This is a genomic window from Paraburkholderia sp. CI2 (genome assembly GCF_014201055.1).
GTDB classification, from domain to species: domain Bacteria; phylum Pseudomonadota; class Gammaproteobacteria; order Burkholderiales; family Burkholderiaceae; genus Paraburkholderia; species Paraburkholderia tuberum.
Genome location: NZ_JACHDL010000032.1, coordinates 1 through 57,671 on the forward strand (window position 1 = coordinate 1; position 57,671 = coordinate 57,671).

Below are 57,671 nucleotides of genomic sequence, written 5' to 3' on the forward strand. Positions count from 1 at the left end.
CCGCGGAAGAAGAACTGCATCTGCTCGTGCACCATCGTGTGGTTCGTGACCGTCTTCACGAATTCGGCCTTCTGCTGCGCGTTCGGCAGTTCGCCCTTCAGCAGCAGGTAGCAGGTTTCGAGGAAGTCGGCGTTCTGCGCGAGGTTGTCGATCGGGTAGCCGCGGTACAGCAGCTCGCCCTTGTCGCCGTCGATGTAGGTAATCGCCGAATTGCAAGCCGCCGTCGACATGAAGCCCGGGTCGTACGTGAACTTGCCGGTCTGGCCGTACAGTTTGCGAATGTCGATCACATCCGGGCCAAGCGTGCCCTTGTAAATCGGCATTTCGACACTCGGCGAATTGTCACTGAAGGACAACGTCGCCTTGATCGCTAAGTGTTCCATATCTATTTGGTTTTCCAAAATAATAAGGTCGAGTTCCAGTACCTGTCGGACGATCGAAAACGACAAGCCACGGCCGGGTCCTCTTCGACAACCCCGCCACATATCGCGCAGCCTGCCAGGCTGGCGGCCCACAATAAGTGCAGTTCGCTCGTCGACACGCTGCTCAGTCGTAGCCGTAGACACCTTGTCCGGTCTTTCGACCAAGCCGGCCGGCGGCCACGAATTCCCGCAGCAGTGGGCACGCGCGGTACTTCGGGTCACCGAAATCCTTCGCGAATACATCTAGCACGGACAGGCAGACATCGAGCCCCACGAGGTCTGCGAGAGCTAGCGGGCCGATCGGGTGGTTCGCGCCAAGACACATGCCGGCGTCGATCTCTTCCGCCGTGGCAACGCCCTCTGCAAGCACGAAGAACGCTTCGTTGATCATCGGCACCAGAATCCGGTTGACCACAAAACCTGGGGCGTTCCTGACGCAGATCGGCGACTTGCCAAACCGCGTCGTCAGTTCGCGGATCGCCTGCACAGTGGCATCGTTCGTCTGCAAGCCACGGATGATCTCCACCAGCGGCATCAGCGGTACCGGGTTAAAGAAATGCATACCAACGAAGCGGGAAGCATCTGACAGCGTAGATGCAAGCGCCGTGATGGAGATCGACGAGGTGTTCGATGCGATGATCGAGTCGGCACGAGCTGAGGCTTCGATCTGTTTCAGGATGCGCACCTTCAGTTCGGTGCTTTCCGTGGCAGCCTCGATCACGAGATCGACGTTCGCAAGGCGCTGATAGTCGGTCGAGGTCTCGATGCGGGCGAGCGCCGCGTCGCGCGTGGCTGCATCGATTTTTTCTTTCGCGACGAGCCGCCCGAGGCTGGACGTAAGCGTCGCCATTCCCTTCACCAACGCCGCCTCGGCAAGATCGATCATCATGACCTTCAGTCCGGACACCGCGGCAGTCTGGGCAATGCCATTGCCCATGGTGCCCGCGCCGACGATTCCTACCGTTTCAATTGCCATATCTGTCGTCTCCTGCAAGTTCTCGTGTGCCGTTCACTGAAGGTTCTCGAAGATGGCGGCGATGCCCTGGCCGCCGCCGATGCACATCGTCACGAGCGCGTAGCGCCCATGGATGCGCTGCAGTTCGTAAAGCGCCTTGACCGTGATCAGCGCGCCTGTCGCGCCGATCGGATGGCCGAGCGAGATGCCCGAGCCGTTCGGATTGACTTTAGCTGCATCGAGCTGCAACTCCTGCGCCACCGCACACGCCTGCGCGGCAAACGCCTCGTTCGCCTCGATGACATCAAGGTCACCGATAGTGAGGCCGGCCCGCTCCAGCGCGATGCGCGTGGCAGGCACCGGGCCGATGCCCATATAACGCGGATCGACTCCCGCATGCGCGTACGACACCAGGCGTGCCATCGGTTTGCGTCCGAGCGCTTCGGCCTCCTTGCGCTCCATCATCAGGACCGCTGCCGCCGCATCGTTGATCCCGGAGGCGTTGCCAGCCGTCACCGTGCCGCTCTCTTTCTGGAACACCGGGCGCAGCCCGGTGAGTTCCGCCAGATCAACGTCCTGACGCACATGCTCGTCGGTATCGAACACGACCTCCTTGCCTTTGACTTTCCGCGTTATCGGGAGGATCTGTTCCTTGAAGCGTCCCTCGGCGATCGCGCGGGTGGCCCGGCGGTGCGATTCCAGCGCCAGTGCGTCTTGCTGGTCACGCGTGATGCCGTACTTCTGCGCGACGTTCTCCGCGGTAACCCCCATCGGCACCGCATGGAATGGATCGTTCAGCGCGCCGAGCATCATGTCGATCAGGCGGGCGTCGCCCATGCGCGCACCGAAGCGCGCATCGGGCGTCACATACGGGGCGCGGCTCATGTTCTCCGCGCCGCCGCCGATCGCTACATCCGCGTCGCCGAGCAGAATGGTTTGCGCGGCAGAGACGATCGCCTGCAGGCCCGACCCGCAAAGCCGGTTGACGGTAAAGGCCGGCGTCGCTTCGGAGACGCCGCCGTTAAGCGCGGCGACCCGCGCCAGATAGAGGTCTTTGGGCTCGGTCGCGATCACGTTTCCGAACACGACGTGGCCGACCTGGTCGCCTGCGAGCTGCGCGCGCGCCAGCACCTCGCGCACGACGATCGCGCCGAGCTCAGTCGGTGGCAGATCCTTCAGACTGCCGCCGAATTTCCCGACGGCCGTGCGGACACCACTGACAACAACGACTTCCCTCTGCATCACTTGCTCCTTGAATTGGTTGCTGTGCCCTTCTTGAAACGAAGCGCTGTCGGCCGATCACATATTCGGATAATTCGGACCGCCGCCGCCTTCAGGCGTCACCCACACGATGTTCTGCGTCGGGTCCTTGATATCGCACGTCTTGCAGTGCACGCAGTTCTGCGCGTTGATCACGAGGCGTTCGCTGCCGTCGTCGTTCCTGACGAACTCGTAGACGGCAGCCGGGCAGTAGCGTGACTCGGGGCCGGCATAGGTCTGCCAGTTCACATTCACCGGCACTGAAGGGTCTTTCAGCGTCAGGTGAGCCGGCTGATTCTCTTCGTGGTTGGTGTTCGAAATGAACACGGAAGACAATCGGTCGAAGGTCAGCTTGCCATCTGGCTTCGGATACGTGATCTGCTTGCACTGCGATGCGGGCTTCAGCATCTCGTGATCGGAATGCTGGTGATGCAGTGTCCAAGGCACATTGCCGCCCAGCAGCTTCTGCTCGATGCCGACCATCAGCGTGCCGAGGTACAGGCCCTTGCTCATCCACTGCTTGAAGTTGCGCGCACGATGCAATTCCGTGTGAAGCCACGAGGTCTTGAACGACTCCGGATAGGCCGTCAGTTCATCGCTGGTGCGGCCTGCCTGCACGGCTTCAAAAGCAGCCTCAGCCGCCAGCATGCCGGTCTTGATCGCCGCATGCGAGCCCTTGATCCGCGATGCGTTCAGGAAACCCGCATCGTCGCCCACCAGCGCGCCGCCCGGGAACACCAGCTTCGGCAGCGACAGCAGGCCACCCGCGGTGATCGCCCGCGCGCCGTACGACACCCGCTTGCCGCCTTCCAGAATCGCGCGGATCGCCGGATGGGTCTTGTAGCGCTGGAATTCCTCGAACGGCGACAGATACGGATTCGAATAGCCGAGGCCGACCACGAAGCCCACCACCACCTGGTTGTTGTCCATGTGATAGAGGAACGAGCCGCCGTAGGTGTCGTTTTCGAGCGGCCAGCCGGCCGTGTGCATCACCAGACCCGGCTTGTGCCTGGCGGGATCGATCTCCCACAGTTCCTTGATGCCGATGCCGTACACCTGCGGATCGACGCCGTCGCGCAGCTTGAACTTCTCGTTCAGCTGGCGGCCGAGGTGGCCGCGCGCGCCTTCGCAGAACAGCGTGTACTTCGCGTGCAGCTCCATGCCGAGCTGGAAGTTCCCGGTCGGTTCGCCGTCCTTGCCGATGCCGAGGTTGCCGGTCGCGACGCCCTTGACCGAGCCGTCGTCGTTGTACAGCACTTCGGCCGCCGGAAAGCCCGGGAATATCTCGACGCCGAGCGCCTCGGCCTGCTGACCCAGCCAGCGCGTCACGTTCGCGAGGCTGATCACGTAGTTGCCGTGGTTCTTGAAATTGTCCGGCAGCGCCCAGGTCGGCACGCTCTTCGAACCGGTTTCCGTCAGGAACAGGAATCTGTCTTCGGTCACGTCCACCGTCAGCGGCGCGCCTTTTTCCTTCCAGTCCGGAATCAGTTCGGTGATCGCACGCGGGTCCATCACCGCGCCCGAGAGGATATGCGCCCCGATCTCCGAGCCTTTTTCCAGTACGCACACGCCAAGCTCGACGCCCTTCTCCGCGGCCAGCTGCTTCAGCCGGATCGCCGCGGACAGCCCAGCCGGGCCGCCGCCGACGACCACGACGTCGTATTCCATCGACTCGCGTGGACCGTATTGCTCGATGAGGCGAGCTTCAGTCATGATCCCCCCTTGCATCAGAACTGGTCTTCCGTCAGCGCCAGCACGCCCACGTCATCCTGCGCGCTGACGGTGGCCGCTTCCAGCGCGAGTGCCTGCGGCAGGACCTGCGTCGCGAAACAGTGTGCCGTCGCGATCTTCGCGTCGTAGAACGACGGATCGTCGCTGCGCTTCTCCGTGGCCACCAGTAGCGCCCGGGCGAACTGCCAGCCAGCCAGCACGATGCCGGCCAGCTTCAGATACGACACACTGCCGGCAAACACCACGTTCGGTTCCTGCTGGGCTCGGGCGAGCACAAACTCGACGACGTTCGCCAGCGCAACGCGACCCGCCGCAAGATGACGGTAAAGCACCTGGAACGCTGGACTGGACTCGTACGAGGCATGCTCCCACAACGCCGCAAGCGTTTCGTCAATCTGCTCAATCAACACCTTGGCGACCGCGCCGCCGTCGCGGAGCGTCTTGCGTCCGACCAGGTCGTTCGCCTGGATCGCGGTCGTACCTTCGTAGATCGTCAGAATGCGTGCGTCGCGGTAGTACTGCGCGGCGCCAGTCTCTTCGATGAAACCCATCCCGCCATGCACCTGTACGCCCAGGCTCGCGACGTCGATCGACAGCTCCGTACTCCAACCCTTCACGACTGGCACCAGATATTCGTAGATCGCCTGATGGTCGGCTCGCACCGCCTCGTCGGCGTGACGATGCGCGATGTCGCTGTGGGCAGCAGCGACGTAGGCGAGCGCACGGGCTCCTTCCGTCAACGCGCGCATCGTCGCGAGCATGCGGCGCACGTCGGGATGCTGAATAATCGCCACTGACTGTTTAGCCGAGCCGTCAACCGGCCGGCTCTGCACGCGCTCCTTCGCATAGGCAACGGCTTTCTGGTACGCGCGATCGGCAACAGCGATGCCCTGCACGCCGACACCGAAGCGCGCCGCGTTCATCATGATGAACATGTACTCGAGCCCGCGGTTGGCCTCGCCGATCAGGTAACCGATTGCGCCTCCGTGATCACCAAATTGCAACACCGCAGTGGGGCTCGCCTTGATGCCCAGCTTGTGTTCGATCGACACACACTGCACGTCGTTGCGCGCGCCAGGCGTGCCGTCGTCGTTGATCATGAACTTCGGGACGATTAAGAGCGAAATACCCCTCACACCTTCCGGCGCGTCCGGTATCCGCGCGAGCACAAGGTGCACGATGTTCCCCGCCATATCGTGCTCGCCCCAGGTGATGAAGATCTTCGTTCCGAAAATGCGGTATGTGCCGTCGTTGTAGGGTTCAGCGCGTGTGCGCACGAGCGCGAGATCGGAACCGGCCTGCGGTTCAGTGAGGTTCATCGTACCGGTCCACTCGCCAGAGATCAGCTTCGGCACGTAGCGTTGCTTCTGCTCCTCGCTGCCCGCGGTCAATAGCGCCTCGATCGCGCCGTCGGTCAACAACGGACACAGCGCAAGCGACAGGTTCGCGGCATTCAGCATTTCGATGCACGGTGTGGCAAGCAGTTTCGGCAACCCTTGGCCGCCATATTCGATGGGGTGAACGACACCCTGCCAGCCGCCCTCGGCGAACTGCTGAAATGCTTCCTTGAAGCCTGGCGAGGCGGTGACCGCCCCATCCGTCCAGCTGCTCGGGTTCCTGTCTCCTTCGACATTCAGTGGCGCCAGCACGTCCGCATTAAAGCGGGCGGCTTCTTCGAGGACTGCCTGCGCAGTTTCAACTGTCGCGTCCTCGAAGCCGGGCAGCGTCGACACGTGTTCGAGACCTGCAAGTTCATTAATGGCGAACAGCATGTCCTTGACGGGCGCGGAATAGCTCATCCTGTGTCTTCCCAATGGTGGAATTTAAAGGGGTGCCATGACACTGGAACGCCAGGTCCTGCACGGCAACGATTGACGGACATCGTAGCCTCGAACATGGCGAATCCGGCTGACCGAACCGGACCATCTATTGACAAAGTCGGCCACGGAATACGAGCAATCCGGTCGTGTAGCCGTGGAGCGGCGCGTTTTTCACGGCCGATGCGCGACAACACCGGCCCTTCGTGCAGGCCCGGTGTTGTCAATGGAATCAGGTGCCGCGGCGGTACGCGCCAGGTGTGCTGCCCGTCCAGTGCCGAAAGGCCCGATGGAAGGCGGTCGGATCATCGAAGCCGATATCCCCGGCAATCGCAGCGATCGCGTCCTCGGTTCCCGTGAGACGTTGAATCGCGATATCCCGTCGCAATTCGTTCTTCAGCGTCTGAAACGCCGCACCCTCGGCCGCAAGATGGCGGCACAACGTCCGCACCGAGCAGTGCAGGCCTCGCGCGGCTTCCTCGATTGACGGCATGTCGGGTAACCGGGAGGCCAGATATTCCCTGACGCGGTGGCTCGTGAGCTGTTCGTCGAACGCCACAAAGATCCAGTCTTCGGGCGCCCGCGCGAGAAACTTACGCAGGTTCGCCTTGCGCTGACGAATCGGCATGTCGAAGAAAGACGCGCTGAACTGCATCAACGTCTGTTCACAGTCGAACTGGACAGGTCCAGGAAAGAGGTAGAGATATTCATGCGCATGCGGTGGACGCGGAAACGCAAAGCGGACTTGCAGCAGCGGAATCTTCTGGCCGACGAGCCAGGACGCCACGCCGTGCGCGAGTTTCAGCATCAGTTCCTGACCAAGGACGCTGACGGCCGGTACGGTAGCGCCAGGTGGATGCATAGCCGTGATCGAACAGGACTCTTAAAAAGCAGTGAAGGTAACAAACGGCACTATCAACTGTTCATTAGCAGAATGCAATGGCAAGCGACTTCGGCCGCCTCTCGGCATCCGACGCACTCTGTGCATTGATAGTCTAGCTGCGAGATGAGGTGAATTGCGCAGCGAAGACTTCGTTGCCAGCTTGACTGTTTCTTCACGAAATTCCTTCGCATACGACCTCGGGCATTCGGTTCATCAATGCCTCAATTGCTCAATTCTACGGAATGTTGGCGTCCACTTTATTCAGCCAACCTCTCGGAGTTACCACCTCGTAGACCAACATCCTGCCTATCCTTCGCCGACGGATTCCAGGCCCCCGCAACGTGAACCCGGCTCGCACGCGCCGATCAATTGTGCGTGGGGGCGCGCAATAAAGTGCGGCATGCGCGCCCTTTTCATGAACACTGCCTCGAAGCAATCAAGCCTTTTGCTATAGCCACGACATCAACCCATGGCCGCTGCGCGATCCGTCAGTCGTCCGCGTGGAAAACCGTCGGTATGATATCGGTGAAGTTTTTCACGTCGCCGATCACTTCGGCAGCTTTGGCGGAGGAAAGGGCCATATCGATCCCGATCTGATCGCTGAAACTATCGGGATTGCTTACATCGCTGGGAAATGCTTTGGCGTCGCTCTGGGCTGAACCCGAGCGATGCCTTAGGTGGTTGCGCCAACGCCATGCAAGCGTGCCGGTAACGTCCGTGCGCGGCGGAGCAACTGCCAGCCGAACAACAACATCCACAGCGGCAGAACCAGCACGACGACCATTTCACTGGCATTCGAAAGCGCGTCGAGATCCGGAAAAAAGCCGAACACGAAAAACAAGCCGAAAGCCCAGCCGACGATCTTCAACAGAATCGCTCCCTTCCAGCCCGCGTTCTTGAGCAGTTTGGCCGCAATCAACGTCCAGAAAAGCACGAGGGGGCCTTCGATCCACCAGAGCCCGTTTTGCGTCCCATTGGCTATCGCTGTCCATACTGCCGCCGCTGCGCCTCTCGTGGCATCGTCCCCGCCCGCATACAGATGTGCCAGCGGGTGAAGGATTGCAAACTGCATAACTGCGCCTGTCACGCCCACCATGACATACAGCACGACTGCCATTGCCACCATGTTGCCGAGCGCGCCCAACTCCTCACGAAATACGTGCACGAAGTATCCGCCGATGACGAGGAACGGCAGGTAGAAGCCAAGCGTGTCGGCAACCATGCACCAGCGGAACAGGTCGCGGATATCCGGTGGCAATGCCAGCATCGATGCACCATGCAGCACCATGTCCGCATCCGGGCCCGTCACCACGACAGACAATCCAACATTCGCGTACGCCAGAATGCCGCCGATGATGGCACTCCAAGCCGTAAAGCGCATTACCTTGCGCGAGGTCTGATTCATCATAGTCTCCAGGATAAAACCTTCAGCGCCGCCCGCGCATAACTCCCGGTTGTCGCGGACCGCGGCAACAGCAACGTTTTTCATTCAATTGCAATAGGGAGTAGCGTTCTTCGAAGCCACGCTCCCGCTTCGAACACGCTCAAGGGCGCAGTAGCCGTAATAGATCGCCGGCATGAAGTAGGCCCACGTACACAGCGCAAGCGTGTAAAAATTGAGCACGACGTTGGTTTCCTCACCAGGAATCTTGTAGAAATCGTAGATGCCGGCAATCGCGAGCGACGTCACCAGCGCCACTGCCACGCCCAGCGCCTCAAGCATCGCGCCGACGTTCAGCAATCGCACGATGAAATAAGCGAGATAGATCGACAGCCAGATCCACATCGCCAGATAGTAATAGGGCAAAACGCCAGCGATGAAATCCGCTCCCACAAGGACGAATGTGAGCGCAAACGAGGCGACGAATGCCGTGACGTCCTGGCGAATTGACGGCTTGTAGCCATGCGTAATCGCCATCATGCCCGCGACGGCGATGATGGGCATGCCGAATCCGCGAGAGAACGCATCGAAGAAGTGCGCTACCTCATAGGAAACTGCATTGCCAGTGGCAAAGAATCCGATGGCGTTCGTCGCGGAGATACCGACAATCCACATCTCCAGCCCGAGAAGATAGTTTCGTTTCTTAACGATCTTCCGGCCGTAGAAAAATGAGCTCAATGCCAGCAAAGCACTAGAGAGCATAAGAACTAAAGATCTGAGGTCCATGACTAAACTCCTAACTCAGGTTGCATCTGATTGGTCATTTTTTCTTCGGATCGAGACTTGCCAGATAGCTCGCGATAGCCTTGCGGTCTTCCGGTGAAAAGCCTTGCGACAGGCTTTTCATTACGCCGGTGGGTTCGCTTCGGGTGCCGGAAGCGAACTCGTCGAACTGCGCGAGCAGATAGTCATATCCCTGACCAGCCAAACGCGGAAACTGCTCGTGGCCCATCAATTGGGAACCGTGACATGCGACACAGTTGCCCGCAACCACCAGGTGCTGTCCCTTCTCGCGCAGTTGCTGATCCGGCTTGAAGTAGCGATTCGCGACAGGGGTCGCACCGGCGAAATACTCAGCGAGGGATTTGATCTGCGGATCGCTCATCGTCATCGCGAGAGGTCCCATGTTCGGATTGCGCCGCGCCTCACTGGCGAAATTGTGGAGCTGGGTTTCCAGGTAGGGGGCCGGTTGGCCCGCCAGGCTCGGATAGCCCTGATGAAGCGAATTGCCCTTGACGCCGTGACACACAGTGCAGGTGTCGGTCACGTGCGGCCAGGGGCCGCCGTCGGCGAGATAGGCTGCTGTCGAAGTAGTGATATAGCCCTGAAGCCTGTAGAGACCTAGCAGATCAGAACCGAAAACGGCCAGCAGCAGGACGATAACCAGAGGAATGCCTGTCAATAGGTATTTTTTCATCGCTGCCCTCTTACGCCCGACGCAGGGCATTCAGTGCCTGAAGCGCGCCATGATGGCCGGAGCGCACGGCGCCATCCATGTAGCCGGCCCAGATATTCGCCGTCTCCGTCCCCGACCAGATCAGCTTGCCGCACGACGGGTGCAGCGCTTCTCCGTGGGCGCTCCAGAAGCCCGGCGGAATGGCGGAAATACAGGTAATGGTCCAGGGATCGACCCGGCTCCAGTCCTGATCGTGGTAGGCGATGGGAGACAGCGCATCGTCGCCCCATGCCTGCGCGTAGAGTTGCTTGTGCATGGCCATTGCCGCGTCCCGCTCCGAGGGGACCATCCCATTCTCGACGAACGCGTTGATCACCCCGATCTCCCCAGCGGGCGGGGAGTTGTCGAAGGCCCACAGGATGGGGCCATTGACCTGGAAGATGCTGCCGTTCATGCCCTTGTCGCGCCAGAACGGGCGGCGATAGACCATGGCCGTCTTCCGTGCAGGGGAATGCGCGGGCCATGCGCGCTGCAAGGCCGCGCGCTTGTCGGGCAGAGGCGGATCGAACTGCACCTGATGACACAAAGCCGGATGGATGGCCACGACGACGGTCCGTGCCCGCACTTCTCCATGGTCGGTATGCAGGGTGACAACGTCGCCGTCCCATCCGGAAATCTGGCGGACCGGCGTAGACAGTCGCACCTTGTCGCCCAGTTGCTCGGCCATCTTGATGCTGAGGATTTGCGAGCCGCCGACGAAGCGGGTTTCCTGGGCGCTGTGCTTGATGCTGTCGAGCTGCGAATAATCGCAATCCGCCGAATTGATCATCGAAAGGAAATGCAGCAACCCCATCTTCGCCGGCGCCGCGCCGCCCGAAAGAATGCTGCTGGCATTCCATGCCACCTGGTCTTCAGGCTTGATGTCCTGCCTCGCCAGCCAATCGCCGACCGAGAGCTTGTCCAGGTCGCCGACCTTCGAGGACGTCCACGGCGCACCACAAGGTACGTCGCGTGACAGCCTGCCGAGCCTTGCTCCGACCGCCTCGTCGGTGCCGAACGTGCCCTTCAGATCGACTGTCACACGCCCCGCACCGCCCAGAATGACCGTATTGCCGTCGTAGTAGGTTGGGAAAGTCCCGACGCACAGTTCACGCGCGAGATCAGCGACGGCGGTCTGGCCGGGCCCCATCCATTGCCCGCCGACTTCCGAAACGAAGCCACCGGGGATGTTGTAGTTGAGTGTTCGTCCCCCCACACGATCCCGGGCTTCCAGCACCAGAAAGGACTCGCAGCCCGCCTGACGCAGGTCTCGCGCGGCGGTCAGTCCGGCCAGCCCCGCTCCAATGATGGCGACGTCGAGAATGCCGTCCGCGCCTGGCGCGGCCTTGGTAACCGCGGCATGCGACTGTCGGGCACCCATGGCGAGCGTGCCAACGGCAGCCGAGGCACTGGCATATTTGAGCCATTGCCTGCGCTGCAGGTTTGCAGCGCCGTCAGGGGAAGATTTTTTTGCCATAGTGCCTCTGTCTACGTGATGAAGGTTCCCGCTCCTTGCGGCTCACCGAAGCCGCTCTGCTCAGGCGCCAGGTTCCAGGTTCCGGGTTTCATATCCGATCGCTACACCCTGCTGCCAGAATCATTCGGAATCCTTTCACATTCATTCGCGCGCCTGGCCGGGAACCGCGAAGTCTGCTGCTCCGTTTATCTGTGTTAGTACAATCAACCAAAGATAGGTCATAATACACACAAACAAAACAGAAAAAATACAGAGTATTCCCCTGTATCTCGAAGGCTGCTCGCGACATCCCACCTTTTATGCGCTCAGATTAACGACACCAACTCCGGCACCACCTGGAAAAGGTCGCCGACGAGACCGTAATCAGCCACGCTGAAGATGGGCGCTTCTCCGTCCTTGTTGACCGCCACGATTACCTTTGAGTCCTTCATGCCCGCGAGATGCTGGATCGCGCCCGAGATACCCATTGCGATGTACAACTGCGGCGCGACGATCTTGCCGGTCTGGCCGACCTGGAAGTCGTTCGGCACGTAGCCCGCGTCCACGGCTGCGCGCGAGGCGCCCAGCGCGGCGTTGAGCTTGTCGGCGAGCGGCTCCAGCTCATTCGACTCGATGAAGATCGCGCGATCGGCGCCGTGCGCAGCGTTTCCTGCGCTTGCGCGACACCGGCGGATCCCGCGATGACTTCCGTCGCCACGCCTGCTTCCTTCAGGCGAACCGCCTCTTCAACGGCGATCTCATCGAACGGGTTCATCGGCATCTTCACGTTGGAGTTAGCACAGCCGCGAGAGCCGCGTGGCTCAATGAGACAGCAGCATTCATGTCGTGCTCCTAATGTAATAATGGATTCGGCGCTTGATTTACGGCAGTGCTCCCACGCGCTAGTCGCGATCCGATAACCCGATCCGGGTGCCATGAAGCCCTGACGCCACGCCGCGACATCGGGTCGACGACATATTTACTCCTTCGTCCACCCGCCCTGGTAGAGCTTTCCTGCCAGCACGCCGAGGCGCAACGTGAGGTGGTAGTTCTCTCCATCTTCGATCAGTGCGGACCGCACATCGCGGAACAGTTTCTCGATCGGGAATTCGCGGGTGGTGCCGTTGCCGCCGAAAAGCTGGAAGGCCTCGTGCGTGATCTTCATCGCTTCCTCGGTCACGCTGACTTTGGCCTGGGCCGTCGCGTAGGGATGGCTCTTCGGAGACAGGCGCGAGAACGCGAGGCTGCGTCGCGCAATGGCCCGCGCCATCTCCAGCCGACGCAGCATCTCGCCCACGCGCAATTGCGTCATCTGGTGATCGATCAACAGCGCCCCGCCCTGCTTACGTTCGTGGCAATACGCCAGTGCGAGTTCGAACGCGGCGCGGGCCACACCCACGAACACCTGGCACATGTGCGTGCCGGCGAACGACCAGGTCGAGGCCAGATTGCCGAGATAATCGTCCTGCAATGCAACGGCGAAACGCTTGGGCACCTTCACGTCGTCGAAGTAGATCTCGCCCTGCGGCAGCGAGCGCTGGCCAATCTTGTCGAGCGGCTTGCCGCGCGAGATACCCGGCAGATCGAGCGGAATGATCATGCCCACGCCGTTGGTGAACATGCCATGTTCGCCGGTACCGTAGAAGCCGTCACCGTAGTCTGCAGCCATATACGCAAGAGCCACCTGCGCGACCGAGCCGTTCGAGATCCACGCCGAACTCTGCCCGTTGATGACAATCTCGTCCGTGCCCACCTTCGCCGTGAGGTTGCCGACCGGCTGCTTGCCGCCCGCGCTGATCTCGTCGCGGTAGAGAATCGCGGCATCGGAGCCGCGGTCGGGCTGGGTGTTCATCCAGCAGCCGATCTTGCCGGTGCACATGTCGATCAGCTCCTGATTGCCAACCGACTGCGCCATCATCAACGGAGCGGGCGCCACGCCGATCGAAACGGCAAGCCCAGCATCACCCCAGCCGAGCTCTTCGCCGATCAGCGATTCGATGCGCACCGCCATGTCTGGGGGAAGCTGCGTGAGAAGTTGCGGATCGAGGCCCAGTTTCGCGCTTTCCATCATGGCGGCCCAGTAAGGCGAACCGGGCGCGATCACTTCCTCCGGCGTCAGGCGGTCGAGCTCGCGCCCGACGGGCTTCAGTACATCGCGTGCGAAACGGTGAACCGTGTCCTGGATCGCACGCTCCTCCTCGCTCATCGGCGTTTCGAAACCGGTCAATCCTGCCAGCGGCAACCCTACGGACTTGTGCAGTCGAATCATTTCGGTACTCCTCCTCTCCTGGATGCATGTCGACCGGACTGCCCGACAACCCGGCCATCTCACTTATAGAACACAAATATAAACATAGGTAACAATACAAAACACTAGCCGAAAAAAAAAGACAGGGTATTCCCCCGTCTTCTTTCTTCGCCCGCATGGCGCTGTGGCTGCTAGGCCGTCTCGGCGTATACCGTCTTCCCCCACACCAGGTTATGCGCGGTCTTGATGAACATAGCCTCAAACCCTCGCATGTATGCGCGCTTGCTGCGCGTGGTGCCCAGATGGAGTGTCATTCCGTCCACCATTGAAATGAGCAATATGGCGATATGTGCGCTCTCGGCCGCCCCACGCTCCGGATTCACGGCGCGAATGAGCTGGGCAAATTCGCTTGTCAAGGTGTCGTACCATTCGTCTCGCATCTGTGCGCACTCGGGGTCTGTAGACGCAAACGAAAAGAAATGCCACCACAGCGGGATGTTCTTCGAGTCCTTCGCGTCCCGCAACGACTGATCGAGAATGATGTCGATTTTCGCACGTGGCGAGGCATTGTTCTGGAGCGCCTGTTTCAGAACATCGAGATACGTGTCGATCACCGGCGCCATCACCGCCCGCACGACGTCAGGCCGCGTCGGGAAGTAGTATTGGAGGTTGCTGACACTGATTCCCGCTTTCAGCGCAACGGCACGCAGCGAGAAGTCCATGGGACCATTCTCGAGCAGGAGCTTCCTCGCCACACGAATAATGGCATTGCGCGTACGTATGCCCTGGGCCCGCAGTCCGTCGGGTGCGGTTCCCGTGGAAGGTGCTGCGCTCGACGGGCGCCGCTTACGGGTGCTGGGTTCTTTTGGCACTGTCATCGCTTTCCGTCCTGAGTGAAGTATGACGCCTCGCCGAAGCGAAGCAACGCGGTCACACGAACCGTTCTCTAGGTAAACATGACTATACCTTACACCAGGTTGAACATCCATCCTCATGGCGGGCGCGTGATGCAGCGTTCGTCCTCGCCCAATATCACCTCAATTCGCAGTAGTCGAACGTCAAGCGACTCTCCGAATGCCCCAATCGGGGCCTCGTGCGACATGGTCTCCGAAAGCATTCTGTGGCGCTAATCGCATTACGCCCGCTGCGCTTGCGCGGCACGCGCCTTGCCGTTCACACGGTCGTCGAGCACGTTCACCACGCCCAGCGCCCCATTCATGACGCACCATCGCAACGGCTCGGGCAGTGTCGACGGCGTCTTGTGATCCAGCGCCGAAAGGAGCGGATTTTCGGTGCCGCGAATCCGCCCGGCGATCATGTTTCCCACCATGGACTGGGCGGCCACGCCATGCCCGGAGCACCCAGCGCTGTAGAAAATGTTCTGATGCGCGCCCGTTGCCCCGACGACCGGCAGCGCGTCATTGGCAAAGCTGATATAGCCGCTCCAGCATGCCCGCAGCGCGATGCCTTTGAGGGTCGGGAAGCGGTCATGCAGAGCCGTGCGCAGCTCGCGATACGAATCATAGTCGGGTACGTTCGGTGTTTTGGAGCCGTATGGATAGTGGAGGCGCTTGGTCGTCACCACGAGCGTGTTGTTGACGGTCAGGCGATGGCTCTCCATGGTCCAGTGCGCCGTCACGATGCCTTCGCGTCGCAGCCAACCCAACGCCTTGCGCTGAGCATCGGAAAGCGGCTCGGTCTCGATCGCCGAGACCCGTAACGGCACGACCTTGTCTGCAAGCAGGCCGAGTTGCGGCGTATAGGCGTTGGTGGCCAGCATCAGAGCCGGGGCACTCGCACTGCCTCGCGGAGTTTGCACCATGATGACCGGCCCTTCCGTGTAAGACAGTAGCGGCGTGTTCTCGTATATCTTCACGCCTGCCCGCAGAGCCGCGCGCCTGAGCCCCATCACATACTTGCCGGGATGGAGCGTGCCCCCGCGCGGCACGTAGTTGCCAAACAGGAACGCAGGCGGAATGCCACGCGCACGCATCTCGGCCTGATCGAGAAACTCCGACTGAAAGCCCAGCTCGGCGCCGGTTCGCATGTCCTCGCGCACCTTGTCTTCCTGCGCGGGATCGATGCCCGCGCGGATAATGCCCGTCTGGTTATAGTCGCAGTCGATCTCGTGCTCCTTGAGCTTTCCCTCCACGAAGGGGACGGCCTCCTCATAGTAGCGAACGATCTCCCTCCCTTTCTGGTTGCCTATGTCCTTGAGAAAAAGATCGTACTCGAGCGCGAGTGCGCCGGCCAGATAGCCAGCGTTGCGTCCACTTGCACCAAAGCCGGCAAACTCGCGCTCGAGCACGATCACTTTCGCTCCGTGCCTGACCAGTTCCAGCGCAGCCGACAGCCCGGCAAACCCGGCGCCGACGATGATCACATCCGCACTCGTGTCGCCCACGAGTTCCGGCTGTATGTCGCCCGGCCTTTCCACCCAGCCGCCAAGCGCGCGGTACTTCTCCATGTCAGCGGTCATTTTGGCCTCCTCCGCTGGCCCAGCCGATTCGACGCGCGCGCATTGCGTGGCCGCCACTGCCGGCACCACTACGGCTACTGCCGCCGCGCCCTTGAGGAAAGTGCGGCGGTTCACTCCGGGGCGCGAGTCGCCTTGCTGTCCTGCCTGGGTTTCCGTTGTCTCGCTCATGCACGCTCCTTCAAGTCCTGCTCAGAATGTGGACGGCGAGCGCCGCCTCTTCGATACCCTGAAATCCGCCGCCGTTTTCCTGAATTGCGTGCCGCGCGCCGGATACCTGACGCGCGCCCGCTTCGCCGCGCAGTTGAGTCACCAGTTCGTATAGCTGAGCGATTCCCGTCGCACCCAGTGGATGGCCTTTCGATTCGAGGCCGCCGGATGTATTGATTGGAATACGCCCGCCGAGGGTGAACTCGCCGCGCTCGGCTGCGGGGCCGCCCTGGCCGATCGGGACCAGTTGCAGATTTTCAGCCTGGATGATTTCCCCCATTGCCGACGCGTCGTGCACTTCTGCGACATCTATGTCCTCGGGGCCGAGGCCTGCCTGTTGATAGGCCTGCAGCGCGGCGAGCCGGCCGATGTTCTTTTCCGGCTCGTCGGCGCTTCGATGCGTGAAGCTGCGGATCACGCTCGCCGCAATCCGGATGCAACGCTTGTGGTCGGCGCCGATGCGCCGCAGCCCCTCCCTGGTGCAGAGGATCGCCGCTGCCGCACCGTCCGTAACCGGCGCGCACATCGGCAGCGTGATCGGATACGTGATCGGCGGTGCCGCAAGTACTTCGTCGATCGTCAACGGCTGGCGGAACTGCGAATACGGGTTGTGCACCGAATGCAGATGGTTCTTCGACGACACGGCGGCGATCTGGCGTTGCGTGGTGCCGTAGGTCTTCATGTGATACCGGCACAGCGCGGCGTAGACCGACATGAAGCGGCTATAGGGCCGATCGGACTCCGCTCCGGGCGGCGGCTCGATGCCTTCGCCGAGCTTCATCAGCCTGGCGAAGTTTTCGTCGACGCGCGACACGTCCCAGCCCGCCTCGAACAGGGCGAATGACTTCGCCTTGTCCGCGACGTTCATCTTCTCCGCGCCGAGCGCGAGCGCCACATCGCAGGCGCCCGACCGAAGTGCCTGCGCTGCGAGATGCACCGCGGTGCTGCCCGATGCGCAGGCGTTTTCGACGTTGTAGACCGGAATGCCTTCAATCCCGATCTTGCTGAACACGACCTGCCCCGGAATTGACAGCTGGCCCTGCAGCGGCCCATTGGTGATGCCGGCATAGAAAGCCGCGCCGATCGCCCCAGCATCGCAACCCGCATCCTTCAATGCTCCGCGTAGCGCTTCGCCCGCGAGATCGTCGATGCTGCGCTCGAAGTGCCGGCCGAACACGGTCATTGCAATGCCGGCGATGTAAATGTCGCTCATGGTGTTTTATCTCAACGTTGCTGACTCAGATCCGGCGGGTTTGACCCTGCCAGTACTGCTCGCGCAGATCCTTCTTCAGCACCTTGCCGGCCGTACTGCGAGGCAGTGCCGCGACGAAGTCCACAGTCTTCGGTGCCTTGATCGAGCCGAGCTTCTCCTTGCACAACGCCACGAGATCTTCGGCATTGACGCTCTGACCCGCGTTGAGCTCCACCACCGCCTTCACGGCCTCCCCCCACTTTTCGTCGGGCACACCGATCACCGCGCAATCCTGCACCGCCGGATGAGCCCAGATCACCTGCTCGACTTCGCTCGGATACACGTTGAAGCCGCCGCTGATGATCATGTCCTTCTTGCGGTCGGTGATGTGCAGATACCCTTCGGAATCCAGATGACCGACGTCGCCCGTGTGCAGCCAGCCGTCGATGATCGTTTCCCCAGTCTTCTCCGGCGCCTTGTAGTAGCCCTTCATGACAAGGTCGCCGCGCACGCAGATTTCGCCGGTCTCGCCCTGCGGCAGGATCTCGCCGCGATCGTTCATGATTTCGACGCGGATCAGCGGGTTGGGCCTGCCGACCGACGAGAGCCGGCTGTCCGGCGCAGGCTTGCCGTCGACGAAGTGCTCGGCAGGCGTGAGATAGGAGATGGACGCCGGGGCTTCCGTCTGTCCGTAGCCGCCCGACATAACCGGACCGAACACCACGATCGCGCGCCTGAGCTTCTCCACCGACATCGGCGCGGCGCCATACAGGAAGCACTTGAGCGACGAAAAATCCTGGTCCTCGATGCCGGGGATATCGAGCAGGCGATAGATGACCGTCGGCGGCAGGAAGAACTCCGTGACCCGATGCTTCGCGATCGCCGCGAGAAGAAGCGCCGGCTCCGGCTTGGGCAACACGACCACCGTGCCGCCGCGCGCGGTGCACGGCAGCGAGAGCATTCCCGCAGTATGCGTCATGGGCGCGGCGGCGAGATTCACCGGCCGCTCCACGCCATACGGAAACGCCATCATGAACTGCGCGAAGTAGGTTTGAAACGCGCGATGCGTGTTCATCACACCCTTCGGCAAACCCGTCGTTCCACCCGTGGCCGAAAGGGTCACGATGTCGTCCATGTCGTAATCGACGCGCGGCTCTGTCGCAGATTGCGCCGCGCTCCACTTCTCGAGCGACGGCGCCCACGGCAGATCGGCATCGATACAGACCCAGAGCCTGACCTTGGGCAGACTGGGACGCAGTGCTTCGATCGCCGGTGCGAACGTCTGGTGGAAAAACAGCGCTTCGCAATCGAACGCGTCGAGGAGGTACTGGTTCTCCTGCGGCGCGTTGCGCCCGTTCACCGGGATCCACACCACACCCGCACGCCACAGCGCCAGCGTGCAGGTCCATGCCGTGACGTCGTTGTCGGCCCAGACCGCTGCCTTCGCTTCCTTTTCGAAGCCGGCAGCGAGCAGGCCGTTAGCGATGCGGCACGACAGCGTGTGCACCTCATCGAACGAATAGCTACGCTCGTCCTGGATGTAGGCGATGCCGTTGGGGTTGATGCGCCAACCGCGGTCGAAGAAGTCAATGATTGCCATATCCCGTGTTTCCCTGTCTGTCCTGAATCTGTCCCGAAACTGCGCGCTCGCGGCGCTTACAGCTGAGCGACGGTCGCGCGCGCGAGCCCACGCTGCTCGAGGAAGCCGAGCAGATAGCGATGCCCGAATGCCTGGGAACCCGAGGCGAAGCCCACCTTCGCGGTCTCGCCGTCGAGCAGCTTGATGGCCGCGGCCGTCTGGATCGCGCCGGTCGCGATGTATGGCGTGATGCCGTGCACGGTCGCGCGAACGGCGGAGAGCTGGCCGCGGCCAATCGCGAAGTCGACAGTGCGATGAAGCGACGTGCGTTCGCGCGGCGGCATGGCCGGCGTGGTCGAGTCGACGAGTTGCTTGAGCACCGCATCCTGCTGCTCGCGCGGCAAGTTCGCGTACTCGGCTTCCCACTTCTGTCCAAGCGCGTGCACCATCTGCATCGCATTGTTGTCGTAGAAGCCCACGCAGGAAACGCAGCTGCGCACGCGCGGATCGTGCTCGAAGTAGACCGGCAGCGACGTCCCGCCCCACGGCAGGGCGAACACGGGCTGAAGGAAGTCGGGAGAGGCGATGTTGAACGAAGCGTGGCTGTCATGCGGCACCAGCTTCTTTTCCCACAGATAGCATGCTTCCTGACGATAGCCTTCGAAGATGGTCGCAGTGGAGCCCACGCTCACACCGGCGCCGGCGCCGCGCGGGCCGCGCGTGAGCGTGGCGGTCTCCAGCGCATCGATGCCGGGCGTTTCAAGCGCCAGTTCGGCGGCGATTTCCGCGAACGTGTACATGTAGGCATTCGAGGGCGATACCAGCAGCCCCGCCTGCCGGAACTTCTCGCCGAACTGTTCGCGAACCTGGCGGATATAGTGCTGCTCGCCAGTGGTGTCGAGGTAATGGCAGCCTGCCTTGAGCGCCGCTTCCACGGCGGTAAGGCCGAAATTGAAGAACGGCCCGACCGTGTTGCACACGACCTTTGCACCGCGAAAGGCATTCACGAGCGAATCCACGTTGTGCTCGGCTTCGATGACTTCGTAGTTCGCCGATTCGAGGCGCACGACACGCTGGGCCATCATGTCCTGCGTGCGCTTCGCGTTACGCGCGACCGCCGTAAAGGGAATGTCCTGGTCGATGAGCCAGTCCATGATCAACATGCCGGTGTAACCACTTGCGCCATAAACGACGACGGGATGCTTTGCCATGCTTGTCTCCTGAAACGTGATTGGTTAATTGTTGCGTCTGTCAAATGCGGGGATGTCGCCGGCGGCTGACAAACAGCACCGTCAGTCAGTGTTGCGATGAAGCACGCTTCATTAATAGAACACAATACCCACCTTAGGTCACATTGACAATTTAAAGAAACTGAAAAAATACAGGGTGTTCCCCTGTCACCCCACTGTTCCTGCCCGTTACGCCATGGCAGCTATTGCGCGCCTGCGGCGCTGCCACCCGGCGTCAGGCTCGCCAGATAGCTGGCCACCGCCTGGATGTCTTCGCCGGACAACGTGGCCGCCATCCCGTTCATTGCGCCGCTCGGGTCACGACGCTCGCCCGTCTTGAACGCAGCAAGCTGCTTCGCGAGATAGGCTTCGCCCTGGCCCGCCAGTCGTGGCACCGGGTTGCGGCCCATGAACGACGCCCCGTGGCAGGCCTGACAGCTTTTCGCCGCTACGAGCGCCATCCCGCGCTTTTCGAGCGCCGCCTGGCCGTGCACCGCTTCGCTTTGGGCCGGCGTCTGCCGCGCGAAATAGACAGCCAACGACTTGATCTGCTCGTCCGTCAGCTCCCTCGCAATCGCCCCCATGTGGGGGTTAGGTCGCAGGTCGCCGGCAAACGCGTGCAACTGGGCGACGAGATAAGCTTCTGGCTGTCCGGACAGCGCCGGATACCAGGCGTTGACGGACTGCCCGTGCGCACCGTGGCAGAAGTAGCAGGTCTCCTGCGGTTGCGGCCATGGGCCACCGTTGGCCACTGCCGTCTTGTCGATCTCGCTCATCGCCTTTTCGAAATGCATACCGTCGAGGTAATCGCGTCCGTAGAGCGCTCCCACGCCTGCGACGCCTGCCAGCACAACGGCTGCGCTTACGATCCATGCCCGTTTCATTCACGCCTCCTCGCCGCGTCGAGTGAAGCCGGCCAGCGCCTGCAAGGCAGCGCGGTGGCCCGAACGCACGGCACCGTCCATCGCGCCGGCCCAGATGTCGGCGGTTTCAGTCCCTGACCAGATCAGGCGCCCCACTTCGGGATGCAGATACTTGCCCCACCTGGTCCAGAAGCCCGGCGGCATGGGATTGATGCAATGCAGGGTCCACGGATCGACCCGGCCCCAGTCGTAGTCGTGGAACTGCGTCGGATGCAGCGCGCGGTCGCCGAATGCCTTGGCAAAAGTGGCCGACAGCGTCTTTTCGGCCATCGCGGAATCGTCCGGCAACATCCCCGGCGCGACGAATGCGGCGATCACGCCGAGCGATGCATCGGGAGGCGAGTTGTCGTACGCCATGAAGACCGGGCCACCGACCTGGAAGATCGTTCCGCAATAACCGGCGTCGCGCCAGAACGGTTTGTCGTAGACGTGGACCGTCTTGCGCATGGGGGCGTTCGTGGGCCAGTTCTGCTGGAGTTGCGCCCGCCCGCCGGGCAACGGCGGATCGAAAACAACCTGATTGCACAGGGCCGGATTCATCGCGACAATCGCACGACGCGCCTTAACCACGCCCTGATCGGTGTGCACCTCCACAACGTCACGATCCCAGCCGGTGACCTTGCGCACGGGCGAGGACAGCCTGACCTTGTCGCCGAGTTGCTCGGCCATCTTGATGCTCAGACGCTGCGAACCGCCGACGATGCGCGTTTCCTGCGCGCCGCCCTTGAACGCTTCGAGCTGCGTGTAGTTGCAGCTTGCACTGTTGATCATCGATAAGTAGTGCAGCAGACCCAGCTGCGCCGGCGCACCGCCCGTGGTCAGCTTCGCGGCTAGCGCGAGAAAGTAGCCGTCCTCGTATTTCACGCCCTGCTGCAAGAGCCACTCGCCGTAAGAGAGCTTGTCCAGTTCCGCCAGATGCGGCGCTTTCCACGGCGCGCCGGACGGCACGCCGCGCGACAGTTCGGCAAGCCGGTTGCCGATCGTGTCGTCACCCCCAGTGCCGCCATGAAAATCCTGCGCCACCGTAGCGCCCTGCGCCATCACGATGGTCTTACCCGTGTACCAGCTCGGAAACGTATCGATCTCGAGTTGACGTGCCAGATCGAAGATCGCGGTCTGGCCGGGACCGATCCACTGCCCTCCGGCTTCGGAAACGACACCGTGTCCGAGGTCGTGGTTATAGGTGCGTCCACCGACGCGGTTGCGTGCCTCGAGCACGACGAACGAATCGCATCCGGCCAGTTTGAGGTCACGGCCCGCGGTCAATCCAGCGAGACCCGCGCCGATGATCGCGACGTCCAGAATGTCGCCGTTCATGGGCTTCGTTACGGCGGCCTGTGCCAGCGACATGCCGCCGGCCGCGAGTGACGCCGCGCCCATCGCCGTAACGCGTAGCAGTTGGCGCCGGGTCTGTGTATCCGGCTTACGTTTCCGATCCATCTTTCATGCCCAATTCAGTTTCATTGTTTCTCCCCTTTCCTTCTCTGCTCTTAAGGAAAACGTTCTAACAAGGTAGCGACTGGCGCTTCTCAATGGACCGTCAGCACCCCCTCCTGCGAAAACAACACCGGTTTGCCGGCGCCATCAATCAATGCGGCGGTGAGCGTTGCGCGATCGTCGCGCTGATGAACCTCGAACGACGTGCTGCCCTCGCGTTGCCGGAACACAAGGCCATCGAGCCCGACGCCCATCAGTCCGTTTCGAGTCGCTACGAGATCGGTGATCGAACTCTTCGTGCCCACGTTCAGCGCCGCCCACGTCGCCCCGCCGTCGCTGCTCTGGTACAGGCTGCCCAGCAGCCCGCCCACCACGATCCGCCCGTCGGGCAGCGCCACGCCCGTCCACAGCGTGCCCTTGCCGCCCGTTGCCTGATAGCTCCAGTTCGCGCCACCATCCGTGGACTTCAGCACCATCCCCTGTTCCGAATCGATATAGAGCGCGCCCTTGCTGTCGGCAAAAATGTGGTACAGGTTGCGGTCCGCCCTCGTGCCACCCGGCGGCTTCGGCACAGTCACCTTCGTCCACGTCTTGCCGCCGTCGTGCGTGGCGAGCATCAGCGACCACAGGCCTACGGCCACGCCATCTCTCTGGCTCGTGAACAGCACTGAGAAGAGCGGCTGGTCCACCGAGAGGTCCATGCGCTGCTTCTGCCAGGTCTCGCCGCCGTCGCCCGTTGCGAGAATCAGGCCCCACTGGCCGACCGCCCAGCCGTGCTGCGCGTCGGTAAAGGTGACGGCCGAGAGCGTCGCCGAAACAGCCGCTCGTTTCGCCTGGCGCCACGTCTTTCCTTCGTCATCCGATATAACGATGACGCCGTGCTCGCCCACCGCCACGATGCGCTTACCCGCGCGCGTGGCGTCCAGCAGCATCATGTGGGACGGGGCCGCCCACGCGTGTGCGGGCATCGCCGCCCACTCCGCAATGGCTCCCGGCGGCAGAGCCCAGACTGCCGCACTCGCGCACAGCGCGGCACAAGCAACAAGTATCTTGATCATGACTGCGTCTCCCCTGTTCAATGGCTGAAGAGTCCAGGCGCACGCGCCGGTTTGCGCCTCGGGAACCACCGTTCCAGCACAGAGGCCAGCGCCGGCAGCGCCGTCATCGCCATCAGCAGGTTCACGAGGAACATGAACGCCAGCAGCTTGCCCATGTCGGCCTGGAACTTCAGCGCCGAGAAGCTCCACGTCGCCACGCCAATGGCCAGCGTGATAGCCGTAAAGATCGTCGCCACACCCACTTCCAGCATTGCGTGCTGCACAGCCTTCACGATGTTCTGCCCGCCCGCCAGATGCACCTGCAGCCGGTTGTAGATATAGAACGCGTAATCCACGCCAATACCCACCGCCAGCACCATGACGGGCAGCGTCGCCACCGTGAGCCCGATCTGCAGTTCCTTCATGAACCAGTAGCCGATGAAAGTCGCCACCGAGAGCGGCAGGCAGCACGCGAGCATCGCGCGCCAGTCGCGGTAGGCGAGGAACACCAGTATCAGGATCGCTGCATACACGTAGAGCATCATGGGCAACTCGCTCGCTGCCACTTCCTCGTTGGTCGCGGCGAGTACGCCCGCATTGCCCGCCGCGAGACGCACGGTGATGCCCGGGAACGGATGCGAAGCGCGATACGTCTTCACGTCGTCCAGGATCCGGCTGATCGTCTTGGCCTTGTGGTCGGTGAGAAACAGGTGCACGGCCGTCATGCTGCAATCCGCCTTCATGAAGCCCTTCACCCGGCCCACATCCACCGAGACCGCGCCGTAGTTCCCAGGGTCGATCGGCACGACATTCATCTTCGGGTAGTCCTCGTTGTAGCCCTGGTTGTAGCGGCGCAGCATCGCCGAGTAGGACTCGACCGACACCACGCCTGGCTCGGTGCGCATCGCGCTCGTGAGGTCGTCCTCGTACAGGCCGACTGCCGGGTTGTCGCAGCCCTTTTGCGCCGACTCGATCGCGACAGTGAGCCAGTCGAGGCCGATGTCGTAGCTCGAAGCGATCGACGTGGCATCGCTGTTGAAACGCGCATCCGCACGCAGTTCTGGCGCGCCCGGCTGCAGTGTGCCGATCACACGGTCGCGGCTTTGCCACGCGGCAAGTGCGAACACCACCAGCGTCAATGCAACGGTCACGCCTGCATAACGCGGCTGGGCGATGCGCGCGAGCCCGCGCAACCACGCCGAGCGCCGCTCGCTGCGCTTGAGCGCGCTGTCCGCGTAGCTCTTCGCGAAGTTGAAGCATGACGCCGCCACCGGCAGCAGGATCAGATTCGTCACGATCTTGTATGCGACGCCGAGCGACGCCGTGATCGCCAGTTCCCGCACCATCGGTATCGGAATCAGCAGCAGCGTGATGAACGATACGAATGCGGTGACGAGTGCCAGTACGCCCGGAATCAGCAAACCACTGAAGCTGTGCCGCGCCGCATCGAACGAGCTGTTGCCGTGCGCAATCTCCCGCACGATGAAATTGACCTGCTGTACGCCGTGCGAGACGCCAATCGCAAAGACCAGGAATGGCACCAGCACCGCGAGCGGGTCCAGTCCAAAGCCCAACAGCTTCAGCGTGCCGAACTGCCAGACGAGCGATGTCAGCGAGCATGAAATCAGCAGCACCGTGAAGCGCACCGAATGGCAGTACCAGTAGACCGCAAGCGCCGTGAGCAGCAACGCGATGCCGCAGAAGCCGAGCACGGCGGTCGCGCCATCGGCGATATCGCCGATCTGCTTCGCGAAGCCAATGATCTGGATTTCATAGCCCGCATCTTCAAACGGTTTGCGGATCTGGGCTTCGAGCAGGTGGTTGAACGCCACGTAATCGAGCACCTTGCCATTGCGGTCCCGCTCGTTGAGCTCGGCCGTAATCATGGCGCTGTCTTCGTTGTGCGAAACGAGCGTGCCGATATAGCCGCCGAGTGTCGTCGCACGGCGCACCTTCGCGACAACGTCGGGCGTGAGCTGGTCGGGCGTGATCGTGCCGGAGATGATTGGCTCCGCGCGGAAGCCCTCGTCGGTGATCTCGTTCACGTAGGCGTTCGGCGTCCACAGCGACTGCACGCCAATGCGGTCCACGTTCGGCAGGTACGTCACCGCCTGGGTCACCTTGTACAGTCGCGTAAGCCCTTCCTTCGTCCAGATCGAGCCCTTGCGTGCACGCACGACCACGGTGATCCGGTTCGCTCCGAGCAGGTCGGAGCGGTACTTCTGGAAGGTCTGAATGTATTCGTGGCCGATCGGCATCTGCTTCTCGAAGCCCGCATCCATCCGCAACTGCACGGCAAAAAATGCCATGACCACGGTGAACAGGCCAATGCTCACCAGCACCGCCATGCGGTGACCGAAGAACACCCTTTCCAGCGTTTTTACCAGACGATGTAACACGGCATTTTCCCTTCAAATGTTTCGGCAGCTCCGGCGACAAGCGGCATCGGACCCCACGCCGGCGTTTCGGCCATCAGAAGTTCCGGGTGACGAACATGCCGACGAAGTTGCGGTCTGCGTAGGGATTGCCTACGGTGTTGTGCCCGCCCCAGAACAGCGTGTAATTGATGCCCGCCTGCCAGACCGTCGGGTTCTGGTTGAACAGCACGTAGAGGTTCAGCGACTTCGAGCCCTGCAGGTAGTTCGCGGTAAGCGTCGGCGTATAGCCGTAGAGTCCGTCGGCGAACGTCACGCCCGGCGTCACCTGCCAGCCATGAATCAGCGTGCCGTCGTAGGTCCAGTTGAAATCGATGGTTGCGCCCACGGAGCTCGACGTGCCCTGCGCCATGCCGATCGGGTAGCCCAGGCTGGATCCGTTGTTCAGCCAGGGCAGGTAGCCCGCCTGAGGCACCTGCGTGACCGTCTGGCCATCCACCGAGCGCGTGACGCCGCGCTGGCTCAGGCCAGGGTAGTAGATCCATGTGAGCTCCCAGGTCAGCGTCGCTTCATCCGCACCGAGCAGCTTGAGGAACGGATACTCGCTGCGCGTTAGCGCCAGCAGCCCGTTGATGTCGTACTGGAGCTTCTTCATGTCGGCCCATTGCTGGCAATTCACGCCGGCCACGCCGTTGGTGTTCAGGTCCAGTGGGCCACCTGCGCCATAGCAGCTCGACAGTGCGACGGCATCGTGCGGCCGGTACGAGAGCTCGGTGCCGATCGCCCAGTTGCCGATCCCGAAGTTAGCGCTGGCGCCGAAGAGCTGACGGTTCTGCAGATACGACCAGTCCAACGTCCCATTGGCCAGAGACGAAAGCACCGGCGACTTGTCGGTGTAGTTCTCGTAATAGACAGCAAAGTTCGCATCGAAGGAGCGCGGCGAATAGTTGAACTTCATGCCGAACTGCGGATGGTACTTCGATGGCGCCTGCCAGTTGACGGGCAGGCCGACAACGTTAAAGGGAGGCCCCGCAAACGCACCGCTGACGAGGCCGTTATTGATGCCGTCGAGCACGTTCTGGTTGCCGCTGCTGGCCCCCGCGATGGTGCCGGCGCTGGGGCCGGCCACGTTCAGATTAGTGGTGCTCACCGTATACGGGTTGGTTCCCCGGCCCAGGCTGTTCGATACCGACCAGAACGAGCCCACCGGCGGATAGCGGTTGCCGTTCCACGAAAACTGGTAGTAATCCTCAGTACTAAAGCCATGAGAAAGGTCCGCTGCAAAGCTGATCATCGGCGCGGGCAGCAGCGCCTGCTTCAGCTGCGAGCCGGGAATCAGCAGCTTCTGCACGTCGAGAGAGTTGGTGGCGTTGATACCGCCCTGCGCGAACATGCTCTCGCCCCAGTTGACCACCTGGTTGCCGAGGCGCACGTGCGCGCTCTGCCCGTTGATCGTGAAATCCTTCTCGCCCCAGAGGTCGAGCAGTTGCACGTTGTAGACGACCTGCGCCGCAGCGGTGCTCGACAGCGGCGTGCGGTTCGTGTCGCCGGCGAGGAAGTCGTACATACCCGTGCCACGGATCATGAACTTTAGGCCCTCGCTTGGCATCTTGAAGAGCAGTTCGCTCGTCGCGCTGACGTAGGTGCTGAAGGGCTGACCCTTGCGGTAGTTCAGATTACCGTCGTCACCCACGCCCCATTGATTGGTGTTGGCTGCCGCGCCGCAACCGAACGAGTTCGGGTCGCCGGTAAGCGAGCAGCTCGGGTTTTTTGTGCGGATGCCCGCGCCCCCCGTGAGGTTGGTCACCCATGAACCCGTGAGATCACCAAGACCCGTCGTGAACTCATAACCGTACGCGCTGGTCGCAGCCGTACCGAACATGGCCAGCGACGCCGCAATATATCTTCCGATGATCTTCGTTTTCATGGATCTCCCCTGCCGTCACCCTCGATCCCGGCGCACGTCACCGATGCACGCCGGTCCCTGGTCCTTCGCCGAACTTCAGCGCTCGCTCACCGATCGCAAGGATTCAGCCGTGAAGAAGTCCGTCTTGAAACGCGGGTCGTTGACCTGCTGGTACCAGCGAATGTCCTTACCCTGGCCAATCGACGAGGCGTCGAACACGTAGCGCCCGTTGTTGACGTCGTACTGCACGAACGGCTCGTTATCGCAGGCGCCGCCCAGTTCCCACACCGGGATCGGGTAGCTCTCGCGCACCTTCCAGAGCTTGCCCTGCGCGTCATAGTCCTCGCCCACGAGCGCAAGCCAGCTATCCTCGTCCAGGTAGAACACCTTCTTCGACGCAACGTGGCGCGCCGTGGGCTTGAGCGTCGCCTCCACGACCCAGACGCGGTGCACCTCGTAGCGGCGATGATCGGACGAGATGCCATTGGGCGTGGCGACGTCATGCAGTTTGTCCTTGAAGGTGTACATGCCGAAATCGTTATACGGGACGATCATTTCCTTCTTGCCTACGAGCTTCCAGTTGAAGCGGTCGATTGAGCCGTTCAACATGTTGGATTCGTCGATCAGATACTGATTCTCGAAGCCGATCAGTGGCGCATCGTGCGTATAGGCCGGCATGCGTCTCACCCGGCGTTGGCCGGGGAAGTAGTAGTACGTTTCCGAATCCTTATCGAAGTACTGCCGCTGCACGAAGGCCTGCCCGGCCAGTGCTGCCGGCGAATCGACGGAAAAGTAGGCACCGAGACTGAGTTGGTCAACATCCTGCGGCGTGCTGCTGCCATCCTTGCCCCCCGGGAAATAGAACACCTGGGGACCGATTGCGTCGATCCAGTCGCTGCCGCCCGGGCGCGGTGAAATGGACGTGACAACCGGCGACCACTCGACCCCCTCGCCGCGGTACCGTGTTTCATAGTTGAGGATCGCCTCGGCGCCGTTCGTCGGCTGCGGAAACGCCACGCCTGGTAGCGCCGCCGCCTGCAGCGTCTCGCCATCCGAAGCGAGTTTCGCCGTCGTGAGATTTGCCTTCGAATTCTGCTCGGCGAAATCCGGCAGCTGGCATTCGCGGTGGGACGGATAGACGTCCATGCGGTAGCCCTTCAACTGCTTGACGAGCTGAATCTCCCCCGGTGACAGCTTTTCGGCGTATTTGTCGACGTTCGACGCATCGATCGTGTACAGGGGTTTTTCGTTCTTGTACTTCCAGAAGTCACCGCGGACCTTGCCCCACTCCCAGCCGGCCGGCGTGGCTTCCCTGCCGGCAAACGCCGGCACGAGTCCGTCCTTGCTGGCCGCGCGCTCGGCGCCTGACGGCGTGAGGTCGTCGGCAACTGCCACTCCGGCCACGAGCAATAAAGTAGCCGTGATGGCGGACATGGTTCCGATGGTGTGCTTTCTCATCATGACTCTCCTTCCGATCCAATTTTCATTCGTAGTACGCATCGTTAGAATCAAACCCTACACATCGGGGCCGAACCGCTCAGTCCTCGCCGCAGCCTGCCACGGCCACAGCCCGAATCTCGATGCACAACTCTGGCAGCGCCAATTGTGTTACGCCAACCGCAGTCCACGACGGATAGCGCGCCGGGAAGTACGCGTCCTTGACCGCCGAAAAGGCCTCCATTTCACCGCGTAAGTCCGTGTGAAAGGTGGTCAGCTCCACCACGTCGGAGAGGCTCGCGCCCGCCGTCTCGAGCACGGCTTTGAGGGACTCGAAGGCGATGCGGGCCTGCGCCGGCATGCCCTCGCCGGCTTTCATATCCGTGCCGATGCCGACCTGGCCGGAGACCCAGATCGTGTTCCCCACGCGGGTCGCGGGTGAAAAATGGTAAGCGTCGTAGAACGCCTGGAACGGCGGCGGGATGATCGATTGCCGCGTAGTGGACATTGTCATGATGGTGGCCCCTATGGTCAGACGAGTTGACGGAAACACGGTGCGCGAAACGGATCCCCTTCTTTCAACGCGGCAAGTTCTTCGATGAGCAAGACACCGGACGACGTGAAGCCCGAGACGCTCGGTTGCGGCAGCGGACTGAAAACCGCGACGTCGCCGAAGAAGCGCAGCACGAGCGTGTGGCGCTCTGGAAACGCGCTGTCCACCGCGCCGCCGCCGTGCAGCACGCCCGGATGCAGCAGCAGGACGTCACCGGGCTCCGTCGCCCACGAAATGATGTCGTAAGCAGCCGGGTTATCGCGGCGCTCAGCTTCGATATTCGGCAGGCGCGGCCAGACATCGCCGCCATGGAGAGGATCAGTCGGATCTTCAGCATTTTGAAAGGTCGTGCCATCGTGACGCGGACCTCGATGGGATCCCCGCACAATCTCAAGCGCATTCTGTTTGGGGACGGCCTCAAAGCTGATCCACGCATTCCCGAGGTGCATCCCCTCCCATGGCAGGTAGGACGTGTCCTGATGCCACGGCGAGCGACCGCTCCTGCCCCCACTTTTGAGGAACAGCTCCTCTGCGAAATACCAGACGTGATCCGAGGCCCACAGGTCCGCGAACAGTCGGCCGAACGGCAGTTGGCCAACCAGCTCGTCCAGACGCCCCTTCGCATACGGATTGGCGTTGTCGTTGTGGGTCTTGTGTACCGTGCCTTCGAACAGGCTGCAAGCCATAGGCCCGGGGTTCTCTATGCCCCAGTCGAAGACCTCCCTGCACCGCGCCAACTGCTGCTCGCTGAGAAGACCTTTGACGAGAACGGCGCCGTCCTCGGCGAACGCCTCGCGCGTGGCTTCATCCATGTCTGAACTCCTGAATCGTCAATCGGCAGCCCGGTTCAAAACGCTTCCCGCGGCGCCTTTGTAGAAAATACCACCAAAGTTAGGTCATGATACAAAACCAAAAAAAAGAAAAAAGAGAGGGAATTCCCTGCCTTCACAAGGTTGAGCACAAGATGCCAAGCCACGGTTAGAAGCAGAACGCGGCTCCCGTTCCTGCAAGCAGCTCGGGCGCCCGAGGTCCCACCTTCGAGGACGATAGCGATGAGCGGGCTGTCCGAACCCCCTTGCTTTATTTTGTACACATACCTATCTTAGTCTTTATGTACAGTATTTGTGGCCGTCTGGCATATCCGCACCTTTGGTAGTCGTGGCACAAGAGCGGTGTCGCGTCGAAAGCGTTCTTCTGCACACATCCACGACGCGGATACCGGTCGCAAGGACCAGCTTTGAGCCGCCTTCGAGCGAAATGGGGCATTGATGCAGTGCCCGGTCTTGCCTTTTGGTAACGACATACTGCAGTCGATCGAGTAGCAGCCCGGTGCCGCGGCATCGAAAGGCGTGAGAACGTGGCTGGGAGCGGCTTTTGCCGCGAAGCCGGAGCGGTGCCCGTTAGCGACGGAAGGAGTGGGAGATGGTGATGTCCAACATACTCAGCAATTGGATTTATATGGGCAGCAACGCGTACGACGAATACACGTTCGTGCCTTGGCTGAACAGGAACGTCTACCGTCGGACTGTAGACGTTAGGCAAGTCTGCATGCAGTAACGTTCGTTCAGTGTATTTTCAACGGGACCTCGGAGCGTGAGGTTCGAGCGCGCTCCTCGTCAATGAGAATCTAGACAGATCGAACTGAAGCGCTGATAACCGTCAATTTCTCAAGAGAGCACGACCACGAATTGAGTCAATGGTACAAATGCGCCCATATGACCTGGCACGTCAGCAGCTTCCGTTTGATACACGTCGCCTGCACTTCCAAGACGAGCCGCGGCATCGCTCACAAAAGCAAATCTATGTGCAGTACCTCAACGAATCGCATTTGACAGAAACCGCGACAGTGATAACGAAATAGGAAACCGCCATTGCGCAAAGCGCTCGACGCACTGCAGCGCGCGGTCGCGCCAACCATTCCATTCGATCCCGCCGCGGCGACGCAAACCTGGCGCATCGCCGCAACGGACTACGCGGAGTCGACGATCATCCTGCCGATGCTCGCGGGCTTGCGCGCGGTGGCGCCCGGCACGCGTCTCGCGATCGTCGAGGCGGTGCCGCCGCGGCTCGCTCGCCAGGCTGAACAGGGCGATATCGATATCGGCTTCCATACGAGCGAAGGCGCGCCCGAAGGCTTGCGCCGTCGCGTGCTGTTTGCCGAGCGCTACGTGCTGGTCGGCCGCGCGGGTCATCCGAAGCTGAAGCGCCGGCCCACCCTCGCGCAGTTCTGCAAGCTCGAACACGTGATCGTGTCGCCCGATGGCGGCGGCTTTTTCGGCGTCACCGACGAGACGCTCGCGAAGGTGGGTCTCGCGCGCAAGGTCGTGCTGTCGGTGCCGCACTTTCTGTTCATGCAGTCGGTGCTCGCGAGCACGGATCTCGTGGGGATGCTGCCCGCGCGTCTCGTGCGCGTCTCGTGCGCGGCACGGACGCGCTGCGGATGGTCGAGCCGCCCGTCGAGGTGCCGGGCTACGAGATGGCGATGCTATGGCACGAGCGGGTGCATCGCGATCCCGCGCATCAATGGTTGCGGGAGTTCATCGCGGCATCGGTGTAATCAGCCCTTTTCAGCGCCGATCGCATTCAGTTGATCGAGCACCTCGTCGCTGAGCTTCAACTGCGCCGACTGCAGGTTTTCACGCAGATGAGTCACCGAAGACGTGCCCGGAATCAGCAGAATGTTAGGTGCCCGATGCAATAGCCAGGCAAGCGCGACCTGCATCGGCGTCGCCTCGAGCTTGCGCGCAAGCTCCGACAGCTCGGACGATTGAATCGGCGTGAAGCCACCCAGCGGGAAAAACGGCACGTAGGCGATGCCCTGCTCCGCGAGCGCATCGATCAACGCATCGTCGTCGCGATGCACGAGGTTGTAGTGGTTCTGCACGCACACGACCTCAGTGATGCGCTGAGCCTCGGCAATCTGCGCGGCCGTCACGTTGCTCAGGCCGACATGACGCACGAGCCCGCGCTGCTGCAGTTCGGCGAGCGCCGTGACCTGCTTTTCGATCGAGCCCTCGCTCGGCTCGTGCACGTTGCCCATGACGCGCATGTTGACCACGTCGAGCGCGTCGAGCCCGAGGTTGCGCAGATTGTCATGCACCGCGCGCTCGAGGTCGGCGGGCTCCTGCGCCGGCAGCCAGGCGCCGGCGCCATCGCGCACCGCGCCCACCTTCGTCACGATCGTCAGATCGCGTGGATACGGGTGGAGCGCCTCGCGGATCAACTGATTGGTCACGTGCGGCCCGTAAAAATCGCTGGTATCGATGTGGTCGACGCCCGACGCGACCGCCTCACGCAGCACCGCGAGCGCCGCGTCGCGGTCTTTCGGCGGCCCGAACACGCCGGGGCCGGCCAGCTGCATCGCGCCATAGCCCATGCGCCGCACCGGGCGGCCGGCTAGTGCGAAAGTGTCGATGGAGCTGAAGTTCGGCATGACGATCTCCTCGTGAAGTGATGAGCGGCAGTATCGCCGCAATTGCGTTGTTGAATAAAGCGGTCTAACGTGTACGGGTTGTTCAAAATTCTGCACAATCAATCGTCATGGAACTGAATGATCTGGCCGCCTTCGTTTCCGTCGCCCGCGCCGGCGGCTTTCGCGACGCGGCGCGCGTGAGCGGCGTGTCGGCGTCGAGTCTGAGCGTCGCGGTGCGGCGCCTCGAAACCAAACTCGGGCTGCGGCTACTGAACCGCACCACGCGCAGCGTCGCGCCGACCGAAGCCGGGCTGCGTCTGATCGAGAAGCTGACGCCGCTGTTCGGCGAAATGGAAGCGGCGCTCGACGTGCTGAACGGCTTTCGCGACAAGCCGACCGGCACATTGAAGCTCAACGTGCCGTCGAGCGTCGCGCGCATCGTGCTGCCCGACGTGCTTGCGCGCTTTCTGAAGCAGTACCCGGATATTCGCGTCGAAGTGGTGGTCGAGGATGGTTTCGTCGACGTGCTGTCGATCGGGTGCGATGCGGGCATTCGCTACGATGAACGCCTCGAGCAGGACATGATCGCGGTGCCGATCGGCGCGCGCGTGCAGCGCTTCGCGACCGCCGCGGCGCCCGCGTATCTCGACGCGCACGGCCGTCCGCAACATCCCGGCGAATTGCTCGCGCATGCCTGCCTGCGCGGGCAATTCGCCAGCGGCGCGATGCCGACCTGGTACTTCGAGCGCGACGGCGAGCTGCTGCAATTGAATCCGACAGGACCGCTGCTGGTGCGGCCCGGCGCCGCGATCGACCTCGCGGTCAGCGGCGCGGTCGCGGGCCTCGGCATCATTCACCTGTTCGAAGACATGCTGCGCCCGCATCTGGACAGCGGCGCGCTCGAAGCGATTCTCGAACCGTGGTGGCAGCGCTTTTCAGGGCCTTTTCTTTACTATCCGGGCCATCGTCATGTGCCCGCGCCGCTGCGCGCGTTCGTCGATTTCCTGAAGGACGATTCAGCAGGCGTCCCGGACGATGACGTGGCACGGCGTTGACGTCATCACGACGGTGATCGCGGCGACGCGTGCCATATCAGCACCGTTGCGCGCAAAGCTGCGCGATCGTGCTCAGAAAGAGATCCGCGCCGATCGGCTTCAGCAGACATGCGCTGCAGTAATGCGCATCGCTGTCCGAAGGCGGCACCGCGGTATGGACCAGAATCGGTACGTTGACGGATAACGGCATCGATTTCAAACGGCGGCATAACTCCGCGCCGTCCATGACCGGCATCATCCAGTCCGTAACAATCAGGTCGGGAACGTGAGCGACGACACAAGCGAGTGCTTCGGCGCCGTTGCTCGCGCAACTCACCTCATACCCTGCGCTCTCCAGAATCAACCGCCATGCGGCTAGAATTTCTGGTTCGTCGTCGACCAGCAATATCGAATACATCATGTTTTGCGGACGAAATTTGCCTTCTTGTCTGATCAGAGTCTCGCAAGAGATGTTCCACGAACGGCAATTGCGCGGATAATGACGCGGGTTGCCGGCGCGCATCGGGTCGCCTGGCCGATCGGCGGCGAAACAGGTTTGCGGTGCCCGCGCAAATCGAGGCGTTCGAACCGTTCGCGCGTTGTATGTTGTAGAAACTCCATTCCGGTATCCATCATGACCGACAGACGCGTGAGCCCGCTGCGCAACTTCGCCAACTTCATCCGCGCGGAACGGGGCGGCCTGACGCGGCAATGGATGCATGCCGTCTCCGCCGACGCCGATCTCGTCGAAGCGGACAAGCTCACTTATCGGCAACTGGCCGACCATCTGCCGGATATTCTCGACGAGCTGTGCCGGGGGCTCGATGCAGAAGATCTCGAGCGCGTCGAAACGTCGATCGAACGCGACGCGAAGAAGCACGGCAAGGTCCGTTGGCAGCAGGGCTACCGGATCGAAGAGCTGGTGCGCGAACTGGACCTCTTTCAGCAGGTGCTCTTCGAAGCGCTCGAAGAGTTCGTCGAACGCGACCGGACGTGCACGCGCCGTCACGAGAGCCGCGCGCGCCGCCTGATCGCCGAAGCATTCAGCGTGGTCAGGTATGAGTCGATCAAGGAAGCGGTCGCCGAACGCGATCGCAAGATCGACGAATACACGGGACGGCTCGAACGCGCGAATCACGAATTGACGCTCGAACAACGGCTGGTCGGCGATCTATATGCATCGCGGATGCAGATCACGCGCAGCGTCGTGCACGATCTGCGCAATTTCCTCAACGCGTTTTCGGTCGCGCTGCAACTGATCGAGCGAGCGCCGTCGAAAGCCGATACCGCATTGACGCTCGCGAACCGTCAGGCTGCCGACATGAAGCAACTGGTCGACCAGATGGTCGAGTACTCGGTCGTGCTCGGAGACTCCGCGCCGCTCGTGCTCGAAGACGTCGATTTGCGCGAACTCTTCGACGAACTCGTCGCGTCGACGCGACCGTCGATCGAGGCGAAAGGGCTTGCGTTGCGCAGCGCGTTCGACGCGGCGCTGCCGGTCGTCACGTCGAATCGGCTGAAGCTCAAGCAGATCGCGGTCAATCTGTTGACCAACGCGATCAAGTACACGAAGTCGGGGCAAGTCGAAATCCGGTTCGCGATGCATGGCGCCGAACACTGGGCGATTCGCGTCTCCGACACCGGCGTCGGCATTGCGCCCGCCGACGCGGAGCGCGTATTCGATGAGTTCGAGCGCGCGGCCTGCGACGAGATTCCGGGCACGGGGCTCGGGCTCGCGATCGTCAGGGAGCTATGCCGCGTGCTCGATGGGCAGATCGAGTTTGCGTCGCGCGAGGGCGTGGGGACCACGTTCGAGATCCGGTTTCCGCTGCGTCGAACCTCGGCCGCAATGTGATGCGTGGACGAGCGCTTCAACCAAGTCCGAATGTATTCCTCAAGCTTGAATCGACGGGACCAGCGGGCATAAAGCGGCGTAACTTGCTCAGCAACGACGCCTGTCCGGCAGGCGTGCGACGCATCCGCCAGGCGCCAAGCGCCGCTTCGACAATAGTGTTTGCCACGCCCTCGGGCTCGGGGGCACCTTTGACACTGTTCACGACTGCGCTCGTTGCAAGGGCACGCTCGCGGTCATAGTCGGCGATTTTCGAACCCGCCTGAGGCGCATTGATGTCGAGATTGGTCCTGGTAAAAGTCGGTTCGACCAGCGTTGCGCGTATGCCGAACTGGCGCACCTCATGATCCAGGGTTTCGGTCAGCCCTTCCACAGCGTGCTTGGACGCCGAATAGAGTCCCATGTAGGGCGCCGGGAGAAATCCGAGCACCGAACTGACATTGACGATCCTTCCACCGCGTTGTGCCCGCATGTGGGGGAGTACAGCCTGTGTCGCGCGCAGAATGCTGAATACATTGGTATCGAACAGAGACGAGGCCTCGGCAGTCGACGTTTCCTCGACCGCGCCAATCATGCTCGTTCCTGCATTGTTGACGAGCACGTCGATTCGCCTCGCGCGATCGATGATGGACTGGATTCCAGCCTGGACCGAAGCATCGTTGCGAACATCCATCTCGACAAGCTCGACTCCCGAGATAGGCATCGCTTTTGCGATGCTGCGCACGGTGCCAAATACGCGGCACCCCCGCCTGGCAAACTTCTCGGCGGCGGCGCGTCCGATACCCGATGACACGCCGGTAACAACGACAACAGTGGAATTCGACATGAACAGCTCCCTTCAGGTGAATTGATGGTGTTTTTTTTAACTGTCCGCGTCGAGCGCGTCCTGCAGCGTTTGCTCGGAAGGCTGCACCTGCTCATGCCGATCTTTGCGCAAGCCGGCGATACGCTCGGGTCGAATCTTGAACCAGATCGAATACATCGCCGGCAGGAAGACCAGGGTCAGAATCGTCCCGGCGAACGTACCGCCGATCAGCGTGTACGCGAGGGTTCCCCAGAACACCGAATGGGTCAGCGGGATGAAAGCGAGGATCGCCGCCATGGCCGTCAGGATCACCGGTCTGGCACGCTGCACGGTGGCTTCGACGACCGCCTGGAACGGATCCAGCCCCGCCTGCTCGTTCTGGTGAATCTGTCCGATCAGGATCAGCGTGTTGCGCATCAGGATGCCCGATAGCGCGATGAGACCGACCAGCGCATTGATGCCGAACGGCTGCCTGAACAGGATCAACGTCGGCACCACCCCGATCAAGCCCAGCGGGCTGGTCAGGAACACCATCACCATTGCGGAGATCGAGCGCACCTGGAAGATGATGATGATGAGCGTAACCGCCAGCATGATCGGGAAGAGCGGCAACATGGCTTTCGTCGCTTTAGCCGATTCCTCGATGGAGCCCGCCTCTTCGATACGGTAGCCGGTCGGAAGCCTGGCGATGATGGGTTGGAGCTGCCTGGTGATCGCCGTCGATACGTCCGGCGGCTGAAGGTTGTCGGCAATGTCGCCCCGTACCGTGATCGTCGGCACCCGGTCCCGCCAGCGCATGATTGGTTCCTCCATGCGCACGTCGACCTTGCCCACCTGCGACAGCGGAATGCGTTGCCCGCTCGCGCCAGCCAGCGTGAAGTCGCCGAGCCGCGCCGGGTCGAGACGAACATCGCCGGCCGAACGCGCGATGACCTGCACGGTTCGAATATCCTCACGCACGGCGGTGACAGGCACGCCGGTTAGCAGGAATTGCAGTTGTTGCGCCACGGCGCTGGATGTCAGTCCCACCGCCTGCAAGCGATCCTGCTGCAACGTGAAGTGCAGCGTGGGCGTGCGCGTCCCCCAGTCAGCATTGACCGTGCGCATCATCGGACTGGCCTCCATCCCCTGCTCGACTTCTCCCGCAATACCGCGCAGCTTGTCCGGGTCCGGGCCAGAGATACGGTAGGCGACCGGGAACGGCGAATAAGGACCGAACACGAGTTGCGTGACCCGCACGCGCGCCTCGGGGGCGAGACCGTTGGCGACTGCCTGACGCAGTCGCTGCTTCAATGCGTCGCGCTCATCCTGGCTGTCCGTGCGCACCACGATCTTGGCAAACGACGGATCGGGCAGTTCCGGCCCCATCGCCAGGTAAAAGCGTGGCGCGCCTTGCCCGATGTATGCGGTGACGATCCTGGCTTCCTTCTGCTTCGCGAGCCACGCTTCGACCTTCGTCGTCGCGGCGCTGGTTTGCGAGATCGACGTGCCATAGGGCATCTGCACCTCGACCAGCACTTCGGGACGGTCGGAGATCGGGAAAAACTGTTTTTTGACCACGCCCATGCCGAGGATGGCCAGCACGAAGAGGCCCACGACCGAACCGGCGACCAGCCATTTGCGCGCGATGACGCGCGTGAGCAGCTGACGGAAGCGGTTGTAGCGCGGCGTGTCGTAGATCGCGTCGTGACCGCCTTCGACCTTTTTGAAGTCGGGCAGCATCTTCACACCCAGGTAGGGCGTGAAGACCACGGCGACGACCCACGATGCGATCAGTGCGATGCCGACGATCCAGAACATGTTGCTGGTGTATTCGCCGGCCGTGGAGCGCGCGAAGCCATTGGGCATGAAGCCGACGGCGGTCACCAGCGTGCCCGCCAGCATCGGCGCGGCCGTATGGCTCCACGCGTAGGCGGAGGCGGCGATGCGGCCGTAGCCTTCCTCCATCTTTACCACCATCATTTCGATCGCGATGATCGCGTCGTCCACGAGCAGGCCGAGCGCGAGGATCAGCGAGCCGAGCGTGATGCGATCGAAGTTCTTGCCGGTCGCGGCCATCACCACGAACACCACCGCGAGTGTCAGCGGTACGGCCGCGGCAACGACGAGGCCCACGCGCCAGCCCATGCTGACGAAACTCACCAGCATGACCACCAGCAGCGCGACGAAAAACTTGAGCATGAACTCGTCGACCGCCGAATGAATGTTGACGGCCTGATCGGTGACTTTGGTCAGGCTCATGCCCAGCGGCAGCCCGGCGTTGATTGCGCCGACCTCGCTGTCCAGCGCCTTGCCGAGGTCGAGCCCGTTCCAACCGTCGCGCATGACGATGCCCAGCAGCAGTGCCGGTTCGCCGTTGTTGCGGATCATGAACGTCGCCGGATCTTCATAACCACGCGTAACGGTGGCAATGTCCGACAGCTTCAGCGTGCGGCCCTGCGCTACGACCGGCGTGTCGCGGATCTTCTGCAGGTTGTCGAAGGCGCCGTCCAGGCGAATGAACACCTCCGGACCTTTGGTCTCCACGGAGCCGGCCGGCGTCAGGGCATTCTGACCGTTGAGCGCGGCGAACACTTCCTGGGGGCTCACGCCCAGCGTTGCCAGACGGTCATGTGAGAGCTCGACATAGATCCGCTCCGCCTGCTCGCCGATGATGTTGACCTTCTTCACGCCCGGCACGTGCAGCAGCCGTTGGCGCAGCGTCTCGGCATCGCGAACGAGCAGGCGCTGCGGTTCACCCTTCGCCTTCAACGCAAACAGCGCGAAGGTAACATCCGCGTATTCGTCATTGACCATCGGCCCGATCACGCCAGCCGGAAGGTTATTTGCCTCGTCGCTGATTTTTTTCCGGGCCTGGTAGAACTGCTCCTGCACTTCCGACGGCGGCGTGCTGTCGAGCAAGGTCAAGGTCGTGAAGGCCAGCCCAGGCCGTGTGTAGGTCTCGCTCCGGTCGTACCAGCGCAGCTCCTGCATGCGCTTTTCGATCTTCTCGGCGACCTGATCGTGCATTTCCTGCGCCGTGGCTCCCGGCCAGGCGGTGATGATGGTCATCACCTTGACCGTGAACGCGGGGTCTTCCGCCCGGCCCAGCTTGAAGAACGAAACGAGCCCGGCCAGTGAAATCAGGCAGATCAGGAACAGGGTGATGGAGCGCTCGCGCACGGCGAGCGCCGACAGGTTGAAACGGCCTTCGCTCACGGACGGGCTCCCTCGGCCGTCACGGCGACGGCTTGACTTGTCACCCGGACCTGCTCGCCTTCGCGCAGCAGCTGCGCGCCGAGCGCGACGATCCGGTCGCCTTGCTTGATCTCACCGGCGACGCGAGCACTATCGTCGTCCAGATGTTCGACAGTAACCGGCCGCCAGGCAACCTTTGCCGGCTCGCCGTTGATGACCCACACCCCCGGCCCCTTGCCCGCGTCAAACAGCGCGCCGATCGGCACCTGCAAACCGCCTTGCACCGCGGAACGCGCGTCCGGAATCTGGACCGTGACGGTGGCGCCCAGTGGGGCGTCGGCCAGCTCTCCCTGCAGCACATACCGCGCTTCAAAGGTCCGGGTACGAGGATCCGCCGTATCCGAAAGCTGGCGCAGCGTCGCCGGCACGCTAACACCGCCGTTGCCGAACAGCGTGGCCTGGGCGGCCGAACCGATCGCGGGGCGCAGGGTTTCGGGTAGCTGGATGACAGCCTCGCGGCGCCCGGCGTGCGCCAGGCGCACCACGGGCTGGCCGGCGCTGACGACCTGGCCCGGTTCGGCCAGCGTTTCCATCACAACGCCATCGCCGTCCGCCAACAGTTCGGCATAACCCGTCGCATTGCGCGCAACGTCGGCGTCAGCCTCGGCCGCGCTGAGCTGCGCTTTGGCGGCGTCGGCCGCCGCCTTGATCTGGTCGTAGGCCGATGCCGATATCGCGCCGGTGCCGCGCAGGTCGCGGTAGCGCTCTTCGTCCTGCGCGGTCTGCTGCGCCCGTGCTCGCGCGGCGGTGACCGCGTCCTGCCGGGCCTGCGCGGCAAGCCTCAGATCGATGGGGTCGAGGCGCATCAGCAACTGGCCGCGTTTGACGGTTTGCCCGGCATCCACCAGCCGCTCGAGCACCTTGCCGGAGACGCGAAATCCCAGGTCGCTCTGCACACGCGCGGCGACGGTTCCGGTAAACGAACGGGAGGCGGGGATCGCCGCCCGAGCGATGGCGGTGCGCACCAGGGGCGCTTCGGTGCGCGGATCGGACGGTGCTTTTGCGCCGCAGGCGGCTAGCGCAAGTGCCAGTGCACAGACGACTGTAGAGGTAGCAAGGCGACGCCGGAGCATGAAAGACCCATTGACGGAGTGATCGGGGCTTTCATTATGGTTCTAGTGACCACTTTAGTCAATGGTCACAATCGAGATTTCCGTCAAGGCGACAGACTGCGGAGCACGAGACCGGACAGTTGTGCAGGCGCGACCTTGGTGTAATCGAAGCTGTACTGCAGGAGCATTGGGTTGAGGTAGGGGCGCAACACCAGATAGATCGCCATCGCAGTCTCATCGAGGGGGGTTTTGCGCTCGAAGTCCCCGCTTTGCCGACCCTCCTGGAGGACGTCCCGAAGCAACTTCTGGACGCGCTCTTCATACGCAAGCACCGCCTGCCAGTTCTCCGTGGCCGCCGATGCGGCAATCTCGTAAAGTTTGCGGTCCTGGAAAAACAGACGGAGGCTCGCTTCCGTGAAGACGTTGAACATCCGCCGCAGCTTCTCCGGTGGCAGATCGGTCTGTGCGACGGCCGACCTGACCTCGGTTTCGATCTCGTGCAGGCAGTTCGCGCAAATCATCTCGCCAATGGCCTGCTTGGACTCGAAGAACTTGTAGATGTAGGCCTTGGAAAACCCGATCGCCTTGGCGAGGTCTGAGACCGTCGTTTTCTCGTAGCCATACCGGCTGAAGTGCTCAGTGGCGGCGACAACGATCTGATCCCGTACCTCGTGGTCAGCGGGGCCGCGCGCCGGGATGGGGGAACTGGTGGCTTTTTTCATGGGTATAGCATACAGGAATGGACAACCAGTGACTATTTGGTATTATAGTCACCATCGGAATCTTGCGAAGACGCTCATGCTACCCAAACCCATCCTTGCCGCGGTTATTGCCGCCAGTCTCTCGGCTGGCTGCGCTGTAGGCCCCGATTATGTCCGGCCCAATGTAGCCATGCCCGAGCAGTTCCAGGGCCAGGCCGCGGTGGATCACCGGCACGCGGCGGCCAGTGCCGACCTTGTCACGTGGTGGACGGGTTTCGATGATCCGCAACTGACACGATTCGTCACGCTCGCACTGGATCAGAACCTGGACCTCGCGCAGGCCGCCGCTCGCGTCTCGCAGGCGCGCGCGGGACTTGGCGCGGCGAATGCCGCGCTGCTGCCGTCCGGCACTGTCAGCGGCCAGGCGGCGCGAGTCTACCAGTCGGTTGAAACCCCCTTGGGGCGAGTTCAGAATTCGACGCCCGGTTTCGATCGCTACGGCAATGATTACGAGGCTAATTTCAACGCGAGCTGGGAACTGGATGTGTTTGGTGGCCTGCGTCGCGGGCGGGAAGCCGCACTTGCCGAATACCAGGCTTCGGAAGCCGGTGCGGTGGCCACGCGCCTGGCAGTGGCGGCGCAGACTGGCGATATTTACATCACGATTCGTGGATTGCAGGCCCGTCTGAAGGTTGCCCGGCGGCAGGCGCAGACGCAGCAGGATCTGCTTTCGACCATCAACCTCCTGTATAGCAAAGGATTGGCGGCCGACCTTCAGGTGAGCCAGGCCGAAGGTGCGCTGTCCCAGGTTCAGGCATCCGTCCCGGTCCTCGAGGCGGGTCTGGATGCAGCGATGAACGCGCTGGATGTAATGCTGGGTTCACAGCCCGGCACGCATCGAGCCGAACTGGTCGAAGCTGGTGACATCCCGGTCGCCCCGCGGATCGCGGACACAGGATCGCCGGGTGAGTTACTCAGGCGCCGGCCCGACCTGATCGTGGCCGAGCGTCGCCTCGCCGCATCGAACGCGCGCATCGGCGTGGCCATCGCCGAGTATTACCCCAAGGTGTCGCTCAGTGGACTGCTCGGCAGCGCCACCTCGGCGGCCAGCGGCAACCTGTTCAGTACCGGCGCCAATCAGGCCGCCGGCGTGCTGGGGCTGCGCTGGCGTCTGTTCGATTTCGGCCGCATCAATGCGCAGATCGGGCAGGCCAGGGGTCAGGAGGCCGAGATGCTGGCTGCGTACCGGCTTGCCGCGTTGCACGCTACCGAAGATGTCGAGAACTCGTTCTCGGCACTCGTGAAGCGCGAGCAAGAGGCCGCGGTGCTCGCCCAGGGAGTGAACTCGCTCGGCCGGGCGCGAGCCGCCTCGTTCGCAGCCTATCAAAAAGGCGTCGTCAGCCTGATCGAAGTCTTGCAGGCCGACGACAACCTGCTACGCGCCTCGGACGAGCGGGTGCAGGCGCAAACGGAATCCGCACGCGCAGCCGTTGCTGCCTTCAAGGCGCTCGGTGGCGGATGGCAACCTCGCGAATCCGAAGCGGTCGCCATCAAATAGCAACCCTATGCACCCAACGATTTGCCAGGAGCGTGGATTTTGGCCATCGTTCTTTGCCATATGAGCGCTTTGCCGCATGCCACACAAACGAATGACGCGAGCAGAAAGCCGCGAGCGAACCCGGCGGCGCTTGCTCGACGCAGCAGCGTCGAGCATCGCCGAAAGAGGGTTTGCTGCGACTAGCGTGGAGGATATCTCAGCCCAGGCCGGCTATACCCGCGGGGCGTTTTACTCGAACTTCAGCAGCAAGAGCGATCTATTCGTCGAACTGCTCCGTCTCGATCACCAGAACATGCAAGAAAACTTCAGAAGCTGCGAGAGGCCGCACCGTCCAGCGAAAACCTGCAAGTGCAGCTCACCTTGTTGTACGCGCAGTGCTATCGCGACGACAACAACTACATCATCTGGGCTGAGGCACGTTTGCATGCCATGCGTGACGCGAAATTCCGACAACATGTGAATGCCTTATGCCTGCAAAAGCGCGACATGATCGCGTACTTCATTGAGCAGTTATGCGAGCGCCTCAACATACAGTTGCCGGGCCCTTTCGCCGACCACGCGCTCGCCGTTATCGCATTGCTCGACGGCATCCTCTACTTCAACATGACGATGCCCAATGATCTGTCGAACGCTTCGGCCGAAGCGATCTTGAGCAACGTTTTGACAAAGATGTTCTGCAATGCACCAGTCCTGACTGAAACATAGTTTGATCTTGCGCCTCCTCCGCAAATACCCGGTCAAGCGATTCAATCCATTAGTTGGTATCAGCCAAGTCTCCTGGTTGTCGCGCGCGCGGAGGCGGCCAAAGAGTCAACGGAGAATGGCTGATAGAGTGTCCGTTCGGATTTCTTACCGGCCGTGTTGACCTGCGGAAGCGTCAAATGACCGGAGAGGGGACTGGCCGCCACTGCCGCCGCTGCACGATGTTGAAATTAGCTGGATGGGGCCTAACGGCTTCGTGCTCACCGGCATCGAGTTCATCGGCGATGTCGCGTATGCCCAGTCGCGGTGGTGCCGCTTGCCAGCATGACCTGCCTTTAAATGGCCCCGTCGAAACGGGTCGTTCAACCCGCTTTTATTGGATAGAGGTCGACATAAATTCATCGCGTCACTCTCGCAATCCTTTCTACTGACTTCTTCGAAGTAATTTATTGATCGCAGCACATTTTGGAATTTTTGATGTTTCCATATCTCCAGGACAAGCCAGCCACTTATAGAATTCCATTTCCTGCGACGCGATCTTCAACCGGCATTCCGCAACCTGAAAACCAGTATCAGGAGCATAGCGATCACTCCATTCGTTAAACGAATAAGCGATTAAAGTACAGTCCGATGATATTTTTTCATTCCATACCTCAAAATTCTTGTCTAGAGCAATTTGTTTATCTCCCGTCGTGATCTTCCTGATGCCTCGATACAGCTTCTCTGCGTCAGCGAGAATTTTTTCTGTGTCGGCGTTAGTGCAGGCAAGAAAATCGTTTCGCGTTTTTGCCTTTTCTTCACATGACGTATCCGCAAACACGGAAATAGATGCCGATACAATTAATACGGCCACGATGGCTTTAATGGCTGTGGTCATAATTTCCGTCTTTGAAAAGACTACCTTCTGAGCAACGTCGCTTGATCAGTCCACGCGGACGTACACCACCGGCCATCGTGTACTCTAAAAATTTGGCCGGTACGCGGTCATAATGACCCGAGTTAACAAGATTCAGCAAGCCAGCATTACCACTTGGAAGATTATATACAAAGCAAACGAGTGTGTCGTACTCGAACTGATATAGTGGCACGTGAATTTTTTTATTTACAATGCGCTCCGGGTATTCAAGATCAAGCAGCAATAATTCTCGCGCCTGCGCAATTGTTATGCCATTACGAAACGGCGCTTCAGACGCCGCACCAGATATTGGCCCCATATGAACCAGATGCCCATATCCAACAGTTGCATTACCTCCTTTACCAGCCCCGTCATTGTCATATATATGCGGCATGAAAGCTTCCCAGCCTGCAATGAAAGTTATCCCTTGTTGCGATATCTTCCAGGGTTTGACTAGTCGTCTGGATTGGACCACCAGATTCGAATCCGGATTTGTATTCGTTACCGCTGTTCCAAGTGCGTCAGGCATTACGCCTCCTCTCTGTGACCAAGATAAATATGTATGGATTGAGCGCCGTTTGTTTCGTAGCGTTTAGTGCGCCCCAGACGATCCGTTACGCCGTGGACGAGCGAACCGGACGGCAGACGAACCGTGTAATACGTGTCGGGCATAACGTGCCCGTCACTATCTTTGAGTGTGTATTGTTCGTCGTGAATGCGATCCTTCGACGTTAGCGCTGGCGCTGCCTTCCCGCGACAGTCGCACGCCCATGCGTAACCCAGGGCTTCGGCCATGTCGTAACCGTTTGAATACGACTTCAGCCTATCGAACGGAAACCATTCGCCGGTTTCGGCGTTCAGCGCCATGGCGGACGGCATTGGCGGGAAATTTGAGTAGATTGAATAGGTGATACGGCAAAGCTGGCACTCTTCCTTTCCGCCGGTTTCATCCTGTTTCTGCTGTCCCATTTGACCTCTGCTGATTTTCCAGAACACAGGCAAAGAATTAACCATCTAACACACGACACGGTCAACGACTTTAATTTGAGATAAAACCATTTTGACAAATATTTGCGATTTTGATGATTCCGGGCATCTCATTCAGTGCATTTTTCCGATATCACGGCCCAACAAAAATGGCGGCATTGAGCCCTAATGCCGTTCAGTTAAGCGACTGAACGGCGTTTTTGTTTCCTGCGCAAAGTAGTTGTAAACGGGGCGTGGCGATGTTAATTTGCATCGCCATGCTGGTTGATGATCTGCGCCTTCTTGTCAAATCACAGCCGCCCCTCGCATGGGGACGGCTGGGCCAGCATCTGCCGTACGAATGGATCGAGTCTGAAGTGCAGGCCAGTGGCAGTGCCAGCGTGCGTCGGCGTCGACTTCCCGCGCAACAGGTCGTATGGCTGGTGATCGCGCTCGCGCTGTACCGACACCAGTCAATCAGCGAGGTCGTCGATGAACTGGACCTTGCGTTACCTGTGGCCGATGCGTCGTTTGTCAGCAGGAGTGCCATCACCCAGGCGCGGTAGCGCGTCAGCGTGACGCCACTGGCGTGGCTGTTTCACGAATCAGCCAGAAACTGGGTTGCGCAGGATCAGGACCGATACCTCTTCAAGGGATTCTCGCTGTTCGCGATGGATGGCACCACGCTGCGCCCCGCCGACAGTGCCGCCAACCGCAGACATTTCGGCGCCTCTGCCGCCGCTCATGGCCGCAGTGGTAGCTACCCCCAACTGCGCGCGGTTACGCTCACCGCGCTTGCCACGCATCTGGTGCCGGGCTATCGCCGCATGCGTCTCGACACGCTGCCGACGATGCAAGCGGCGCTCGGCCTCTACGCATCGCTGGGATTCGAGCCCATCGACGCCTACGTGTTCAATCCGATCCCCGCCGCGATTTTTCTGGAACGCGATCTGACGCGGCCGCGTTCAATGTAATGGCGGTGCAGGCCTGACGCGGACTGCAGGTATGCACTCGCTCATTGCCCCGTTCTGCTGGCTCAAGCCATGCACGACCACCTCGGACGATTTGCCGTCACGCCGCGCGAGTTCGGCCAGATCGAGCAACGCGGCGTAGCGCGCGGAACAGTCGCTCGCCGCGCCGGCGTCGGGGTTCGCGCGAAGGTCGTCGTTGGCGTCGCTGGCGTCGATGACTGCGTTGATCGCCAGCAACGTCGCCACGACGATCGTCGCGAGCGCGACCGTTTTGCGGAGCGCGCCCCGCGCAGCCCTTTGCGCTCGCGAGTGACGCCCCGCCTCAGCAGATGGTGGACACGAGCCCGCCATTTCGCACATCGCGTCGCACCGCGCGGCGCGACGTGAGCGCCACGATTCTACGCAGGTTCTGATTCTCATCGCCGCGCTCATCGTCAGGCCCAATGCGCCGGCACCCACACGCGCCCGACCCAATGGCCCGGCACCCAGACCGCAACCCGCGGCGGGACATACACGGGACGCGCCGCGACGTAGACGACCGACGGCGGGGGCGGCGCCACGACCACCACCGGCGGCGGAACATAGGCCGGCGGAGGCGTCACCACGACGGGCTTCAACGGCACGTACACGACCGGCGGCGGCACGACGACCGGCGGGGGCGGCGCCACGACCACCACCGGCTTCGGCGCAACGACCACGGTCGTACCGGTCGCCGTCGTGGTCCCGCCCGCGACCACCACCCCGCCTGTTACCACCGTACCGCTCGACGTCACCGTGTGGCCTTGCGTGCCGGTCACGCTCGTCGAAGTCGTCACGACGCCGGGCGCGACCCGCGTCGCGGTGCCTGAGTGATAGACGTTGTTGTTGTCCGGACCCGTCACCGTGCCCGAGCGCGCGCAGGTCGAACCCGCGCAATTCGTCGACGCAGAATGATTGACCGTATTGCCGTTCGACCCGGTGATCGAGCCCGACGACGAATACTGGCCCGGCGCGGTGCGCGTCACGTCGCCGGACGTCGTCGCCGTTTTGCCGTCGGGACCGGTCAGCGTGCCGCTATGCGAGCAGGAGCCGCCCGCGCAGCTGGTGTCGCCCGAGTGCTGCACCGAGTTGCCGTAGCGGCCCGTCGCGGTACCCGAGTTCGAGAACTGGCCGGGCGCCGTGCGCGTGACCGTGCCAGTGTTGCTTGCGAAGCCGCCATAGGGGCCGGCCACGCTGCCCGCATGCGAGCAGCTACCGCCGCCGCACGAGCCGTAGTGCGCACCGTTATAGACGCCGCGCGATGTGTACGCGGTGCCGTGACCCGACCACGCGAACGCCGATGCGCTGCCGAGCGCGAGCACGGCGGCGGCCGCGCCGAACACCACCTTGCGCAGCGCGCCCCGCGCCATGCCGGCGCAGACCCTCTCGGAACCTGCGAATGAACGATTTTTCACGGTATGTCCTTGCTGGATTCGGGCCACTTGCGTCACTGCCGCGTGGCGACGAACGGACTATAGAAGGACACTCCGCGGAAATCATCACGGAACATATGTCGCGCTGTTTCACCGCGACGCGGGCCCGCCAGGCAAGGTTTTGCGGGCATTCGGCGGGAGCCGCGACATATTTCGACATAGTTTGCGAAACAGATGCGGCCGCCGGAATCGACTGCGGCCCCAGCCGCTCACTGCCCGACCGGCGTCACCTGCAGCGCGGCGGCCGACACGAACACCGCATGCACGGTGTCGCCGACCTTCACGTCGCTCAAATCGACGTCGGGCGCGGCTTCGAAGGTCTGGGTCTGATACGCGCCGCGCAGCGTCACGAGGCGCTGCTTGCGATCGATCTTCAGCACGGTCGCGAGCACCTCGGTCTGCCGCGCCGACTCGTACCCGCCCGACGCCGGCGCGTAGCTCCGCCGGTCGACCCGCTCGCGAATCCCCTTGCCCGCGCTGCTTGCCTTGTCGACCTTGGTGAGCAACGCATTCTTGTACAGCACGTCGACGCGATCGCCGATCTTCATCTGATCGAAACCGGCGACCTGCTGGCTGACGAGCACGATCGCGACGTCGCCATGCGGGCCCTTCAATGTCAGCGAGCGGTTGCCCGCATCGATGGCGACGATCTCCGCCGTCATATGCACCGGCTGCGCCGCGCTGAGCACCGCTTGCGCGGTGCTCGCCATGTCGTCCTGCGCTCGCGCCGGCGGGGCCGCGGCCACCACCGCGATGACCAATGCTGCAGCTATCGTCGCTGTTTTCATCCGCGTTCTCCTCCTGCAAGGGATCAATACGGCTCGACGGTCGGTCATGCGCGTCGAGCGCGATCGCTTCGTGCTACGCAGCATTCGTGCCCGGCGTCATGAACTCCGCGTCTACAGGACGACCACGGCCAACAGTATGACGCGAACGATTTGCCGACGTATGCGTCGGCATGGCCTCCGACAGCCATCAGAAACGCCACCTCGGTACCGTGCTATCCTATATACCTATAGGGGGTATATGTATGGCACATCTGAGCACACACAAAGACGGCTTATTGAAGCGCGTTCGTCGCATCGCGGGCCAGGTTCAGGCTATCGAGCGTTCACTGGAGTCGGACGCCGATTGCGAAAAAGTCCTGCACCTGGTGGCCGCGACCCGCGGCGCAATGAACGGCCTGCTCGACGAGATCGTCGAGGCGCACGCGCGCGAGCATGTCGCGCATCCGGACCTGACGGCCAGCCAGCGCAAGAAGGGAGTTGATGCATTGATCGGCGCAATCCGCCGCTATTCGAAGTAAGTTTGTATGACTGACCATCTGATCCGCAAACACGAGCACTCGTTTCTCGGCAGCTCGCACGACGACAACGCGCGCCGGACCCGCTTGGTCGTCGCGCTCACCGTTGTCATGATGATCGGCGAAATCGCGGCCGGTTACGTGACCGGTTCGATGGCGCTGCTCGCCGATGGCTTCCACATGGCGACGCATGCCGGCGCGCTCGGCATTGCCGCGCTCGCGTATGCGTTCGCGAGACGCAACTCGGCAAACCGCGCGTTCAGTTTCGGAACGGGAAAAGTGGGCGAGCTTGCCGGCTTCGCTTCGGCGCTGCTTCTCGCGCTGGTGTCGCTTGGCATCGGCATCGAATCGGCGATCCGGCTCGTTCATCCCACCGGTGTCGCGTTCGGGCAGGCCGCGGTGATTGCGGCGATCGGGCTGGTCGTGAACATCGTCAGCGCGCTGCTGTTGTCGGGCGGCCATGCGCACCATGGGCATCACGATCATCACCATCATCACGACCATGCGCATGGGTCCGACAACAACCTGCGCTCGGCCTATGTGCACGTGCTCGCCGATGCGCTGACCTCGGTGCTGGCGATCGTGGCCATGCTGGCCGGCCGCTATCTCCGGTGGGTCTGGATGGACCCGCTGATGGGCATCGTCGGATCAATCGTCATCGCGCGCTGGGCATGGACGCTGATGCGCGACACGGCCGGCGTGCTGCTCGACAGAACCGACGAGCACGTGGCCGGCGAAATCCGCGAAATCCTGGATTCGCACGGCGACGCCGAGATCGCCGACCTGCACGTCTGGCAGATCGGCCCGGAGGCGCGAGCGGCGATCGTCAGTGTGCGCACGCATGGCGGCGTTACGGCCGAGACGATCCGCGCGCGGCTCGCGCCGGTGCATGAGGTCATGCATCTGACCGTCGAAGCGGCGTCATAACGCCTGCGCCCGGCGCAACAAGGCGCGATAAAAACAAAGGGCCGGCGTGTCTCGACGCCGGCCCTTCTGCTTTTTACTATTCAGCTTGCGCGGAGACCCGCATAGCGCGGGGACCGAAGTCTCGCGCTAAACCAGTTCACGCATCACACGCGCTCGATCGCGATCGCGATGCCTTGGCCGACGCCGATACACATCGTGCACAGCGCGAAGCGGCCCTGCGTGCGCTGCAGCTGATACGTCGCGGTCGTCACCAGACGCGCGCCGCTCATGCCGAGCGGGTGGCCGAGCGCAATCGCGCCGCCGTTCGGGTTCACGCGGGGATCGTCGTCGGCGACGCCGAGGGCGCGCAGCACCGCGATACCTTGCGAGGCGAACGCCTCGTTCAGTTCGATCACGTCGAACTGATCGATCGTCATGCCCAGACGCGCGAGCAGCTTCTGCGTGGCGGGTGCCGGGCCGATGCCCATCACGCGCGGCTCGACGCCGGCGGTGGCCACACCGAGCACGCGGGCGCGCGGCGTGAGGCCGAAGCGCTTCGCGGTCTCTTCATTGGCAAGCAGCAACGCCGCCGCGCCGTCGTTCACGCCCGATGCGTTACCGGCCGTAACCGTGCCGTCCGGACGCACGACGCCCTTCAGCTTCGCGAGCGTTTCGAGGCTCGTTTCGCGCGGATGCTCGTCCTGCATGACCGTGATCGGATCGCCCTTCTTCTGCGCGATCGTCACGCCGACGATCTCCTGCGCGAGCGTGCCGTCGCGTTGCGCGCGCGCCGCCTTCTGCTGGCTGCGCAGCGCGAATGCGTCCTGGTCGGCGCGGCTGATGTTGTAGTCGGTCGCGACGTTTTCGCCGGTTTCCGGCATCGAGTCGACGCCGTACAGCTTCTTCATCAGCGGATTCACGAAACGCCAGCCGATCGTCGTGTCGTAGACCTCGTTCTGACGCGAGAACGCGCTGGTCGCCTTGGGCATCACGAACGGCGCGCGGCTCATGCTTTCGACGCCACCGGCAATCATCAGCGCGGCCTCGCCCGACTTGATCGCGCGCGCGGCGATGCCGACCGCATCCATGCCCGAGCCGCACAGACGGTTGACCGTCGAGCCCGGCACGTCCTTCGGCAGACCCGCGAGCAGCAGCGACATGCGCGCGACGTTGCGGTTGTCGTCACCGGCCTGGTTGGCGCAGCCGTAGATGAGGTCGTCGATCGCGGTCCAGTCCACGTTCTTGTTGCGCTCCATCAGCGCCTTGAGCGGCACCGCGCCCAGGTCGTCGGCGCGCACCGACGACAGCGAACCCGCATAGCGGCCAATGGGGGTGCGAATCGCGTCGCACAGGAATGCTTCGGTCATGGGATGTCTCCGGTTGAGATGCTGCGTGCGCTGCGCCTCGGCCGGCCTTGCACCGATGACGCCGGTTCGATGCGCCGAGGCATCGGCCCGAGGGCCAACGGCCGCGGACGGGAGGCTGCAAAACGGCGGCGGCGCGGCGGCCGTCGCATCGGACCAGCTTAGCGCAGGATCGTGAACGATGGGCTTGGGATTGACGACCGATACGGCTGCCGCCCCTTCTTCGCCCTGCCTCATGTTCTATATACGAACACAAGGTCATATACCGAACAAAACAGCCTCGATAATAGGCGGGGGCGCGAAAGCATGTCAAGCACGGCTGCAGCCGTGCCAAGCGACACCAGGGAATACGCGGAGGGGGCGATCTTCAGCGAACTTCGATTCCTTCATCGGCGATGTAGCCGCGAATCACGTCCGCGAAACTGCGCTCGGTCGCGAGCCCGAGCCGTTCGGCGCGCGACGTATCCCACGCGCCGGGCCAGCTGCCGACGATCTTCTCGATGCGCTCGTCGGGCTGCCGCACAATGCGGTTCGCGACCGCCTCGCCCGCGACCTCGCGCAGTGCCGCGATCATCTCGTCGACGCTGACCGACAAGCCCGGCAGGTTCAGCACGCGTTGCTTGCCAAGCGCGGCGCCATCGAGTTCGAGGCCGGCGATAAGACCCTCGATCGCCTTGCGCGGCGACAGCAACCACAGCCGCGTCGAACCGGCGACCGGACACACGGCCTCCTCGCCATTGAGCGGCTCGCGGACGATGCCGCTCGCGAACGACGACGCCGCCGCATTCGGCCGCCCCGGCCGCACGCTGATGGTCGGCAGCCGCAGCACGCGGCCGTCGACGAAACCGCGCCGCGAATAATCGTTGAGCAGCAGCTCCGCGATCGCCTTCTGCGCGCCGTACGACGACTGCGGATTGAGCGCGGTGTCGTCCTGCACGACTGCAGGCAGATCGCCACCGTAGACCGCGACCGAACTGGTGAACACGAGGCGCGGTTGGTGCCCGCGCTGCCGGCAGATTTCAAGCAGCAGCCGCGACGCATCGAGATTGATGCGCATGCCGAGATCGAAGTCCGCCTCGGCCTGGCCGCTGACGATCGCAGCGAGATGAAAGATCGCCGAGGTTTGATCGTCGATCACGCGTTCGAGCACACTGCGCTCCGCGATATCGCCGACTTCGGTGCGCACGCGCGCATCGCCGTAATCGTGTGCGCGCACGACGTCGAGCAACACGAGCCCGGTAATCGCTTGCGGCGCGCCGTGCGCATCTTTCAGTGCGCCGCGCGCGAGCAGCTCGCGTGCGAGACGCTGGCCGAGAAAACCGGCACCGCCGGTGATCAGTACTTTCATGGTTACGTGTGCGTCAGTGGTTGTCGGAAAGAGTCAACGCCCCGCATCGAGATAAGGCTTCAGCCAGCCAAGCCCCGCCGAGGTTCCCGCGCGCGGCCGGTATTCGCAGCCGATGTAGCCGTCGTAGCCGAGCGCATCGATCAGATCGAACAGGTACGGGTAGTTCAGCTCGCCGATGTCGGGCTCGTGCCGCTCGGGCACACCCGCAACCTGGATGTGACCGATGCCGGCCATATCGCGTTTGAGCTTCATCGCGAGATCGCCCTCGACGATCTGGCAGTGATAGCAATCGAACTGCACCTTCAGGTTCGGCGCGCCGACTTCGGCGCAGATCGCTTGCGCGTCGTCCTGTCGATTGAGGAAATAACCGGGCATGTCGCGCGTATTGATCGGCTCGATGACGACCGTGATCTGTTCGGCTTGCGCGGTCCGCGCGGCATAGGCGAGGTTGTTCAGGTACACGTCGCGTTGTGTTTTGCGCTGCGTTTCGCCCGCTTGATCGCCGGCGATCAACCCCGCCATCACATGCAGCTTGCGATTGCCGAGCACGCGCGCGTACTCGAGTGCCGTGTCGATGCCGCGGCGGAACTCGTCCTCACGGCCCGGCAACGACGCAAGGCCGCGCTCGCCGCCGCTCCAGTCGCCGGGTGGCGCATTGAACAGCACCTGCGTGAGGCCATGCGCGTCGAGCCGCGCCTTCAGCTCGCCCGGGCGGAACTCGTAGGGAAACAGGAATTCGACCGCGGTGAAGCCGTCGCGCGCGGCGGCGGCGAAACGATCGAGGAACGCGTGCTCGTTGTACATCATCGACAGATTGGCGGCGAAACGAGGCATGGCGGCAACTCCTTCAAGACAGTGCGATACGGTGCGCGGCGTTCATCGGCAATGCGCGCTGCTACCAGCGCGCGCCGAACGCGGCACGGAGTTCTTCGATCGCGGCGGCGTCGAGCGGCGCGGGCCGCGGATTCGTCATCAGCCACAGGCGCGCGGTCTCCTCGAGTTCTTCGAGCGCATACGACGCGTGCGCGACCGAGCGCTCCCACACTACCGGCCCCAGACGTTCGAGCAACACCGCGCGCACCCGATCGGCCAGCGCAGCGATCTGCGCGGCCACTCGGGGATCACCCGGGCGTTCGTAGCGAATCAGCGGTACGTGGCCCACTTTCATCACGTAGTACGGTGTGATCGGCGGCAGCACGTCCGCTTCGCTCCATACGCCCCCGAGCGTCAACGCGACCAGATGCGTCGAATGGGTATGGACGATGCCGCGCGCCTCGCCGTTGCGCGCATAGATACCACGATGCAGCGCCAGCGTTTTCGACGGTTTGCCGCCCGACACCGCGTGGCCGTTTGCATCGACCTTCGCGATGTCGGCGGGATCGAGGCGGCCGAGGCACGCGTCGGTCGGGGTGATCAGCCAGCCGTCGTCGAGTCGCGCGCTGATGTTGCCGGCACTGCCGACCGTATAGCCGCGCTGATACAGGCTCGCGCCGACCGCGCAGATTTCCTCGCGAACGCGCGCTTCGGCGCAGGTGTGAAGTGCCGGTGCGTCGCTCATTGCGCGGCTCCGTCGAGATGGCGCAGGGCCTTGTCGAAGAAGTCCGTGGCGCCGAAATTGCCGGATTTCAGCGCGAGTGCGAGCGGCTCGGCGCCGGTCGTCGCCGTGGCCGGCACGCCCGGATCGATCTGCGCGCCGATGCGCAGCATGCGCACGTCGAGCGCCTGCACGACGGCGCCCGAGGTCTCGCCGCCCGCGACGACGAACTTGCGCACACCCCGTTCGCGCAGACCGCGCGCAATCGCCGCCAACGTCTTCTCGACCAGCTGCCCGGCCTCGTTGACGCCGAGTTCGCGCTGCACGGCCTGCACTTCGTCGGGCGATGCGGTCGCATAGACCAGTACCGGTTCCGCGTGCACGAAGCGCTGTTGTGCGAACGCGAGCGCCTCGCCGACGACGTCCTCGCCGCGCGCCGCCGCGAGCGGATCGATGCGGAACGCGGGCCGTGTCGCGCACCAGGCGGCGACCTGCGCGTTGGTCGCCGTCGACGCACTGCCCGCGAGCACCGCCGACAAACCTTCTATACGCGGCAATTGCGCGGCATGGGTTTGCTCGCCGAGCAGACCCGCGCGCCGGAAGTTGGCGGGCAAACCAAGCGCGACGCCGGAGCCGCCGGTGATCAGCGCGAGATCCGCGAAGGCCGCGCCGAGCGTGTGCAAATCGGCGTCGGACACCGCATCGGCAATCGCGATGCGCACGCCGTCGGCGCGCAACGCGGCGAATGCGGCACGCACGGCCGCATCGCCTTGCGCGAGCTGGTCGTAACGCACGAGCCCGACCTTCGATTGCGTTTGCCGCCGCAGCACGCGCACGAGGTTCGCGTCGCGCATCGGCGTCAGCGGATGGTTTTCCATGCCCGACTCGTTGAGCAGCGCATCGCCGACGAACAGATGACCGCGAAAAATCGTGCGGCCGTTCTCGGGAAACGCGGGACACGCGATCGTGAACGACGCGCGCTCAACGAACTCGGTGGACAGCGCATTCAGCAACGCATCGGTCACCGGGCCGAGGTTGCCCGCATCGGTCGAATCGAAGGTCGAGCAGTACTTGAAGAAGAATTGCCGGCACCCTTGCGCGCGCAGCCAGGCGAGCGCGGCCAGCGATTGCGCGACCGCGTCGGCGGCCGGGATCGTGCGCGACTTCAGCGCGACGACGAGCGCGTCGGCGCCAAGCGCTGCGTTGGAGGTGGGCACGCCGATCGTCTGCACCGTGCGCATGCCACCGCGCACGAGCATGTTGGCGAGATCGGTGGCGCCGGTGAAGTCGTCGGCGATGCAGCCGAGCAGCGCGGGTTTCGTTTGAGCCGTCATGATCTCTCCCTCGCCTATTGCTTCGTCGGCAATTCGATGGCTGGGAAAATCTTCACGACCGCCGAGTCGTCTTCGCCACCGTGGCCCGCCGTCGACGCCATCATGAACATCTGATGCGCTGCCGCCGACAGCGGCAGCGGAAACTTCGTGCGACGCGCGGTATCGAGCACGAGGCCGAGGTCCTTGACGAAAATATCGACCGCCGACAGCGGCGTGTAGTCGCCCGCGAGAATATGCGGCACGCGGTTCTCGAACATCCACGAATTGCCCGCGCTGTGCGTGATCACGTCGTACAGCGCGTCCGGGTCGACACCTTCGCGCAGGCCGAGCGCCATTGCCTCGGCGGCCACCGCGATATGCACGCCGGCCAGCAGTTGGTTGATGATCTTCACCTTCGAGCCTGCGCCATGCGTGGCGCCAAGCCGATACACGTTGCCGGCGATCGCGGCGAGCACGTCTTCGCACGCGGCATAAGCGGCCGCGGGACCGGACGTCATCATCGTCATCTCGCCCGACGCCGCGCGCGCCGCGCCGCCCGACACCGGCGCGTCGAGCATCTGCAGACCGGCCGCCTCGACGCGCTTGCCGAGATCGCTCGCGAACTCCGGCGCGACCGTGGCACTCGCGATCACGACGCCGCCCGGCTTCATGGCCGCGAGCGCGCCGTGCTCACCGAACAGCACGGTCTCGGTTTGCGCCGCATTCACGACCAGCGTGATCACGACCTCGCACTGCGCGCCGAGCTCCGCGGGCGTCGCACAGCCGATGCCCCCTTCATCGACGAACGCCTGCAGCGCGTCGCGCCGCAAGTCGCACGCGTGGACCCTGAAGCCGGCGCGCAACAGCGAGCGCGCGACGCCGAGCCCCATGGCCCCCAAGCCAATGACACCGACATTTCTCGACATGCATGACCTCTATGGATTGGTGCCGCATTCGTGGGTTTGCGCGCGTCGGAATCACCGCCCGCCTTCAGCGCGTCAGACGATGCCCGCCTCGGCAAGCCGCCGCGCCGCGTTGTACAGATGCGTCTGCGCGGCATTGCGCGCCGCCATCGGATCGCCGGCGCGAATCGCCGCGGCGATCGCCGCGTGCTCCTCGCGCACCTGCCGCGAGAAGTCCTCGCGCAGCGCCTCGTTGCGGCGCGTGACGACCGTGCCCGCTTCGAGGTACTGATTGAGGAACGTCAGCGTCTTCAGGAAATATGGATTGCCCGTAGCCGCCGCGATCGCGCGATGAAACGCGAC

49 protein-coding genes and 4 pseudogenes (1 of these 53 running past the window's edge) are annotated in these 57,671 nt (G+C 62.5%); 9 read left to right on the forward strand and 44 right to left on the reverse strand.

Annotated features, from left to right (window positions below; translation table 11 throughout):
* The 25 genes and pseudogenes from HDG32_RS31295 to HDG32_RS31420 form a co-directional block, all read right to left on the reverse strand.
* The coding region (locus HDG32_RS31295) for a citrate/2-methylcitrate synthase (protein ID WP_311540529.1) at window positions 1-383 on the reverse strand (383 nt) is incomplete at its 3' end.
* Window positions 384-546: 163 nt separating this feature from the next.
* The gene (locus HDG32_RS31300) at window positions 547-1,398 is read right to left on the reverse strand and encodes a 3-hydroxybutyryl-CoA dehydrogenase (protein WP_184073274.1); all 852 of its coding nucleotides are present in this window, start codon (window positions 1,396-1,398) and stop codon (window positions 547-549) included.
* Between the two features lie 33 nt (window positions 1,399-1,431).
* A complete protein-coding gene (bktB, locus tag HDG32_RS31305; RefSeq protein ID WP_184073276.1) occupies window positions 1,432-2,619 on the reverse strand; it encodes a beta-ketothiolase BktB in 1,188 nt (395 codons plus the stop codon).
* 57 nt (window positions 2,620-2,676) lie between these two features.
* The gene (locus HDG32_RS31310; protein WP_409340068.1) at window positions 2,677-4,365 is read right to left on the reverse strand and encodes an electron transfer flavoprotein-ubiquinone oxidoreductase; all 1,689 of its coding nucleotides are present in this window, start codon (window positions 4,363-4,365) and stop codon (window positions 2,677-2,679) included.
* Window positions 4,365-6,167, reverse strand: coding sequence for an acyl-CoA dehydrogenase (locus tag HDG32_RS31315; protein WP_184073280.1), 1,803 nt, complete (start codon window positions 6,165-6,167; stop codon window positions 4,365-4,367). Before HDG32_RS31315 ends, HDG32_RS31310 begins: the two co-directional genes overlap by 1 nt.
* Window positions 6,168-6,417: 250 nt before the next feature.
* Window positions 6,418-7,011 (reverse strand): annotated as a pseudogene (locus tag HDG32_RS31320) (helix-turn-helix domain-containing protein); the annotation flags it as partial.
* Window positions 7,012-7,741: 730 nt separating this feature from the next.
* Window positions 7,742-8,557, reverse strand: coding sequence for a hypothetical protein (locus HDG32_RS31325; protein ID WP_260336662.1), 816 nt, complete (start codon window positions 8,555-8,557; stop codon window positions 7,742-7,744).
* Complete coding sequence (locus HDG32_RS31330) at window positions 8,558-9,235, reverse strand: hypothetical protein (RefSeq protein ID WP_184073282.1); 678 nt, start codon at window positions 9,233-9,235, stop codon at window positions 8,558-8,560.
* Window positions 9,236-9,269: 34 nt separating this feature from the next.
* A complete protein-coding gene (locus tag HDG32_RS31335) occupies window positions 9,270-9,926 on the reverse strand; it encodes a c-type cytochrome (RefSeq protein ID WP_184073284.1) in 657 nt (218 codons plus the stop codon).
* 10 nt (window positions 9,927-9,936) lie between these two features.
* Entirely contained in the window at window positions 9,937-11,421 is a 1,485-nt protein-coding gene (locus HDG32_RS31340) for an FAD-dependent oxidoreductase (protein WP_184073286.1), read from the reverse strand.
* A 305-nt stretch (window positions 11,422-11,726) separates the two neighbouring features.
* Window positions 11,727-12,020 (reverse strand): annotated as a pseudogene (locus HDG32_RS31345) (electron transfer flavoprotein subunit alpha/FixB family protein); the annotation flags it as partial.
* Window positions 12,021-12,379: 359 nt separating this feature from the next.
* Window positions 12,380-13,669, reverse strand: a complete 1,290-nt coding sequence (locus tag HDG32_RS31355) for an acyl-CoA dehydrogenase family protein (RefSeq protein ID WP_184073288.1) — start codon at window positions 13,667-13,669, stop codon at window positions 12,380-12,382.
* Between the two features lie 170 nt (window positions 13,670-13,839).
* Window positions 13,840-14,403, reverse strand: a complete 564-nt coding sequence (locus HDG32_RS31360) for a TetR/AcrR family transcriptional regulator (RefSeq protein WP_311540531.1) — start codon at window positions 14,401-14,403, stop codon at window positions 13,840-13,842.
* 380 nt (window positions 14,404-14,783) lie between these two features.
* The gene (locus HDG32_RS31365) at window positions 14,784-16,295 is read right to left on the reverse strand and encodes an FAD-dependent oxidoreductase (protein ID WP_409340069.1); all 1,512 of its coding nucleotides are present in this window, start codon (window positions 16,293-16,295) and stop codon (window positions 14,784-14,786) included.
* Between the two features lie 10 nt (window positions 16,296-16,305).
* Entirely contained in the window at window positions 16,306-17,547 is a 1,242-nt protein-coding gene (locus HDG32_RS31370) for a thiolase family protein (RefSeq protein ID WP_184073292.1), read from the reverse strand.
* 25 nt (window positions 17,548-17,572) lie between these two features.
* Window positions 17,573-19,126 (reverse strand): class I adenylate-forming enzyme family protein, encoded by a 1,554-nt coding sequence (locus HDG32_RS31375; RefSeq protein WP_184073294.1) that lies wholly within the window; start codon window positions 19,124-19,126, stop codon window positions 17,573-17,575.
* Window positions 19,127-19,182: 56 nt separating this feature from the next.
* Window positions 19,183-20,316: a trans-acting enoyl reductase family protein gene (locus HDG32_RS31380; RefSeq protein ID WP_184073296.1), complete on the reverse strand. Its 1,134-nt coding sequence runs from the start codon at window positions 20,314-20,316 to the stop codon at window positions 19,183-19,185.
* Between the two features lie 221 nt (window positions 20,317-20,537).
* On the reverse strand, window positions 20,538-21,218 hold the full coding sequence (locus HDG32_RS31385; RefSeq protein WP_184073298.1) for a c-type cytochrome: 681 nt from the start codon (window positions 21,216-21,218) through the stop codon (window positions 20,538-20,540).
* A complete protein-coding gene (locus tag HDG32_RS31390; protein ID WP_184073301.1) occupies window positions 21,219-22,697 on the reverse strand; it encodes an FAD-dependent oxidoreductase in 1,479 nt (492 codons plus the stop codon).
* An 89-nt stretch (window positions 22,698-22,786) separates the two neighbouring features.
* Window positions 22,787-23,752: a YCF48-related protein gene (locus HDG32_RS31395; RefSeq protein ID WP_184073303.1), complete on the reverse strand. Its 966-nt coding sequence runs from the start codon at window positions 23,750-23,752 to the stop codon at window positions 22,787-22,789.
* 17 nt (window positions 23,753-23,769) lie between these two features.
* On the reverse strand, window positions 23,770-26,130 hold the full coding sequence (locus tag HDG32_RS31400; protein WP_184073305.1) for an efflux RND transporter permease subunit: 2,361 nt from the start codon (window positions 26,128-26,130) through the stop codon (window positions 23,770-23,772).
* Window positions 26,131-26,203: 73 nt separating this feature from the next.
* Window positions 26,204-28,033: a DUF1302 domain-containing protein gene (locus tag HDG32_RS31405; protein WP_184073307.1), complete on the reverse strand. Its 1,830-nt coding sequence runs from the start codon at window positions 28,031-28,033 to the stop codon at window positions 26,204-26,206.
* Between the two features lie 75 nt (window positions 28,034-28,108).
* On the reverse strand, window positions 28,109-29,473 hold the full coding sequence (locus HDG32_RS31410; protein ID WP_184073393.1) for a DUF1329 domain-containing protein: 1,365 nt from the start codon (window positions 29,471-29,473) through the stop codon (window positions 28,109-28,111).
* 76 nt (window positions 29,474-29,549) lie between these two features.
* Complete coding sequence (locus HDG32_RS31415; protein ID WP_184060698.1) at window positions 29,550-29,963, reverse strand: RidA family protein; 414 nt, start codon at window positions 29,961-29,963, stop codon at window positions 29,550-29,552.
* Window positions 29,964-29,980: 17 nt separating this feature from the next.
* Window positions 29,981-30,814, reverse strand: coding sequence for a phytanoyl-CoA dioxygenase family protein (locus tag HDG32_RS31420; RefSeq protein WP_184073309.1), 834 nt, complete (start codon window positions 30,812-30,814; stop codon window positions 29,981-29,983).
* 1,050 nt (window positions 30,815-31,864) lie between these two features.
* On the opposite strand from HDG32_RS31420, the pseudogene HDG32_RS31425 reads away from it, so the two are divergent.
* Window positions 31,865-32,559: pseudogene (locus HDG32_RS31425) on the forward strand (LysR substrate-binding domain-containing protein); the annotation flags it as partial.
* Here the strand turns inward: HDG32_RS31425 and HDG32_RS31430 are convergent.
* Complete coding sequence (locus tag HDG32_RS31430; protein ID WP_184073311.1) at window positions 32,560-33,435, reverse strand: aldo/keto reductase family oxidoreductase; 876 nt, start codon at window positions 33,433-33,435, stop codon at window positions 32,560-32,562.
* A 107-nt stretch (window positions 33,436-33,542) separates the two neighbouring features.
* On the opposite strand from HDG32_RS31430, the gene HDG32_RS31435 reads away from it, so the two are divergent.
* Entirely contained in the window at window positions 33,543-34,469 is a 927-nt protein-coding gene (locus HDG32_RS31435) for a LysR family transcriptional regulator (RefSeq protein WP_184073313.1), read from the forward strand.
* Between the two features lie 37 nt (window positions 34,470-34,506).
* Here the strand turns inward: HDG32_RS31435 and HDG32_RS31440 are convergent, their stop codons facing one another.
* Window positions 34,507-34,869, reverse strand: coding sequence for a PleD family two-component system response regulator (locus HDG32_RS31440; RefSeq protein ID WP_184073315.1), 363 nt, complete (start codon window positions 34,867-34,869; stop codon window positions 34,507-34,509).
* Between the two features lie 213 nt (window positions 34,870-35,082).
* On the opposite strand from HDG32_RS31440, the gene HDG32_RS31445 reads away from it, so the two are divergent.
* Window positions 35,083-36,303 carry a sensor histidine kinase gene (locus HDG32_RS31445; protein WP_184073317.1) on the forward strand — a complete coding sequence of 407 codons (1,221 nt, stop codon included), beginning with the start codon at window positions 35,083-35,085 and terminating at the stop codon, window positions 36,301-36,303.
* A 16-nt stretch (window positions 36,304-36,319) separates the two neighbouring features.
* Here the strand turns inward: HDG32_RS31445 and HDG32_RS31450 are convergent, their stop codons facing one another.
* From HDG32_RS31450 to HDG32_RS31465, 4 genes are all read right to left on the reverse strand, one after another.
* Complete coding sequence (locus HDG32_RS31450; RefSeq protein ID WP_184073319.1) at window positions 36,320-37,126, reverse strand: oxidoreductase; 807 nt, start codon at window positions 37,124-37,126, stop codon at window positions 36,320-36,322.
* A gap of 36 nt (window positions 37,127-37,162) precedes the next feature.
* A complete protein-coding gene (locus tag HDG32_RS31455; protein WP_184073321.1) occupies window positions 37,163-40,303 on the reverse strand; it encodes an efflux RND transporter permease subunit in 3,141 nt (1,046 codons plus the stop codon).
* Window positions 40,300-41,415 (reverse strand): efflux RND transporter periplasmic adaptor subunit, encoded by a 1,116-nt coding sequence (locus tag HDG32_RS31460; RefSeq protein WP_184073323.1) that lies wholly within the window; start codon window positions 41,413-41,415, stop codon window positions 40,300-40,302. Before HDG32_RS31460 ends, HDG32_RS31455 begins: the two co-directional genes overlap by 4 nt.
* Before the next feature lie 83 nt (window positions 41,416-41,498).
* Entirely contained in the window at window positions 41,499-42,116 is a 618-nt protein-coding gene (locus HDG32_RS31465; RefSeq protein WP_184039356.1) for a TetR/AcrR family transcriptional regulator, read from the reverse strand.
* A 76-nt stretch (window positions 42,117-42,192) separates the two neighbouring features.
* On the opposite strand from HDG32_RS31465, the gene HDG32_RS31470 reads away from it, so the two are divergent.
* From HDG32_RS31470 to HDG32_RS36815, 3 genes are all read left to right on the forward strand, one after another.
* Window positions 42,193-43,653 carry an efflux transporter outer membrane subunit gene (locus tag HDG32_RS31470; RefSeq protein ID WP_184073325.1) on the forward strand — a complete coding sequence of 487 codons (1,461 nt, stop codon included), beginning with the start codon at window positions 42,193-42,195 and terminating at the stop codon, window positions 43,651-43,653.
* A gap of 91 nt (window positions 43,654-43,744) precedes the next feature.
* Window positions 43,745-44,113 (forward strand): TetR/AcrR family transcriptional regulator, encoded by a 369-nt coding sequence (locus HDG32_RS36810; protein ID WP_260336667.1) that lies wholly within the window; start codon window positions 43,745-43,747, stop codon window positions 44,111-44,113.
* A complete protein-coding gene (locus tag HDG32_RS36815) occupies window positions 44,002-44,358 on the forward strand; it encodes a TetR family transcriptional regulator C-terminal domain-containing protein (RefSeq protein WP_311540530.1) in 357 nt (118 codons plus the stop codon). The genes HDG32_RS36810 and HDG32_RS36815 overlap by 112 nt, the downstream gene beginning before the upstream one ends.
* A 421-nt stretch (window positions 44,359-44,779) precedes the next feature.
* On the opposite strand, the gene HDG32_RS31480 is transcribed toward HDG32_RS36815, so the two are convergent.
* Genes HDG32_RS31480 through HDG32_RS31490 form a run of 3 tightly spaced genes read right to left on the reverse strand, consistent with a single transcriptional unit; the run spans window position 44,780 to window position 46,219 of the window.
* Complete coding sequence (locus HDG32_RS31480; protein WP_184073327.1) at window positions 44,780-45,232, reverse strand: hypothetical protein; 453 nt, start codon at window positions 45,230-45,232, stop codon at window positions 44,780-44,782.
* Entirely contained in the window at window positions 45,216-45,779 is a 564-nt protein-coding gene (locus HDG32_RS31485; protein ID WP_184073329.1) for a lysozyme, read from the reverse strand. Before HDG32_RS31485 ends, HDG32_RS31480 begins: the two co-directional genes overlap by 17 nt.
* Window positions 45,779-46,219, reverse strand: a complete 441-nt coding sequence (locus tag HDG32_RS31490; protein ID WP_184073332.1) for a hypothetical protein — start codon at window positions 46,217-46,219, stop codon at window positions 45,779-45,781. Before HDG32_RS31490 ends, HDG32_RS31485 begins: the two co-directional genes overlap by 1 nt.
* Window positions 46,220-46,494: 275 nt before the next feature.
* On the opposite strand from HDG32_RS31490, the pseudogene HDG32_RS31495 reads away from it, so the two are divergent.
* Window positions 46,495-47,058: pseudogene (locus HDG32_RS31495) on the forward strand (transposase domain-containing protein); the annotation flags it as partial.
* A gap of 123 nt (window positions 47,059-47,181) precedes the next feature.
* On the opposite strand, the gene HDG32_RS31500 reads toward HDG32_RS31495, so the two are convergent.
* The 3 genes from HDG32_RS31500 to HDG32_RS31510 all read right to left on the reverse strand — a co-directional run bounded on the left by HDG32_RS31500 (window position 47,182) and on the right by HDG32_RS31510 (window position 49,426).
* Window positions 47,182-47,433 (reverse strand): hypothetical protein, encoded by a 252-nt coding sequence (locus HDG32_RS31500; protein WP_260336664.1) that lies wholly within the window; start codon window positions 47,431-47,433, stop codon window positions 47,182-47,184.
* Window positions 47,434-47,621: 188 nt separating this feature from the next.
* Window positions 47,622-48,575: a hypothetical protein gene (locus tag HDG32_RS31505; RefSeq protein WP_184073396.1), complete on the reverse strand. Its 954-nt coding sequence runs from the start codon at window positions 48,573-48,575 to the stop codon at window positions 47,622-47,624.
* Window positions 48,576-48,847: 272 nt separating this feature from the next.
* Window positions 48,848-49,426 carry a hypothetical protein gene (locus HDG32_RS31510; protein ID WP_184073334.1) on the reverse strand — a complete coding sequence of 193 codons (579 nt, stop codon included), beginning with the start codon at window positions 49,424-49,426 and terminating at the stop codon, window positions 48,848-48,850.
* Window positions 49,427-49,668: 242 nt separating this feature from the next.
* Between HDG32_RS31510 and HDG32_RS31515 the strand changes: the two genes are divergently transcribed.
* Together HDG32_RS31515 and dmeF are read left to right on the forward strand one after the other, a co-directional pair.
* Window positions 49,669-49,944: a metal/formaldehyde-sensitive transcriptional repressor gene (locus tag HDG32_RS31515; RefSeq protein WP_026226594.1), complete on the forward strand. Its 276-nt coding sequence runs from the start codon at window positions 49,669-49,671 to the stop codon at window positions 49,942-49,944.
* A 6-nt stretch (window positions 49,945-49,950) separates the two neighbouring features.
* A complete protein-coding gene (dmeF, locus tag HDG32_RS31520) occupies window positions 49,951-50,868 on the forward strand; it encodes a CDF family Co(II)/Ni(II) efflux transporter DmeF (RefSeq protein WP_184073336.1) in 918 nt (305 codons plus the stop codon).
* A gap of 143 nt (window positions 50,869-51,011) precedes the next feature.
* On the opposite strand, the gene pcaF is transcribed toward dmeF, so the two are convergent.
* The 7 genes from pcaF to HDG32_RS31555 all read right to left on the reverse strand — a co-directional run.
* Window positions 51,012-52,214: a 3-oxoadipyl-CoA thiolase gene (pcaF, locus tag HDG32_RS31525; RefSeq protein WP_184039328.1), complete on the reverse strand. Its 1,203-nt coding sequence runs from the start codon at window positions 52,212-52,214 to the stop codon at window positions 51,012-51,014.
* A gap of 364 nt (window positions 52,215-52,578) precedes the next feature.
* A complete protein-coding gene (gene denD / locus HDG32_RS31530; RefSeq protein ID WP_184073338.1) occupies window positions 52,579-53,559 on the reverse strand; it encodes a D-erythronate dehydrogenase in 981 nt (326 codons plus the stop codon).
* Window positions 53,560-53,592: 33 nt separating this feature from the next.
* Window positions 53,593-54,393, reverse strand: a complete 801-nt coding sequence (otnI, locus tag HDG32_RS31535) for a 2-oxo-tetronate isomerase (protein WP_184073340.1) — start codon at window positions 54,391-54,393, stop codon at window positions 53,593-53,595.
* 61 nt (window positions 54,394-54,454) lie between these two features.
* Entirely contained in the window at window positions 54,455-55,117 is a 663-nt protein-coding gene (locus HDG32_RS31540) for an aldolase (protein ID WP_184073342.1), read from the reverse strand.
* Window positions 55,114-56,427, reverse strand: coding sequence for a 3-oxo-tetronate kinase (gene otnK, locus HDG32_RS31545; protein ID WP_184073344.1), 1,314 nt, complete (start codon window positions 56,425-56,427; stop codon window positions 55,114-55,116). The genes HDG32_RS31540 and otnK overlap by 4 nt, the downstream gene beginning before the upstream one ends.
* 14 nt (window positions 56,428-56,441) lie before the next feature.
* Window positions 56,442-57,332 (reverse strand): L-threonate dehydrogenase, encoded by an 891-nt coding sequence (gene ltnD / locus HDG32_RS31550; RefSeq protein WP_184073346.1) that lies wholly within the window; start codon window positions 57,330-57,332, stop codon window positions 56,442-56,444.
* A 72-nt stretch (window positions 57,333-57,404) separates the two neighbouring features.
* On the reverse strand, window positions 57,405-57,671 hold the 3' portion of the coding sequence (locus HDG32_RS31555; RefSeq protein ID WP_184073348.1) for a FadR/GntR family transcriptional regulator. It continues 438 nt past the right edge of the window; the window shows 267 of its 705 coding nt (coding positions 439-705); its start codon lies off the right edge, out of view — the gene reads right to left on this strand; its stop codon occupies window positions 57,405-57,407.

Coding starts and splice junctions, on each gene's coding strand:
- HDG32_RS31300 (WP_184073274.1), bottom strand. CDS start 1,398: ATGGCAATTGAAACGGTAGGAATCGTCGGCGCGGGCACCATGGGCAAT.
- bktB (WP_184073276.1), bottom strand. CDS start 2,619: ATGCAGAGGGAAGTCGTTGTTGTCAGTGGTGTCCGCACGGCCGTCGGG.
- HDG32_RS31310 (WP_409340068.1), bottom strand. CDS start 4,365: ATGCAAGGGGGGATCATGACTGAAGCTCGCCTCATCGAGCAATACGGT.
- HDG32_RS31315 (WP_184073280.1), bottom strand. CDS start 6,167: ATGAGCTATTCCGCGCCCGTCAAGGACATGCTGTTCGCCATTAATGAA.
- HDG32_RS31325 (WP_260336662.1), bottom strand. CDS start 8,557: ATGAAAAACGTTGCTGTTGCCGCGGTCCGCGACAACCGGGAGTTATGC.
- HDG32_RS31330 (WP_184073282.1), bottom strand. CDS start 9,235: ATGGACCTCAGATCTTTAGTTCTTATGCTCTCTAGTGCTTTGCTGGCA.
- HDG32_RS31335 (WP_184073284.1), bottom strand. CDS start 9,926: ATGAAAAAATACCTATTGACAGGCATTCCTCTGGTTATCGTCCTGCTG.
- HDG32_RS31340 (WP_184073286.1), bottom strand. CDS start 11,421: ATGGCAAAAAAATCTTCCCCTGACGGCGCTGCAAACCTGCAGCGCAGG.
- HDG32_RS31355 (WP_184073288.1), bottom strand. CDS start 13,669: ATGATTCGACTGCACAAGTCCGTAGGGTTGCCGCTGGCAGGATTGACC.
- HDG32_RS31365 (WP_409340069.1), bottom strand. CDS start 16,295: ATGAGCGAGACAACGGAAACCCAGGCAGGACAGCAAGGCGACTCGCGC.
- HDG32_RS31370 (WP_184073292.1), bottom strand. CDS start 17,547: ATGAGCGACATTTACATCGCCGGCATTGCAATGACCGTGTTCGGCCGG.
- HDG32_RS31375 (WP_184073294.1), bottom strand. CDS start 19,126: ATGGCAATCATTGACTTCTTCGACCGCGGTTGGCGCATCAACCCCAAC.
- HDG32_RS31380 (WP_184073296.1), bottom strand. CDS start 20,316: ATGGCAAAGCATCCCGTCGTCGTTTATGGCGCAAGTGGTTACACCGGC.
- HDG32_RS31385 (WP_184073298.1), bottom strand. CDS start 21,218: ATGAAACGGGCATGGATCGTAAGCGCAGCCGTTGTGCTGGCAGGCGTC.
- HDG32_RS31390 (WP_184073301.1), bottom strand. CDS start 22,697: ATGGATCGGAAACGTAAGCCGGATACACAGACCCGGCGCCAACTGCTA.
- HDG32_RS31395 (WP_184073303.1), bottom strand. CDS start 23,752: ATGATCAAGATACTTGTTGCTTGTGCCGCGCTGTGCGCGAGTGCGGCA.
- HDG32_RS31405 (WP_184073307.1), bottom strand. CDS start 28,033: ATGAAAACGAAGATCATCGGAAGATATATTGCGGCGTCGCTGGCCATG.
- HDG32_RS31410 (WP_184073393.1), bottom strand. CDS start 29,473: ATGATGAGAAAGCACACCATCGGAACCATGTCCGCCATCACGGCTACT.
- HDG32_RS31415 (WP_184060698.1), bottom strand. CDS start 29,963: ATGACAATGTCCACTACGCGGCAATCGATCATCCCGCCGCCGTTCCAG.
- HDG32_RS31420 (WP_184073309.1), bottom strand. CDS start 30,814: ATGGATGAAGCCACGCGCGAGGCGTTCGCCGAGGACGGCGCCGTTCTC.
- HDG32_RS31430 (WP_184073311.1), bottom strand. CDS start 33,435: ATGCCGAACTTCAGCTCCATCGACACTTTCGCACTAGCCGGCCGCCCG.
- HDG32_RS31435 (WP_184073313.1), top strand. CDS start 33,543: ATGGAACTGAATGATCTGGCCGCCTTCGTTTCCGTCGCCCGCGCCGGC.
- HDG32_RS31440 (WP_184073315.1), bottom strand. CDS start 34,869: ATGATGTATTCGATATTGCTGGTCGACGACGAACCAGAAATTCTAGCC.
- HDG32_RS31445 (WP_184073317.1), top strand. CDS start 35,083: ATGACCGACAGACGCGTGAGCCCGCTGCGCAACTTCGCCAACTTCATC.
- HDG32_RS31450 (WP_184073319.1), bottom strand. CDS start 37,126: ATGTCGAATTCCACTGTTGTCGTTGTTACCGGCGTGTCATCGGGTATC.
- HDG32_RS31460 (WP_184073323.1), bottom strand. CDS start 41,415: ATGCTCCGGCGTCGCCTTGCTACCTCTACAGTCGTCTGTGCACTGGCA.
- HDG32_RS31465 (WP_184039356.1), bottom strand. CDS start 42,116: ATGAAAAAAGCCACCAGTTCCCCCATCCCGGCGCGCGGCCCCGCTGAC.
- HDG32_RS31470 (WP_184073325.1), top strand. CDS start 42,193: ATGCTACCCAAACCCATCCTTGCCGCGGTTATTGCCGCCAGTCTCTCG.
- HDG32_RS36810 (WP_260336667.1), top strand. CDS start 43,745: ATGACGCGAGCAGAAAGCCGCGAGCGAACCCGGCGGCGCTTGCTCGAC.
- HDG32_RS31480 (WP_184073327.1), bottom strand. CDS start 45,232: ATGACCACAGCCATTAAAGCCATCGTGGCCGTATTAATTGTATCGGCA.
- HDG32_RS31485 (WP_184073329.1), bottom strand. CDS start 45,779: ATGCCTGACGCACTTGGAACAGCGGTAACGAATACAAATCCGGATTCG.
- HDG32_RS31490 (WP_184073332.1), bottom strand. CDS start 46,219: ATGGGACAGCAGAAACAGGATGAAACCGGCGGAAAGGAAGAGTGCCAG.
- HDG32_RS31505 (WP_184073396.1), bottom strand. CDS start 48,575: ATGGCGCGGGGCGCGCTGCGCAAGGTGGTGTTCGGCGCGGCCGCCGCC.
- HDG32_RS31510 (WP_184073334.1), bottom strand. CDS start 49,426: ATGAAAACAGCGACGATAGCTGCAGCATTGGTCATCGCGGTGGTGGCC.
- HDG32_RS31515 (WP_026226594.1), top strand. CDS start 49,669: ATGGCACATCTGAGCACACACAAAGACGGCTTATTGAAGCGCGTTCGT.
- dmeF (WP_184073336.1), top strand. CDS start 49,951: ATGACTGACCATCTGATCCGCAAACACGAGCACTCGTTTCTCGGCAGC.
- pcaF (WP_184039328.1), bottom strand. CDS start 52,214: ATGACCGAAGCATTCCTGTGCGACGCGATTCGCACCCCCATTGGCCGC.
- denD (WP_184073338.1), bottom strand. CDS start 53,559: ATGAAAGTACTGATCACCGGCGGTGCCGGTTTTCTCGGCCAGCGTCTC.
- otnI (WP_184073340.1), bottom strand. CDS start 54,393: ATGCCTCGTTTCGCCGCCAATCTGTCGATGATGTACAACGAGCACGCG.
- HDG32_RS31540 (WP_184073342.1), bottom strand. CDS start 55,117: ATGAGCGACGCACCGGCACTTCACACCTGCGCCGAAGCGCGCGTTCGC.
- otnK (WP_184073344.1), bottom strand. CDS start 56,427: ATGACGGCTCAAACGAAACCCGCGCTGCTCGGCTGCATCGCCGACGAC.
- ltnD (WP_184073346.1), bottom strand. CDS start 57,332: ATGTCGAGAAATGTCGGTGTCATTGGCTTGGGGGCCATGGGGCTCGGC.